Below are 57,671 nucleotides of genomic sequence, written 5' to 3' on the forward strand. Positions count from 1 at the left end.
GGGCACCCATGGATGCTGAGCGGCTCGCTGGGGTCCCGGTGCGGAGATCGGCGCGCACGCTGACAACGGAGATGAAAGCCGTCTTGGAGGGACCCTCGGGTGGACGCACCTTGCAGGGACCGCTGATGCTGGAGGCTCCAAGCGGTCTGCTCTGGCAGGGAGGCGTTCTGCGTGGCCCATTTCGTCTTCAGCCGGATGCCTACGGCAGCTGGACGTTGCTGGAACAGGTTCCGCTTGAGCGTTATTTAGAGGGGGTGGTTCCCCACGAAATCGGCGCTGGATCCCCTAGGGCAGCACTTGAGGCTCAGGCGGTGTTGGCGAGAACCTGGGCCCTGGCGAATAGTCATCGGTATGCAATCGATGGCTATCACCTCTGCAGTGATACGCAGTGCCAGGTGTACAGCGATCCCCGTCAAGCCAGTGCTGCGGTGCGTCAGGCGATTCGTGCGACGGCTGGACAGGTTTTGGCTTGGAATGGTGAGCCGATTCAAGCTTGGTATCACGCCAGTAACGGTGGGGTGATGGCTGGAGCAGAAGAGGCCTGGGCGATGGACTCCCTTCCTTACGTTCAGGCCCGTGCCGATGGATCAGCGGCATGGATCAAGGGCCTGGCCTTGCCGCTCAAGGACCCCACCTCTGTGAGTGGCTTGCTCTCTCGCGGCGATGGTGCCTATGGCACGAATCACCCTCGTTTTCGTTGGTCGCGTACCTACAGCGCTGTCCAGGTTGCTCAGGCTCTACGGGCGGCTGGTCTGCCTGCTGGTGTCCCCATTGCTCTCAACGTGCAGACGAGAGGAGCGAGTGGACGGGTGCTGGCTCTCGGCATCGAGATGACGGGGAACGGGGAGCCGGTCATGTTGCGACTGGATGGCATCCGTCGCACCTTGCGCCGCCTTCCCAGCACCTTGTTTGTGATTGAGACCCTTGGGCCCGATCGATGGCGTTTTAAGGGTGGAGGATTTGGCCATGGAGTGGGCCTCTCGCAAGCCGGTGCCATTGATCTGGCGGCTCGAGGTTGGAGCTTTGAGCGGATTCTCAGCCACTATTACCCAGGAACAACATTGACCACGGTCCAACCGTCTTCCAGTTCCATACCCGGTCAGGCCCCTTAAAGTCCCATGACTTCGAACGGTGACAGGGTGTTGGCCGCAGGGACAGGCGATCGCCGACGCGGCAAGACAGCCTTGTTTGTGGTGGCTTGTGGTTGTGCGGGAGCAGTGCCCCATTGGCTCGACCCCTCCAGGAGTCTCATCCCTTCGCTCACGCTGGCGCTCGTGCTCGGTGGGTATTCCCTCAGCACGACGCTAAGAGGCTCTGATGAGAGCGCGAGTCCCGCGAACAGCGGGCCTGCTCCCGATGCAACCGATGGGGATGGGACATCTCTCACGGGAACATCCATCACGGAGGCATCCACTCCTGGGACAGCCCTGGCTGCGGAGCCCGCTGTCGTCGAGAGCTTGGCCTCTTGGCCCAACGTGGACGTAGTGGTGGCGGCCAGGGATGAGGAAGCTGTGGTGGCTCGTCTCATGGAGCGCCTGGGAGCACTTCGCTATCCAGCTGACCAACTCACGACCTGGATCGTTGATGACGGCAGCGAAGACAAAACGCCAGATCTTCTGGATGAACTGAAGCCTCAATATCCCAACCTGAATGTGATTCGCAGGCAGCGGAACGCAGGCGGAGGCAAGTCAGGTGCGTTGAATGCGGCGTTGGCTCAAAGCAGTGGGGAGTGGATTCTCGTTCTCGATGCCGATGGCCAAATCAGTGACGACCAGCTCGAACGGTTGATTCCGATCGCCGTGATGGGTGATTGGTCTGGCGTGCAGATGCGCAAAGCGGTGACGAACGCCGATACCAACCTGCTAACGCGGGTCCAGGCCATGGAGATGGCCTTTGATGCGCTGATTCAGCAGGGACGCTTGTTAGGGGGAGGGGTGTCTGAACTGCGCGGGAACGGGCAGTTGCTGCGGCGTGATGTGTTGGAAGCCTGCGGCGGATTCAATGAGGACACGGTCACGGACGACCTGGACCTGAGTTTTCGTTTTTTGCTCCAAGGTGCTCGCACAACCTTGCTTTGGAATCCATCGGTGCGAGAAGAGGCGGTGGAGACGATTTCGGCGCTTTGGAAGCAACGACAACGATGGGCAGAAGGAGGGTTGCAGCGCTTCTTTGATTACTGGCCGGGGCTGCTTTCCAATCGCTTAACGGTCGGCCAGAGACGTGACCTGGCTTGTTTTTTCTTGCTGCAGTACGCCCTGCCTGTGCTCTCCTTTGCCGATCTGGTGACCAGTGTGTTCACGCGAACCTCGCCGGTGTACTGGCCCTTATCGATTGTGGCGTTTGGCGTGTCAGGCGTGGCCTACTGGAGGGGGTGCCGCCGCTTCAGTGAAGGCCCTGCCTTGCCTCAACCCGATCCGTTTTCGTTGCTTTTGGCGATTGCCTATCTAAGCCACTGGTTCTTTGTCATTCCCTGGGTCACGCTGCGGATGGCGGTGCTTCCCAAGCGCTTGGTCTGGGCAAAAACCACCCACCGTGGCCATGAGGAGACGGTCAAAGCCTGAGCGCTGATCCCTCAACTGTTTTCGTCATGGTCCAGTTCCACATCCAGGACTTGACCGTTAAAAAAGTCGGCAAAGCGCTTCAACTTTTCATCCATGATTGAAGGGGGATTCACGTCCGCAGGTGAAGGCGGAGTGGGCGAGCCCATGGATTGGGCCCCCGGCCTAGGGACCTCTGCTGAAAGGACGCTGGGAGCTGCTGAGCTTGCCGCTGTGGTTGCCGCTGACGATTGTGCTGGTGTTGTGCTGGTTGTGGGCTCTGCGACCGGAGTGATGGGCGGTGCTTGCACAGCTGGCATCGCGACGGGCGATGGAGCTGCTGGTGTTGGTTGAGACGGCTTTGGTTGAGACGGTGTTGCTGGTGCGGCGGAGGGCGTTGAGGCCATCGGGGCTGCACCGCCATGGTTTTCCAAGACCAGTTGCCGATTCCCGCCAATCGAACGTTTGATCGCTTGCTCCAGCAAACTGGCCCGGCTTTGCACCATGCCCATCCAATTTCCAGCCACCTGCACCACAGCGCGATGGGGATCGAGTCGGACCAGTTGGGCCTGCTGTGACAGCAGCATCCGGGTGGAGGGGAGCTCGAGACTGGCGAGAATCTGTTGCCACAGTTCAGGCAGATTGTGACTGTCAGGGGCTGGCTGTTGCTCTGCTGGGGGCGCTGAGGCTGGCGTAGGAGTAGGAGTAGGAGTAGGAGTAGGAGTAGGAGTAGGAGTAGGAGTAGGAGTAGGAGTAGGAGCAGGAGCAGGAGCAGGAGCAGGAGCAGGAGCAGGAGCAGGAGCAGGAGCAGGCTCTGAGCTGACGACCGGTTGGGGGCTTGTATTTGGAAGACTGATGGGTGGTGCTGATGCTTCAGCGGCTGGAGCTGTGCTGGCCACCGGGGGAGTGCTGACGACGGCAACGCTGCTTGTTGGCCTGCTCACCGCCGCCGCAGTCGGGGTTTTGGCAATGGGGAGCTCGGCGTCAGCCAGGAGGCCTAGGAGCAACACTTCCAGCCACAACCTTGGTTGCACGCTTTGACGCAGTTGCTGTTCGCTGCCCTTGAGTTGGGCTTGCCAGTGCAGGAGTCGCTGCCGGCCTAGGCGTTGTGCGAGGGCAGGCAACTGCTCTCGAAATTGTGGGGAGACTCCGGTGAGCTCTGGACGGTCCGGTGCAACAGCCATCAACACCAGGTCGCGCAAAATCCCCGCTAACCCCTGCAGTACAGCGCCGGGATCCCGGCCACGATCCAGTAGGCGTCTGCTCGCCTCGAGCAGCGTGAGCGGTTCTCCCTCTGCAAGCGCTTCAGCCAGGTTGAGAAGTTCTTGCTCTGGAACCGCTCCCAACAGGTCCCAGACCGCATCCGCTTTGATCGGACCCGGCAGGAGGCTGAGCTGATCGAGAAGGCTTTCCGCATCGCGCAACCCTCCTTGGGCGCGCTGGGCCACCACATGCAGCGCCTCTGATTGGATTGGAATCGACTCCTGCTCGGCAATCCAGGCCAAGTGCGCGTTCAAAGCCCCGAGTGGAATGCGCCTGAAGTCAAAGCGCTGGCAGCGGCTCAGGATCGTGGGCAGCACCCGTTGGGGATCGGTCGTGGCTAACACGAACACCACCTGAGGCGGTGGCTCTTCCAGGGTTTTGAGCAGCGCGTTAAACGCGGCTGTGGAGAGCATGTGGCACTCATCCACCACGTACACCTTCCAGCGCGCCTGCACAGGGGCAAACCGGGAACGTTCGATCAGATCGCGAATGTTGTCGACACCGGTGTTGGAGGCGGCATCGATCTCGATGACATCGAGTGCGGTGCCTCGCGCAATCGTGGTGCAGAGCTCACAAGTCCCGCAGGGCTGGGGCGTTGGGCCGTCGTGGCTGAGGCAATTGAGTGAGCGCGCCAGGATCCTGGCGCTGGAGGTTTTGCCGGTTCCTCGCGGGCCGCTGAACAGATAGGCCGGGGCAATGCGTCCGGAGGTGAGGGCATGGCCGAGTGTGGCGGCAATCGCCTCCTGACCCACCAGCTGATCAAACCGTTGAGGACGGTATTTGTGATGCAGCGGCTGATAGGCCTGACTCATGCACTACCCGCAATATCTTGAGGCTACTCAGCTTGATCGCTGATGGAACGCCCTTGCTGCTCGTTGAGCAAATCGCTGATCCGTTGCTCGAGTTCTTCCACGGCTGCGAGTTCATCGGCGAGGCTTTGGCCAGCTTTGAGGAGCCTTTGGCCCTGTCCTCCAGAGCGATCGCTGGCGCCATTGTTAGGGCCGCCGCGGATCCATCCCTCGGCTTGCTCAAGAGTGCCTTCCAGTTGGTTGAGCAAGCGTTCACGCAGCTTTTTCAACTGCACCAGGCCGCGGCGAGCACGATCTCGGGATTGTTCATTCACCAACCCCCGCTTCAGGAGCAAGCGGAGTCCGGTGAGCAGGGCTGCGGGCATGAGCTGGCCTATGGCCAAAGCCCCGAGGCTGGTGGTGTGCAGGAAGCTTTCCACTTGCCCGCTTTGATGCCGGCCTGTTTTGCACCAGCTAGCGAAATGCTCGCAGTTGTTGAACAGCAGGTTGTAGCGCTGTTCGCCGATGCGGCTCATCGCTCGCCGCAGCGTGACGCCTGCCGGAGATGGATGCTCATGCTCGACAACGCTGGCCTCTAAACCGCGTTTGAACTCCTCCAACGGACTGCGCAGAATTTCTCGCCCTTCGAGGTAATGGGCGATGGTGCCATCGCCGAGATCGATGCCGTGATGCAGAAACAGACCATGCTGGCGCGGGACTGAGAGATGGTCAGCGGCAGCCATTCAGGGTGACGTTCAAGCCGATTCTTTGTGTTGCTTGGTGCCGGGGAGGGGAAGAACTTTGCCACCGGTGTGTTCTTCGACCATGGCTTTGGTGATCGTGAAGGCAGTCACGGTCTGATCGGAGGGCAGCTCGTACATCAGGTCCAGCATCAACTCCTCCACGATGCCGCGCAGGGCACGGGCGCCGGTTTTGCGCCGGTGGGCTTCTTTGGCGATTGCCTCAACGGCCTGGGATTCGAAGTCCAGTTGCACGTTGTCCATGCTCAAGAGCGTGCTGAATTGCTTCACCAGGGCATCGCGTGGCTCGGTGAGGATCGATTCGAGTGCGTGCTCGTCTAGGGGTTCGAGCACAGCGCTCACCGGCATGCGCCCAATGAACTCGGGGATGAGGCCGTACTTCACCAGGTCATCGGGTTCGAGATGACGCAGCACCTGGGCCGCTTGGATATCGCGGGTGGCGCGGTTGCGACCCAGCCCATCATTCGGCACAAAGCCGATGGCGTTGCGGCCCATGCGCTTCTGCACCACGTCATCCAGGCCGACGAAGGCTCCACCACAAATGAACAGGATTTGGCTCGTATCGATTTGGATGCAGTCCTGGTAGGGATGCTTGCGTCCGCCTTGAGGGGGCACGTTGGCCACGGTGCCTTCCAGCATTTTCAGAAGGGCCTGTTGAACGCCTTCCCCAGACACATCGCGGGTGATCGAGGGGTTTTCGCTTTTGCGAGCGATTTTGTCGATTTCATCGATGTAGATGATCCCTCGCTGGGCCTGTTCCACATCCATATCGGCTTTCTGCAGCAGCCTCAGCAGGATGTTTTCAACGTCTTCTCCGACGTAACCAGCCTCTGTGAGAGTGGTGGCATCGGCAACGGCGAAGGGCACATCAAGCATTTCCGCCAGGGTCTGGGCCAGCAGGGTTTTGCCGCAGCCGGTGGGACCGATGAGCAGGATGTTGCTCTTGTGCAGACGGGTTGCGGTTTGGGCGGCTTCGCCTTGACCATCGCCCTGCCAGGCCAGGCGTTTGTAGTGGTTGTAGACGGCGACAGACATCACCTTCTTGGCCGCCTCCTGACCGACGACTTGTTCGTCGAGGAAGCCTTTGATCTCCTGGGGTTTGGGGATCGTGGCCAGGGTTGGAGCCGGTTTGCTGGTTTTGCGCGTTCCGCCAGCAGCCGTTTTCTTAGAGGGCTCGGCACCGTGGCGGGGATTGCCCTGCGCGTCGATCAGCTCTTCATCAAGAATCTCGTTGCAGAGATCGATGCATTCATCACAGATATAAACGCCAGGACCAGCTATTAGTTTGCGCACCTGCTCCTGGGACTTTCCGCAGAAAGAGCACTTCAGATGGGCGTCAAATTTGGCCATCGGGCTCTGGACACATCAAACGAAAAGACAGAACCGGTCGGTGTGGGATCGGACTGGATACGTAGGATCGTGGGGAAAGTGGGCTGTGTCAGCCCCCCGTAATAATTCCTTCGCCTCCGAGGTTGTCCACAACGCGATCGATCAAACCGTATTCAACCGCTTCTGCTGGAGAAAGGAAGTAGTCCCGTTCTGTGTCTTCGCTGATTTTCGCGAGCGGCTGGCCGGTATGGTCCGCCATTAGGCCGTTCAGGGTTTCCTTAAGAAATAAAATTTCTTGCGCCATGATCTCGATGTCCACGGCCTGACCTTGGGCACCACCCAAGGGTTGGTGAATCATGATCCTGGCGTTGGGAAGGGCGAGGCGCTTGCCTTTGCAGCCTCCGCTCAGCAGAAACGCTCCCATGGAGGCGGCGAGTCCGTAGCAAATGGTGACCACGTCTGGCCCGACTTGCTGCATGGTGTCGTAGATCGCCAACCCTGCAGTGATCGAGCCACCAGGTGAATTGATGTACACCTGAATATCTTTTTCAGGATCTTCCGCTTCTAGAAAAAGAAGTTGAGCAACCAGAGCATCCGCGACCTGGTCGTTCACGTCGGTTCCGAGAAAGATGATTCTCTCCCTGAGTAGACGGGAATAAATATCAAAGGAGCGTTCACCCCGCCCGGACTGCTCCACCACCGTGGGAACCCCAGGAGAGGCCAATGGGGTGTGAGCTGAAACGGGAAGGGTTCCTCGCCAGCGGTTTTCGATCGGGTGGTGGCTGCGGGCGTTAATCACGCGGCGGCGGGCAGGAGGACAGATGAGTGCAATCTATGGGCGCCGATCAGGCATCGGTGGCGCTTGGCTTGTCCTTTTCAGGTGCCTTTTCGCTCACGGTGCTGTTTTCTTCCAGCCAGCCGAGCAGTTTTTCTTGAAGAAGATCCTCGATCACGGCTTGACGAAGACGGTTGGGGTCGATGTCGCGCTCACCGGACAGTTGGGCGCTGACCTCCTTCACTTTGGCGTCAATCTCTGGATCCTCGAGCTTGAGGCTTTCCGCTTCTGCCAGGGCCGAGAGGGCAAGACTGCGGCGCAAGCGCTCCTCCGCTTCTGGGCGTGAGGTTTCCATCAAGTTGCGGACGAGGTCAGGAGTGAACAGGGATTTCACATCCATGCCCTGTTGGGAGAACTGCGCTGCGGTTTGTTCCACCAGGTTGCGCACCTCCTGTTGCACCAGGGTTTCGGGGAGCTCCACTTCGAGTTGCTCGACGAGAGCAGCGAGTAGGGCGTCGCGTCGATTGCTGGTCGTACGCCGCTCAGCGTCGTCCTTTAAACGCTTTTCGAGGTCAGAGCGGAGCTCGGCCAAGGTTTCCTGTTCGCTGGCTTGTTTCGCGAAGTCGTCATCCAGGTCGGGCAATTCTCTGGTCTTGAGATCCCTCAGTTCGATTTCGAAGCTGGCCTTGCGTCCGCGCGCATCCTCCTTGGGGTAGTCATCAGGAAAATTGCAGGCCACGGTTTTGTTGTCACCCACCTTCATGCCCACAACGCCTTCGATGAAGCCGGGGATCATGCGGCCGGGCTCGAGATCTACATCCATCGACTCGGAGCTGCCACCTTCAATCTCGCTGCCGTCGTCGCTGTAGGTGCCTTTAAAACCCACCACAGCGATGTCGCCTTCTGCAGCCTTGCGGCCCTCCACTGGCACCACGGTGGCGAGCTGTCGACGGGACTGCTCGAGCATTTCATCCACTTTTGACGCATCGAAGCTGACGCTTTCCGCTTCCGCTTTCAACCCCTTGGTGGTTTTCAGGGTTGGAGTGGGAGCGACATCGGCTTCAAAGGTGACGGAAAGGGGCTTTCCAGGCTCAAAGGACTCCAGCAAGGCTTCGTAGCCGCCATCAACTTCCGGTTGGCCAAGGGCTTCAATCGTTTCCTGCTTGATGGTGTCCCGCCAGATGCCGTCCACGAGGTTCTCGAGCGCTGTGGCGCGAATGCGCAGTCCGCCCAGTTGTTGCACAAGAACGGAGCGAGGCACCTTGCCTTTCCGGAATCCAGGCAGATTCACGCTGCGGCTCAGCTGTGAGATCGCCGCTTCGTAACTGGCCTTACAGCGTTCGGCAGGAATCGCTACCTCAACGGCCAGACGGCTGCCTGGGCGGGCTGTGGAGGTGACCTTCAGGCTGGCGGCACTCATCGGCGAGGTTTAAGAGCAGACCCATCACCTTAATTAAGTGCGAGACCTTTGCCATCCGCGTAAGGTGGTTTGATCGCTTAGCAATTCCCTGAGACGTCACGACGTCATTACAAGGTCGGGGATCGATGCATTGAGTGGCAAGTAGCCACGGCTAACACCAGATTTCGTTCCAGTTTTCATTCGTTTGATTTCCGTCGCGCCATTTCCCAACCGACCACTCACCGTTGCGGTGCTGGGTGCCAGTGGTGCCGTGGGTCAAGAGCTTCTTCTGCTTCTTGAGGAACGGAATTTTCCGGTCTCTGAACTGCGTCTTTTAGCGTCCGCCCGCTCTGCTGGCAGTCGCTGCTCTTGGAAGGGGCAGGAGCTCATCGTTCAAGAGACCACAGCCCAAGCCTTCGAGGGCGTTGATTTGGTGCTTGCCTCGGCAGGCGGCTCGGTCTCTAAGGCTTGGCGCGACGCCATCGTGGCGTCGGGAGCCGTGATGGTGGACAACTCGAGCGCGTTTCGGATGGAAGACGGCGTGCCGCTTGTGGTTCCCGAGGTGAATCCCAGTGCAGCGCATCAGCATCAAGGCGTGATCGCGAATCCCAACTGCACCACCATTTTGTTGAGCTTGGCGTTGGCGCCGCTGGCGTCGCGCCGCCCCCTGCGTCGCGTGGTGGTGAGCACCTATCAATCGGCGAGTGGTGCCGGTGCCCGGGCCATGGATGAGCTTCGCGATCTCTCCCGGGTGGTGCTCGATGGAGGCACCCCTACCAGTGAGGTGTTGCCCCATTCGCTTGCGTTCAATCTTTTTCTGCACAACTCCCCTCTGCAGCCCAATAGCTACTGCGAAGAGGAGCTGAAGATGGTGAATGAAACCCGCAAGATCATGGGGATCCCTGATTTGCGCTTTACAGCGACGTGCGTGCGGGTCCCTGTGTTGCGCGCTCACTCAGAAGCGGTCAATGTGGAATTCCTTGAGCCGTTCTCTGTGGAGGAGGCCCGTTCACTGCTGGCTTCTGCTCCTGGTCTTGAGTTACTCGACGATTCCGCCCACAACCGCTTCCCCATGCCCACCGATGTAACCGGTCGAGACCCGGTGATGGTGGGGCGGATTCGTCAGGACATCAGTGAGCCGAACGCGCTCGAGTTTTGGCTATGTGGTGATCAGATTCGTAAAGGTGCCGCTCTGAACGCCATTCAAATCGCCGAATTGCTTCTTCCTTCTGTTTGACCTGTATGAGCACTGCTGCTGAACTTTCTCCCACTCCATTTGGCCGACTGTTGACGGCCATGGTGACCCCTTTCGATGCTGAGGGACGCGTGGATTTGGCCTTGGCAGGTCGTTTGGCTCGTCACCTTGTTGCGGAAGGTTCAGAGGGACTTGTGGTTTGTGGCACCACGGGTGAATCGCCAACCCTGAGCTGGCAGGAGCAAGTGAAGATGCTGGAGGCGGTTCGTCAAGCCGTTGGACCTGGCGTGAAGGTGCTTGCAGGCACGGGCAGTAACAGCACCAGTGAAGCGGTGAAGGCCACGCGAGAAGCGGCCGAGGCTGGCGCTGACGGTGCTCTCGTGGTTGTGCCCTATTACAACAAGCCTCCCCAAGATGGCTTGGAAGCGCATTTTCGAGCGATTGCGACGGCGGCTCCCGAGCTACCGCTGATGCTTTACAACGTGCCTGGACGGACTGGAACGAGCCTGGCTCCAGCGACGGCCGCTCAATTGATGGACTGCGCCAATGTGGTGAGCTTCAAGGCAGCCAGCGGTTCGATTGAAGAAATCACCGAGCTGCGCTTGGCCTGTGGACCTCGCCTCGCAGTTTATAGCGGTGATGACGGCTTGCTCTTGCCGATGTTGTCCGCTGGTGCTGTCGGCGTGGTGAGTGTGGCCAGCCATGTTGTTGGCAGGCGTTTACGCCACATGATTGATGCCTTTCTCAGCGGTCAGAACGCTGTTGCCCTTGGTCAACACGAGCAGTTAACGCCGCTCTTCCAGGCCCTCTTTGCCACCTCCAACCCCATCCCTGTGAAAGCTGCACTCGAGCTGAGTGGATGGCCTGTCGGTGCTCCTCGTCTTCCCTTACTCCCCCTTAATTCAGCCATGCGCGATTCCTTAGCCGACCTTCTCTCTGCCCTGCGTCAGACCTGACGCTCCGGCTGCCAATTGAGATTTTTTCCCTTTTTTAAATTCCTTCGCGAGATCTATCGATGACATCCACTCTCTCTAAAACCAAGCAGGCCTGTCTCCGTGTGATTCCACTCGGTGGCTTGCATGAAATCGGCAAGAACACCTGTGTGTTCGAGTACGGCGATGACCTGATGTTGGTGGATGCCGGCTTGGCATTCCCCAGTGATGGCATGCATGGGGTGAATGTGGTGATGCCTGACACCAGCTTCCTGCGTGAAAACCAGAGCCGGATTCGGGGCATGATCGTGACCCACGGCCACGAAGATCACATCGGTGGCATCGCGCACCATCTCAAGAATTTTGATATTCCGGTGATTTATGGGCCGCGTCTGGCTTTATCCATGCTCACCGGAAAAATGGATGAGGCCGGTGTGACCGATCGCACCACCCTTCAAACGGTGGGTCCCAGAGACGTCGTGAAGGTGGGTCAGCACTTTTCGGTGGAGTTCATTCGCAACACCCACTCGATGGCCGACAGCTTTTCGCTGGCGATCACGACTCCGGTGGGCACTGTGATTTTCACCGGTGATTTCAAGTTTGATCACACCCCTGTGGATGGCGAGCACTTCGACTTGGCCCGGCTAGCCCATTACGGCGATCAGGGTGTGCTGTGCCTGTTTAGTGACTCCACCAATGCGGAGGTTCCTGGCTACTGCCCTCCTGAACGATCGGTGTTCCCCAACCTGGATCGCCACATCGCGGAAGCGGAAGGACGGGTGATCATCACCACGTTCGCCAGCTCGATTCATCGGGTGTCGATGATTCTTGAGCTGGCGCTCAAAAATGGCCGCAAGGTGGGTCTGCTTGGGCGTTCCATGCTCAACGTGATCGCTAAAGCCCGTGAACTCGGCTATATGCGTGCCCCGGACGAGCTGTTTGTGCCGATCAAACAGATCAATGATGTGCCCGATCGCGAGACGCTGTTGCTGATGACCGGAAGCCAGGGTGAGCCCCTTGCTGCTTTGAGCCGGATTTCACGGGGTGATCACCCTCAGGTGAAGGTGAAGACCTCAGACACGATCATCTTTTCGGCGAGCCCGATCCCTGGCAACACCATCTCCGTGGTGAACACGATCGATAAGTTGATGATCTTGGGCGCCAAGGTGGTCTACGGCAAAGGCGAAGGCATTCATGTGTCAGGCCATGGCTTCCAGGAAGATCAGAAGCTGATGTTGGCGCTCACCCGCCCGAAATATTTCGTGCCTGTGCATGGTGAGCACCGGATGTTGGTGAAGCATGCCCGCACTGGCCATTCCATGGGTGTGCCAGAAGACAACACCCTGATCATCAACAACGGAGACGTCGTTGAGCTCACTCCGGACTCCATGCGCAAAGGCGACCCTGTGAAAGCAGGCATCGAGCTGCTCGATCAGTCCCGCAATGGCATCGTTGATGCGCGCGTGCTGAAGGAACGTCAACAGCTTGCCGTGGATGGCATCGTGACGATCCTCGCGGCGATCAGTACCGATGGGGCGATGGTGGCTCCGCCGCGCGTCAACTTGCGTGGTGTCGTGACCACCGCGGATGCCCGCAAGATGTCGCTGTGGACGGAACGCGAAATCAAGTGGGTGCTTGAAAATCGCTGGAAGCAGCTCTGCCGCAATGTGGACGGCTCTTCTCCTGAAGTGGATTGGATGGGCGTTCAGCGCGAAGTGGAGGTGGGCCTCGGTCGGCGCATGCGCCGTGAGATGCAAGTGGAGCCCTTGATTCTTTGTCTGGTTCAGCCCGCACCTGGTGGTACACCGGTGTATAAGGGCCGCGCTGATGCAGAGCCTGACACCCGTCCGTCATCCCGCGGACGCGGAGGTCGTCATGGCGGTCCCGGCCGCGACAGTGGCAATGGCCATGTTCGGCGTGATCGCAATGCGGCACCGGCTCGGGTGGTGCCCTCCCGTGTGATTGGAACACCAGCCCCTGCAGCGGCAGGGTCAGCTCCAGCAGCAGCGACGCCAGCACCGGCTCCAGCTCCCGCGAAAGAGCCTGTTGCGGCGGCCGTGGTTGTGACCAGTGCTCCAGAGCCGGAGATGCCAGCTGGACGCACCCGTCGTCGTCGTTCAGCGGCGGCTTAGGGAACGCCAGGCCATCGCCAATCGCTTCTGCAAGGGGAGCGATGTTGGCTGGTCGTCATCAGCGGTTTGTGCTGATGACGATCCAAGTTGGCGACTGTGCTTTAGGTGCACGCGCAGCAGTCCGGCCTCCAAGCGCTTGGGATCGGAATCAAAAGCTCCTGCAAGCGATGGCGTTAAAGCCTGCGCTGGAGCTTCTTCCAAGCTCACTGGCTGTTCAGATCGCTCTTGAGCGCTGTCCAGCTCCCTTGGCTGCGGCGCGTTTGTTGTCGTAGCCGTCTTCGTATTGGTCTTCAGCCAGGGCATGGCCGTTTCGACTGGTTGAGCTGCTGGCTTTTCAGCTGCTGGTTTTTCTGCTGCTGCGCGTTGATCTACAGCCGCGGGCGTTGAGCTGGCATTTAAAAAGGGATCACGGATGAGAGCGTCGCTGGCTGTCTGGCTCGATTGGCTTTGAAAGGGCACGGATGCCGGTTCTTCTTCTGCAGCAGCAGGCGCCGACACCGCAACATCAATGACAGGTGAGCGCTCCAGGGATTCGTTGAGGCCTTGTTGAGCAAGTTCGCGCAGTGTGTCTGGCGGTTCGCTGGCGAGCACAAGCCGGTAAAACTCTGCGCTCTGGCCCACATCATCCTTTCCATAAAGGTGGATGTGGCCGAGCAACAGGGCCACAAAGGCTCTCCAGGCCAGGGTTGCGTCCCGTTCCGCTCCAGAGGCGGGAAGCGGCTCCAGTTTCCCCAGCAAGGGACGCGCCAAGTCGTCGGCTTTGTCGAACTCACTGGCGCTGTAGGCCTGCTCAGCGGCGACGTATTGCTCCTGAAAATCAGCGTCCAAACGAGGTTGTTATGGCTTGTTCACCAGTTGTACCGAGTCGCGGGTCCATTGCAGAGTCTTGTGCCCTGGCAAAGAGCGGCTCCCGGGGGGGCGGCCAGGGCCAATGGCCCAACTCAGGGTGTCGAGTTGGCTGGCGGAGAGGCTCCCAACGCCTTGTTCTTGCAACCAGTGATGGAGCAAGAGCCGACGGCTGGCTTCTGGCAACACCTTGAGGGCGTTGCGTTTCAGGCCGCATTCACAACGCAGCTGTTCAAGGGCCAATGTGGCGAGGGTGCGTTGGCTCTCCTCCACTTGAGAGACCCGCTCGCTGAGCTCGGCAATCCGTTGACTGCAGCCGGGATGCAATTCTTCCAAGACAGGTAGTACTTCGTTGCGAACGCGGTTACGGCTGAAGGCCGGATTGACATTTGACGGATCCAACCAGATGGGCAATTGCAAGTCCTCGCAGATTTGGGCGGTGTCGTCTCGGCTGAAGCTCAGCAGGGGACGCACCAGCCGAGGGCCGCTGGGGTCGTTGCTCTGAAGGGGTCTGATGGGCCGCAAGCTGCCAAGACCGGCTAGATCTGTGCCTCGTGCCAACTGCAGCAGCAAGGTTTCAGCCCGGTCGCTCGCCGTGTGAGCGGTCAGAACCGTGAGGCAGCACAGCTGTTGGCTCAGGGCGGCAAGCTCTCGATAACGCCAAGAGCGGGCGCTGGCCTCTGTTTGCGTGTTGTTCTTTGTGTTGCGGCTGATCTGAAGATCCAGCTCCTGGCCTTGGCACCATGCCTTGAGTTCGGAGGTCATGGTTGCTGATTGATCGTGCCAACCATGGTCACCGTGCCAGAGCTGCAAGTGCCAATGGTGCAGATGCCGAAGCCCCAGGAGCAGGCCGAGTAAGGCCATCGAGTCCTGACCGCCGGAGAGGGCAATCAGCAAGGTTGTCCCATCTGGCAGCAGGTTTGGCTGCCTCAGCAGTTGGCGGTGCAGCGTGTCGTGCCAAGCCAACCAGGATGAGCAGGCAGCCATGGTGTGGCCAGCGCGTGAAACAACTGAGAATTGATCTTGCCCGTTCTCAGGCGGGATCACACGCGCGGTGTGAGAATGAAGCAACCTGATTTCGCTGGGATGTCCCGCCTTTCTCTGCTGCCCGCTGAGCTCCGCCGCAGCCTGGAGCAGCGTTGCGCACTCAAGGTGATTGCCGGTTTGATGAACTTCGATCCAGCCAAGGTGGCGATGGTGGCGGCTGCCGCTGGTCGCGGTGGTGCCGATTTGATTGATGTGGCCTGTGATGCGGAGCTGGTCAAGTTGGCGATCGAGGCCTCCGCTGGCGTGCCTGTGTGTGTGTCTGCGGTGGATCCCGAGCTGTTTCCTGCCGCTGTGGCTGCTGGTGCGGCCATGGTGGAGATTGGCAATTACGACGCCTTCTATCCCCAAGGCCGCATCTTTGATGCCGCTGAAGTGTTGGCGATCACCCGCCGAACTCGCGAGCTCCTTCCCGACGTGGTGATGAGCGTGACCGTGCCCCATGTTCTGCCGCTGGATCAGCAAGAGCAGTTGGCTGTGGATTTGGTGGCAGCTGGTGCTGATCTGATCCAAACCGAGGGCGGCACCAGCGCCAAGCCGTTCAGCGCTGGCAGCCTTGGTTTAATTGAGAAAGCAGCTCCCAGCTTGGCCGCCTCCCACAGCATTAGTGCCGCGTTGCATCAATCCGAGTGCGCTGTGCCCGTGCTCTGCGCCTCTGGATTGTCTGCAGTTACAGCGCCGATGGCCATTGCTTCCGGTGCTGCTGGTGTGGGAGTGGGCTCGGCGGTGAATCGCCTCAACGATGAGCTGGCGATGACTGCGGTGGTGCGTGGGCTCCGCGAGGCCTTGGCTCGTCCAGTGATCAGCCGCGTCTGATTGCGGTTGCATCCGTTCCATCCATCCAGCGATCTCGTTCTTGGCAGCGATGTTTGGGCAGTGGTGCCCCTGCTGCCTGGACCAGATCCTTTTTTGGGCAGGTTCTCCAAAGATTCCTAGCTTGCGATCAGAGCTGCTTGGACTGTGATGGGAACGCTTGGCTGGTTGCTGCAATGGCCGATTCGGGCCCTTGTATTGCTTGTCGTGGCAGCTCTTCCGCTCGGAGTGGAACTGGCCAGCTTCGGGACAGCCCTATGGGCAGCAGTGTTGATTGGCTTGTTGGGCACGCTGCTGATCCTGCCGCTCAAAGTGGTGATGGGCCCGGTTTGGGCCATTACCTCGCTCGGTGGGTTGATTTCGCCGGTGTCGTTCCTGTTCAACTGGATGATCACGGTCATCCTGTTTGGTTTGGCCGCTTGGCTGATACAGGGCTTTCGCCTTAAAAACGGCCTGATCAGTGCGATCCTTGGCGCGGTTGTCTACAGCGTGATCAGTGCTGTGGTGTTGCGTGCCCTTGGCATCGCTGATGTGGACTTCACCAGGGCCGCCTTGATCGGATCGTTGGCCTGATCCATCGGTTGGTTTGAGGTCCTTGGGTTGGTTTCAGCTGCGGCGGATACTCCGTTCTCTGATCAATCGCCGTAGCCTAATCAGCCTTCCTTCAGGCTTCTCGCCACCGGACCATGCCCGCCTACGAGCTATCGGCGCCCTACACCCCCAAGGGAGATCAACCCACGGCGATCGCCAAATTGGTGGAGGGTGTCAATGGTGGAGAGCGTTATCAAACGCTTTTGGGTGCGACGGGTACGGGCAAGACGTTCACGATGGCCAACGTGATCGCCCAAACCGGACGTCCGGCCTTGGTGTTGGCCCACAACAAAACGTTGGCGGCCCAGCTTTGCAATGAGCTCCGGGAGTTCTTTCCGCATAATGCTGTGGAATATTTTATCTCCTATTACGACTACTACCAACCGGAAGCTTATGTTCCGGTGAGTGATACTTATATTGCTAAAACAGCATCGATTAACGAAGAAATCGACATGCTGCGTCACTCTGCGACGCGGTCTCTGTTTGAACGTCGCGACGTGATTGTGGTGGCTTCGATTAGTTGTATTTATGGGCTAGGAATTCCAAGCGAATATCTCAAGGCGGCGGTGCCGTTCAAGGTGGGAGAAAACCTAGATCTGAGGGGATCGTTGCGCGATTTGGTGAACAACCAGTACAGCCGCAACGATACGGAAGCTGGCCGTGGGCGTTTTCGCGTGAAAGGAGATGTGCTTGAAATCGGTCCGGCCTATGACGACCGCTTGGTGCGGATTGAATTGTTCGGTGATGAGGTGGAGGCGATTCGCTATGTGGACCCAACCACCGGTGAAATTCTTCAAAGCTTGGAAGCCATTAGCATTTATCCGGCTAAACACTTTGTGACACCAAAAGAGCGTCTGAATGATGCTGTGAAGGCGATTCGTAGTGAGCTCAAAGACCGATTGGAGTTTTTAAATGGAGAAGGAAAGTTGCTCGAGGCTCAACGCTTAGAACAACGCGCCACCTATGACCTGGAGATGTTGCAACAAATCGGGTATTGCAATGGAGTGGAGAACTACGCCCGTCATTTGGCTGGTCGTGAGCCTGGATCCGCTCCCGAATGTCTGATTGATTACTTTCCAGACGATTGGTTGTTGATCGTGGATGAAAGCCACGTGACCTGCTCCCAACTTCTTGCCATGTACAACGGCGACCAGGCCCGCAAAAAGGTGCTGATCGACCATGGCTTCCGTTTGCCGAGTGCGGCGGACAATCGGCCCCTGAAATCGGAGGAGTTTTGGGGCAAGGCCAAGCAGACCGTGTTCGTGAGTGCCACCCCGGGAAACTGGGAGATGGAGGTCAGTGAGGGCCAAGTCGCCGAACAGGTGATCCGTCCCACGGGTGTGCTGGACCCGCTTGTGGAGGTGCGGCCTACCACCGGACAAGTGGATGACTTGCTCGGTGAGATTCGTGAGCGTGCGTCCAAGAAGCAGCGGGTGCTGGTGACCACGCTCACCAAGCGGATGGCGGAAGACCTGACGGATTACTTGGCTGAAAATAAAGTTCGCGTGCGCTATTTGCACTCCGAAATTCACTCGATTGAACGGATCGAGATCATTCAGGATCTACGCCTCGGTGAATACGACGTGCTCGTTGGCGTGAACTTGCTCCGGGAAGGATTGGATCTCCCCGAAGTGTCGCTGGTGGCGATCCTTGATGCGGATAAGGAAGGTTTCCTGCGAGCTCAGCGCTCCTTGATTCAGACGATCGGCCGTGCAGCCCGGCATGTGGAAGGCAAAGCCTTGCTTTACGCCGAGACCATGACCGACTCCATGGCCAAGGCGATTGAAGAAACCGAGCGTCGCCGCAGCATTCAGCACACCTACAACGAAAAGCACGGGATTACCCCCACCGCTGCAGGCAAGAAAGCCAGCAATTCCATTCTCAGTTTTCTTGAGTTGTCACGGAAGCTCAAAGCTGATGGCCCGGATGCGGACTTGGTCAAGGTGGCTGGAAAGGCGGTTCAAGCCTTAGAGGAAGACAGCGATGGCTTGGCTCTCGATGCCCTGCCTGAGCTGATTGATCAACTCGAGCTGAAGATGAAGGAGTCAGCCAAGAAGCTCGACTTCGAGGAAGCGGCCAACCTGAGGGATCGGATCAAGAAGCTGCGCCAGAAGTTGGTGGGGAGCGGCAGATGATCAGGCTTCAAGCGGAGACTCTGTGCCCTGCGCTTGATGGCATTCAGATCCGCCCAGTTGGAATCCGGCATGCACGGCTTCGAGGGCTTTGATGCCATCGGCTTCGGCCACCACGCAACTGGTACGGATTTCGCTGGTGGCGATCAATTCAATGTTCACGCCTGCTTCGGCAAGGAAGCGGAACATGCGTCCTGCCGTTCCTGCGGTGGCAGGCATCCCAGCACCAATCGCGCTGACGCGGGCAATCGCAGGACCATCTTCGAGAACGGCACCGGGCCATTGGGCCAGGAGCGGTGCGAGCGCTTGATCAGAGGCTGCCCGGTCTTCCCGTTTCACAATGAAGCTGATGTCACGGCTGCCATCGCTGTGCTGCCGTTCGGATTGGACGATCGCATCAAGGCTGATGCCGGCATCCGCGAGCGCTGAACAGAGGGACCCTGCCATTCCTGGTCGGTCCGGCACGTGGCGCACGCTCAGTTGCGCCTGATCGCGATCCAGGGCGACGCCCCTAACCTCGGGTTCTCCTTCCCCGCTGACAGGAGGGTTGATGTGTTGCTGTTCTGGGCTGAGCTCAAAGGTCTGTTGCGCAGCTTGCAAGGCTTTGCTTCCCATTGAGGCATCCACCACGCAGCTCACCTTCACCTCGCTGGTGGCGATTAGACGCAGGTTGATGCCCTCCCTCGAGAGCGTGTCAAATAAGCCAGCGGCAATGCCAGGGCGGCCCATGATCCCCGCGCCCCTGATGCTCAGCTTGCTCATGCCTCCGTTAGAGCTGAGGTTGCCGCCGAGGCTGTCCACCAGCGTGGTGCAGATGCTGCGGGCCTGGTCGAGATCGGCATCCGCCACGGTGAAGGTGATGTCGTTGCTGCTGCCCTCATGGGTGGCCTGAATGATCAGATCCACGTTCACTCCGCCTGCAGACAGGCTTTCGAACAGGCGGGCAGCCACTCCTGGCTGATCAGGGACGTGGGAAAGGGCCAGCACGGCTTGATTTTCGAGGAGCTCGACGCCGTCCACAGGACGACCGAGTTCCAACCCTTCGCGGCCGATCGGTCTGGCATTGCGACTGGTGAGCGTGGTGCCTGGTGCATCACTCCAGCTGGAGCGCACCACCATCTTCACGCCGTAGTTGCGGGCGATTTCCACGGCACGGGGGTGGAGCACCGCTGCCCCCAAACTGGCGAGTTCGAGCATTTCATCGCAGCTCACTTGCGGCATCAGTTGGGCATTGGCCACCTTGCGTGGATCGGTGGTGAGCACCCCTGGTACATCGGTGAAGATCTCGCAGGCATCGGCACCCAGGGCTGCCGCTAAGGCAACAGCTGAGGTGTCGGATCCTCCTCTCCCGAGGGTGGTGATTTCGGCTGTTCCGCCACGGCTGAGGCTGGTGCCTTGGAAGCCAGCCACCACCACCACTTGCCCTTCTGCCAGCCGGGCGCGCAGCCGGTCGGTGCGCACATCGAGGATGCGGGCCCGGCCATGGGCGGATTCGGTCACGATCCCCACTTGGGCGCCGGTCATCGAAACCGCTGGCACGCCCAGTTCATGCAGGGCCATGGAGAGCAGGGCGATCGAGACCTGTTCGCCTGTAGAGAGCAACATGTCCATCTCCCGCTGCGGCGGAGTGGCGCTGATCGCTTTGGCCTTGGCGGTGAGCTCGTCGGTGGTGTGGCCCATGGCCGAGACCACAATCACCAGATCATTGCCGTCTTTTTTGCAGTCGGCGATGCGCCGGGCGACGGCCTGCAGGCGTTCCACGCTGCCGACGGACGTGCCGCCGAACTTCTGCACCAGCAGGGCCATCAACGCCGTCCAATCAACATTTGATTATTTCAGCTCATCTGAGTTGGGCTCAGCCAAGGAGTCCATCGCGAAAAGCATCACCAGGTTGTGCGCCGCGTTTGAGGGCTGCTTCCACGTTCAGTAACCGGCCTAGCAAGCTCAGGCAGCGCTGCGAGCTGCGGCCTTGCAATTGCTTGCGCATCACGTAGATCCGCTTTGGATTGCCGATGCCGGCGGCTTTGGCAATCACGGCCACATCACGCTCTCCCTGTTGTTCCAGCAGCAACACCCAAAGCCAGCCACGGATTTGTCCGGTGAGGGTGGCAACGATGCGTAGGGCGGGTTCCCCTGCATCGATCAAGGCATCCAGTAGTCCGATGGCACCGCCCGCATCGCCTTCCAGCAAGGCATCCCCCACCGCTAGGGCGTTCGTAGCTTGGCCTTCAATCAAGGTCTGCACGGCTTCGGTGCTGATGCGCTCGTGTCCGTTGCTTTCGGCGTGAAGCGCCAGTTTTTGCAACTCCATGGTGAGGCGTGCGCTGTCATTGCCGATGGCATCAACAAGGGCGGACACGGCATCCGCTTCCATGCTCAAGTTGAGTTCTGCCGCTGTGCGTTCCACCAACTGGCACTGGCCGGCTCCGTCCCAGATCGCCGGAAGCTGGAACTTTTGTTCGCTGGCGAGCCCCTGCTTCACCCGTTTCTGAAGCGCTTTCGTGGTGCGTAACCGTCCGTCGGGTTTGGCTGGGTTGGTGAGCACCAGCTGGGTGCTATCTGGGATGAGTTCGAGGGCCGCTTCAAAGCGATCGGCCAATTCGCTTGGGCAGGCATTGCAAAAGGGTGAGCGTTGCAGCAACACCACTCGCATGCCCGCTCCAAAAGGAGGTGTGCGTGCTTCCTCTAGGGCCTGTTGGGCTTGGCCGGCTTCGCTGCCATCGAGGCGGCTGAGATTGATGCTGCTCCAGCTGGGATCAATGGCCTCCTCGATCAGGGTTGCGACGGCACGGTCGCGGGCAGCACTGTCGTCACCCCAGAGCAGATGGATTGGCATGGAGAAGCTTGAAGTTCAGGGGGCGGCGTTGCGTCGATGATGCCGGAGTTGCGTCTGGATTCCTCTGAACCGCGATCATCCGATCTTTACCGAAAGCATTCGCCGCATTCGGGGCCTGCTGGGAGAGACCGGTCTGGACCCCCTGTCGCAAGACGTGCTGGAGAGGCTCGTGCACAGCAGCGGGGATCCCTCCTTGGCTGCCCTGCTGCAGTTCAGCCCGGGTGCTTGTGATGCCGGACTTCAGGCCCTTAAGGCGGGAGCTTTGATCCTCACGGACACGGCGATGGCGGCAGCGGCGGTGCGGCCGATGGCAGCGCGGACCGCTGGCAATGAGGTGCGCTGCCTGCTCGATTGGGCCCCGGCTCAGTCGCCGCAAGGATCCACCCGGTCGGCAGCAGCGATGGTGCGCGCCTGGCCAGAGCTGATCCAGGCCGCTGAGGTTGCGAGTCAGCCGTTGCCGCTAGTGCTGATTGGCAGTGCTCCAACGGCCTTGGAGCAACTCCTGGATCAATTGGATGCGGGGGCAGCGGCTCCAAGCCTGGTGATTGGCATGCCGGTGGGGTTTGTGGGCGTTCCGGAAAGCAAGCGTCGCTTGGCGCAAACCCCCCTGGATCAGATTCGCTTGGACGGCACCCGTGGCGGCGCCGGTCTGGTGGCCGCCGCCGTGAATGCTTTGCTGCGTCAGGTGGCCAGTTGATCCAATACCTGGCGTGCTCGCTGGACTACAGAGGCTGGTACTCCGGCTAAGCGGGCGGCTTCGATTCCGTAGCTGCGGCTGGCGCCACCAGCCGCGACGCGATGGAGGAACACCAGATCGCTGCCGGTTTCTTCCACCAGCACCTGGCAGTTGGCCACGTTGGTGCGCTCGTCTGCTAGTGCATTCAGCTCGTGATAATGAGTGGCAAACACAGTGCGGGCCTGGAGATCACCGGCCAAATGCTCGCTCACGGCCCAAGCGATCGAGAGTCCATCAAAGGTGGCGGTACCCCGTCCGATTTCGTCGAGCAACACCAGCGAATGTTCGCTGGCGTGATGCAGGATATTGGCGGTTTCTGCCATCTCCACCATGAAGGTGGACTGTCCGGCAGCGAGGTCATCGACAGCGCCGACACGCGTGAAGATGCGATCGGCGATGCCGATCCGTGCCGCCTGCGCCGGGACCCAACTGCCGATCTGGGCCAGCAGCTGGATCAGCCCGATCTGGCGTAGGTAGCAGCTTTTGCCGCTGGCATTGGGCCCGGTGAGCACCACTAAATCAATGCCTGTCCCCAAGTCGCTGTCATTAGGGGTGAAGGTGTCCTCCACCAGCAGTTGCTCGACCACCGGATGACGGCCCTGTTCGATCACCAGGCTGCGATCCGCTGTGATCTCAGGAGCGCACCAACCTCCTGTGGCAGCGGCCTCCGCCAGGCTGGTGAGCGCGTCAAGGCCCGCGATCGCCCGCGCGGACCGGCGGATCGCTTCTGCGTGTTCGCCGATTTGCCCTCGCAAGTCGCAGAACAATTCGTACTCGCGTTGGGCGGCGCGGGCACGCATCTGAAAAATCTGTCCCTCCCTTGCCTTGAGGTCGGGGGTGATGAAGCGTTCCTCATTCGCCAGGGTTTGGCGGCGAATCCAGTGGTCTGGAACGGCGCCTGAGCGGGCCCGGCTCACCGAAAGGAAATAGCCAAAGGTGCGGTGATATTGAAGTTTGAGGTTGCTGTTGTTGCTGTGCTGACGTTCGAGTTGCTCCTGCTCTGCCAGCCAGCTCTCTTGGTCATCGAGCTGATTGCGCAAGCCGTCCAATAAGGGGTCAACCCCGTCGTGGATCAGTCCTCCCTCGCTGAGGCTTAACGGTGGGATGTCCACCAATTGATGGCGGATGCTCGTCCCGAGCGCCGCCAGGGCGGGATCCGGTTCCAGCACGTCTGAAAGCCAAGCGGGGCCGCCGTCGAGCTGACTGGCGATCAGGTTCGCGAGTTGGGGGAGGCGCTCTAAGCCGTCGGCGATTGCCACGAGATCGCGGGCTCCGGCATGGCCTGCACCGGCCCGACCGGCCAGCCGTTCCAGGTCACCCATGGGACGCAGCAAGCGCCGCAAAGCTTGCCGCAATGGTCGCCTGCTCACCATTTGGCTCACGCTTGCTTGGCGGGTGCGAATGATCGAAGGGTCCATCAGCGGGGCCTCAATCCAGCGGCGCAGACAACGCGCACCCATGGCGGTGAGGGTGCGATCAATCGCCCAGAGCAGTGAGCCCTGGAATTGGTTGTCCCGCTGGGTGGTGGTGAGTTCAAGATTGCGGCGGGTTTGGGCATCCAGCACCAGCGCGTCCCCTGGAAAGCAGGTGATCGGTCGCTCGAGGGGCGGTGGTGTGATGCCGTCTTCGTCTAGGGGACAGGTTTCCCCCAGATAGGCGAGAAGTCCGCCGGCGGCGCGCATGGCCAGGGGAACGTTTTGCAGCCCTAGGCCGTCGAGGGTTTGCAATCGAAACCGTTCCAAGAGCAGCGCTTCTGCTTCTGGTTGGCTGAAGGGTGTATTGCCGATGTCGCAGCGTTGAAGGCGCTCCGGACACCAGCTGGGTGCAACGCCGTCTTCGCTGTGGTGGATCAGTTCCGCTGGATCGAGCCGCGCAAGTTCTTGATGCAGCGCAGCGCTGTTGTCTCGTTCGCGGACTAAGAATTCGCCCGTGCTCACATCGGCGCAGGCCAGCCCCCAGCGGAAGGGCTGCCGGCCTTGAGCGGGTTCAACAACGACTGCTGCAAGCCAGTTGTTGCGGCGCGCGCTGAGCAGGCCTTCTTCCAGAACAGTGCCTGGTGTCAGCACCCTGGTGATGTCACGGCGTAGCAGGGTTCCTTTGGCAGAGCCACTGGCAGGGGCCGCCTCGAGTTGGTCGCAGAGCGCCACGCTGAGGCCGCGGCGAATCAGCTCTGAGCAGTAGCGCTCAGCGGCGTGATGGGGAATGCCAGCCATTGGCACCCTTCCAATTTGTTTGCCGGCCTCTTTACCCGTGAGGGTGAGCTCGAGCAGGCGCGATAAACGAATGGCGTCTTCGAAAAAACATTCAAAGAAATCACCGAGCCGATACAACAACACCCGCTCGGGATGGGCGGCTTTGAGTTCCACGTAGTGGCGGAGCATCGGAGTGAGTTGCTCCGCGGCGACCTGGCTGTGGTGCGACCACGGCGGCAGATCGTCGTCGCTGTTGTCTTGTTCGTTGTGGCTGCTTGCGGAGGGGGCGGAATCTTGTGGTTGCCCTCTGGCTGTGGTGCGACCACGGCGGCAGATCGTCGTCGCTGTTGTCTTGTTCGTTGTGGCTGCTTGCGGAGGGGGCGGAATCTTGTGGTTGCCCTTGGCGCTGAAGTTGACGTTGGCGGGGGCGCTGCTTGGCGTCTTGCGTTAGCTCGTGATCATCGAGCTGATCGAGCTCCCCTTCTCTTGTCTGGCCCTTGCTTGGTGCCGAACGGGTTGGTTCCGCATCCCCAAAAAGGTTGCCCTGCAGGGCCAAGTCCGGTTGGGGCACGGGTGGCGTAGCGATCAGTGGATCGTAAGACTCACAGCAGCGGAAGACGTTGCGGGATCACCACAAGCTGTGAAGGTTGATTCCAAGGTGGGCCAGGGTTCCTAGTGCATGTGAGAATCTTTCGCACCGCCCTGGCGTCGACCTCTCTCCATGCAGATCCTCAACACCCTCACCGTGCTGGCCCTGGTGGTGATGTCGTTTGCCCTCATCGTGGCGGTTCCAGTGCTGTATGCCTCCAATGAGGACAGCGGACGATCCAATCGCTTGATCCTGCTGGGCGGGATCGCCTGGGTGGCCCTGGTGTTGCTCAACTGGGGCGTGAGCTACTTCGTGGTCTGAAGACCACGTCTCACTGGGTTACGTCTTGATGGGAGCATGGTCACACTTGCTCCAGGCTTTTTATGGCCACGTTTGAAGGACGCTTCACTGATTTAGGCCAGGTTCGTATCGCCGTTGTGGTGGCGCGTTTCAACGATCTGGTGACGGCCAAGCTGCTCAGCGGGTGTTTGGATTGCCTCTCCCGTCACGGCGTTGATACCACTGCTGAAAGCAGTCAGCTGGATGTGGCCTGGGTGCCGGGGTCGTTTGAGCTGCCTCTGGTGTCCCAAAATTTGGCTCGTAGTGGGCGCTACCAGGTGGTGATCACTCTCGGTGCCGTGATTCGCGGTGATACCCCCCATTTTGATGTGGTTGTCGCGGAAGCCAGTAAGGGGATTGCCGCTGTTGCGCGTGACACTGGCGTTCCTGTGATCTTTGGGGTGCTGACCACCGACACAATGCAGCAAGCCCTTGAGCGGGCGGGGATCAAGAGCAATCTCGGCTGGAGCTATGGATTGGAGGCTTTGGAGATGGCTTCCTTGATGAAGGCATTGCCGGGGCATTGACCAACGGCCCCTTTGTGTTGCATGCTGCCCAGGTCGTAGTGAACACAGCGTTCAACACGGCTTTGCGGATGTAGCTCAGTGGTAGAGCATCTCCTTGCCAAGGAGAGGGTCGAGAGTTCGAATCTCTTCATCCGCTTTTCGTTTTAGGTGGACTTTCGTTGGTTCACTACCGAGCTCGTCCAAGTGGTGGGTGAGCCTTCGATGGAGGCCAACCAATCCTTTTAAAAGCGTGTCCCAGCATGTCTGGGGCTAGAGGGCTCTGGCTACGTTGATCGCAACGATGTTGCTTCATTCGTGAATTCAGCTTTGCCATTGCAGCCCTCCTTTTCTCATCTTGGGCTGTACGTGAAAAGCCTGCCCGTCATGGAGCGCTTTTATTGCGATGTTCTCGGGTTTTACGTCACGGATCGCCTTGGGAATGGTGATCAGGAAATGCTGTTTCTCTCCCGCTCTTTGTTGGAGCATCACCAAATTGTGCTGGCTCCAGGTCGTTCTGAAACCAGTGTGTCGACGATCAACCAGGTCTCATTTGAAATTGAGACCTTGCGCAAGCTCATCGAGGCCTTTCAGGCGCTCACTGAACTTGGCATAACAGGAATGGAGGCCATGAACCATGGCGGAAGTTGGTCGCTGTATGTCCCAGACCCTGAAGGCAACACGATTGAGTTGTTCGTGCGTACGGATTGGTACGTCCCTCCCCATGCCACAACAGGCCTTGATCTGAGCCAGTCGGAAGAGCTGATCTTTCAACAAACAGAGATGATGGCCAAAGACACATCAGGTTCAAAGACCTGGGATGTGTGGCGTCAAGACTTTCAAAAACAGATGGATCGCCGCGGCTGAGTCGATCTCCATTTTGACTCGACATGCATTTGGTTTGATCGTTAAGGAAAAGTTGCTGTTAAAGAGTGTTTCTCTAGAGGCAGTTTTCTGTCCTCGAAGAGGATTTCGTTCTGGTTCTCTTGGCTGATTGTTTGGTTTATTGCTTGCGGATCAGCAATTGCTGAGGGCTGGCGGGTTCAAACCCCAACTGTTGGTAAAACCCTGAACTGTTGGTGGTCATGAGATAAACGCGCTCGGCGTTGCGAATCGCTTTGGCGCTCAGTAGGGCCTCCACCACGCGTCGCCCGAGTCCACGGCCTTGAAGGTCTCCAGCAACGACGACATCCCAAAGCACGGCGCGATGGATTCCATCGCTGGTGGCGCGACCGAACCCCACCATCCGCTTGCCCCGCCAAAGGCTGACGACAACGGTGCTGCCTGCCAGCATCCGTTTGAGATCTGCTGTGTTGCGCTGTTGTGCCCAAAACGCATGTTTGTGCAGCAAGCGACGCAGCTTGAGCAGGCCGCGGCTTGGCTTGAGATCAGGGCCCAGTCCAAACCAGCGCAGGCCTGGGGCGCCGGGAGCATGTTCCACCAACTGGATCCGGGCCATAGCAGTGCAGATTGCTCTTCATCATCAGCCTTTGGGTTCGCTGAAGGGCCGTGTTGAAATAACGCCAGTGGTAGAGGCCTGACTCATGCCGCGCAAGGGAATCATTCTTGCGGGGGGCAGTGGCACAAGACTGGCCCCTCTGACGTCGGCGGTGAGCAAACAGTTGCTTCCCGTTTATGACAAACCGATGATTCATTACCCGCTGAGCACCCTGATGCTGAGCGGAATCCGTGAGGTGCTGATCATCACCACACCCCATGATCAAGCTGCGTTTGAACGGCTGTTGGGGGATGGTTCCGCCTGGGGGATGACCATTCGCTACGCCATTCAGGCCACTCCGGATGGCCTGGCTCAGGCCTTTTTGATCGGTGCTGAGTTTTTAGCTGGAGCCCCTGCTGCCCTTGTGCTGGGCGACAACCTCTTCCATGGCCATGAATTGATTCCCCAGCTGCGGTCTGCAGCAGCCCAGGACAGTGGCGGCACCGTGTTTGCCTACCCCGTCCGTGATCCTGAGCGCTATGGCGTGGTGGAGTTTGATGCCAACGGTTGTGCCTTGAGGATTGAAGAAAAGCCGAAACGACCGCGGAGTCGCTATGCCGTCACCGGGCTTTATTTCTATGACGCTTCCGTGGTGGATCGGGCCCGTTTGGTCCAGCCTTCAGCGCGCGGGGAGCTAGAGATCACCAGCCTGAATCAGATGTACCTGGAGGATGGAGCTCTCAATGTGGAGTTGATGGGTCGCGGGATGGCGTGGCTGGACACGGGAACGTTTGACTCCTTGCAGGAAGCAGGCGCCTACATCCGCACCTTGGAGCAGCGTCAGGGCTTGAAAGTGGGATGCCCGGAGGAGGTGGCCTGGCGGCAGGGCTGGATTGATGCGGTCCAGCTCGAGCGCCTAGCTCAGCCCCTGATGAAAAGTGGCTACGGCTCCTACTTGCTGCAGATGCTTGATGAGGGCACGGGCGACCACGTCTTATTGCAGCGCAATTTGGACCAAAGGGTTGGCCAGGAGACTCATGCGGGTTGATCGCCTCAAGGGCCTTCATGGCAAGGATCTGGAGGGGCCGTTGCTGCTCACGCCTCAAGTGTTTGGTGATGAGAGGGGCTTCTTTTTTGAGAGCTGGAACGAGCGGCGGTTTCGCGATGCGCTGATTGAGGGAGGCACTCCTGTTGAAGAAGCGGCTGCCATCCGTTTCCGTCAGGACAATCACTCCAGTTCGTGCAAAGGGGTCTTGCGCGGTTTGCATTACCAGCTGCCGCCCGAGCCCCAGGGCAAGCTCGTGCGTTGCAGCCTTGGGGCCATTTTCGATGTGGCGGTTGATCTGCGCCTCCACTCTCCGACCTATGGCCAGTGGGTTGCTGCAGAGCTGAGCGCTGCGAATCAACAGCAACTCTGGGTGCCGGTGGGGTTTGCCCATGGGTTTCTCACCCTGAGCGACAGGGCTGAGGTGCAATACAAGGCCAGTGGGTTTTGGAACCGGCAGTGCGAACGCAGCTTGTGTTGGGCGGATCCCAGCCTCAATGTGGCCTGGCCGCTGGACCGAATTGGTGTGAGCAAGCCCTTACTGGCCGATAAGGATGCGGCAGCGCCTGGTTTGGCAGAGCTGGCAGCCGCGGGCGAGGTGTTTGCGTGAGCTTGCGATGAGGAGGTCTGAATGAAAGTGTTGTTGACGGGCTCCAACGGCCAGCTGGGTCAGGCGCTGCGGCTGTCGCTGCCGAAGGCGATCAAGGGCGAGCCATTGGAGCTGATCGCCACCAGTCGCCAGGGGGGAAACGGGATGATCGCCCTCGATCTTGCCGATAGAGACGCCTGTCGGGCGGCCGTGGTTGAGCACAGACCCGACTGGGTGCTGAATGCCGGGGCCTACACGGCTGTCGATCGCGCTGAAACCGACTCTCAGCTGGCGCATCGCGTGAATGGGGAGGCCCCGCGCGCCTTCGCTGAGGCGCTGTTATCAACAGGTGGTCGACTGTTGCAGGTGAGCACTGATTTTGTGTTCAGCGGCGATCAGGGCCATCCCTATCAACCTGAGCAGGCCCTGGCGCCACTGGGGGTGTACGGAGCATCCAAGGCCGCGGGTGAGCAGGCCGTTGGAGAGCTGCTTGGTTTTGGCTCTGATGGACATGGCGCGATCCTGCGCACCAGCTGGGTGTACGGCGCTGTTGGCAAAAATTTCCTGCTCACGATGCTGCGCTTACATCGCGAGAAGGCGAGTCAGGGGGAGTCGTTGGCGGTGGTGGCGGATCAGGTGGGATGCCCCACCTCCACCTTGGGTTTGGCAGGTGCCTGTGGTGCTTTGATTGTGCGTCGTTTAAGTGGTGTGCTGCATTGGAGCGATGCGGGTGCCGCAAGCTGGTACGACTTCGCGGTGGCGATTGGTGAGCTGGCCCAGGCCCAGGGATTGCTGGACCAGCCCGCCCCGGTCCGTCCCCTCAGCAGCAAGGACTACCCCACGCCTGCCCGTCGACCGGCCTATTCCCTGTTGGACTGCAGCAGCAGCAGGGAGCAACTCGGCTTACCCGCGCAACATTGGCGTGCTGCATTGCAAGAGGTGATCGCTGATGTTGGGGCCTGATCCGCGCGCCACGTTGCTGTGGGCCTTGCTGCTCGATTGGCTTGGCCAGCTGCTGATCCTCGCCTTGATTGTCTGGATTCCGCAGGCCTTGGATTGGTCGATTGGCGGCACACAGCTGGCGGGTCAGTACCCCTGGATCCTGTTTTGCGTCCTGGTGTATCCGCTGTTGGGTTGGTTGTTTGGCAGTTACACCGTTCTGCGTTGGCGTCGCTTGCCGATGCTTGTGTTGATCCAGCGCCTGCTCATAACCGCTGGAGCCACGTTGGCGGCTGTGGCGATCGCGCGCTGGTTGATCAATCCCGGCGAAGAGGTGTGGTTGGTGTACCGCCGGGTGCAGCTGGTTTGGCTCGTCTCGCTCAGTGGCTGGTCGCTGCTGGTGCGCCTCGGTTTGCGTCGCGGGATGCTCTTGCCCGAACAGCCGCGGCTGCTGTTGTTGGCGGCAGACGCGGAGCGGGATCGGGTGCTGCAGGCCTGGCGGCGGGTGCCGCAGAGAGAACGGTTGCGTCCGATCCAGCCCGAACAATTGGAGGCTGAACTAAGCCGTGTGGACGAGGCCATGGTGTTAACCCTCTCGCCCGAGATTCACCGTGATCCGGCTTTGCGCTCCGTGTTTCAACGGCTGGAGACGGCTGATCCGCGCTGGATCCGGGTGGTCTCACCGGAGCGTTTGTTTGAAGCCATGCAGGAACGCCTACCGCCTGCGCTGCTTTCGGATCAGGGCTTGAGCTACGACGATCTTCCTTGGGCTGTCACCTTCAGCATTCAGGCCCAGCTCAAACGCGCGGCCGATTTTTTGGTGGCGGCTGTGTTGCTGCTGCTCACCTCTCCCCTGATGCTGGTGGCGGCGTTGCTGATCTTGTGGGACGACCGCGGGCCGATTTTTTATGTGCAGAAGCGCAGCGGTTGGTTGGGCCGCCCCTTCACGGTGCTGAAGCTGCGCACGATGTCGGTGCAGTCGCCTGGCTCCCCTGCCACTTGGACCCAGCTTGGTGATCAGCGCATCACCCGCGTGGGTGGGTGGTTGCGCCGGGTGCGCTTGGATGAACTGCCTCAGCTGCTCAATGTGCTCAACGGTGAAATGAGCTTGATCGGCCCCAGGCCCGAGCGCCCAGAGCTGGAGCAGGAGCTGGAACAACACATTCCCCACTACCGCAAAAGGCATTGGATGCGGCCAGGGTTAAGCGGCTGGGCCCAGGTGTGCGCTCCCTATGCCAGCAGCATCGAAGACTCCGATCTCAAGCTTTCTTATGACCTTTACTACCTGCGCCACTTCAGCACTTGGCTGGATTTGATGATTCTGTTCCGAACGATCAAAACAGTTTTGAAGGCGGGAGGACGTTGAGGATGCAACGGGTTTTGGTCACCGGTGGTGCTGGTTTTATTGGCGGGGCGGTGGTGCGCCGGTTGCTGTCCCAGAGCCAGGCCCTGGTGTTCAACCTCGACAAAGTCGGGTACGCCAGCGATTGCAGTGGGATCGAGGCCACCCTTCAGGGCTTGGGTTCGGAGGCCAGCGATCGCTATCGCTTCATGCGTGTGGATCTGGCCGATGGTGAGGCGACAGCTGCTGCGCTGCGGGAGGCCGATCCAGATCTGGTGATGCATCTGGCGGCCGAGAGCCATGTCGATCGATCGATTGACGGCCCGGATGCGTTCCTGTCTAGTAACGTAACCGGCACGTTCTCGTTGCTAGAGGCGGCGCGGGCCCATTGGAGCGCTCTCCCTCAGGAGCGGCAACAGGGCTTCCGGTTTCATCACATCAGCACCGATGAGGTGTTTGGCTCTCTTGGAGCCACCGGTCGGTTTTCAGAAACCACCCCCTACGACCCGCGCAGTCCTTATTCGGCGACCAAGGCTGCTAGCGACCATCTTGTGATGGCCTGGCATCACACCTATGGCTTGCCGGTGGTGCTGACCAACTGCAGCAACAACTTTGGCCCTTGGCAATTTCCTGAAAAGCTGATTCCTGTTGTGATCCTCAAGGCGCTTGCGGGAGAGTCAATTCCTCTTTATGGGGATGGCGCCAACGTGCGCGATTGGTTGTTTGTGGAGGACCACGTTGATGCCCTGTTGCTGGCGGCGACTAAGGGCGTGCCTGGTGAGAGCTATTGCGTTGGCGGCCATGGCGAGCGCACGAATAAGCAAGTGGTGGAGGCCATTTGCGCGCTTCTCGATCAGTTGCGCCCCGCAGGGGCACCCCATGCCCGCCTGATCACCCCGGTGGCGGATCGCCCGGGCCATGATCGCCGCTATGCGATCGATCCCACCCGTATCAGCCGTGAGCTGGGCTGGCAGCCGCGCCATGGGTTTGCTGAGGGTTTAGAGGCAACGGTGCGTTGGTATATCGACCATCTGACCTGGTGCCACGAGGTTCGCGAGCGGGGCGGCTACGGGGGAGAGAGGATGGGCATCCGTTAAAGAGTGCTCATTAAGGGGCTATGACTAATGAATAGGGCTGTTGGTTTTTCCAGAGGGGGATGAGGCTTTGGGCAAGAATTCTGGTTCTTGATAAAATTTGAATAACTAGTGGATGTTTTTAGTTTGAGTGGTGAGCTTTTGCAGTCTGAGGTGCTGATTGACCCTGTTAACTCCCAGTTTTCAAGGCAGTTGTGGGCGAATGATGGTGTTGTTGCCATCTATCTCCACGCTTTGTCTGGAGTTGTGGATGTGAATGGCGGGAAATATGGAGAGAAATCCCTGAATACGATTGCGATTCCTGAGCAGGACCAGAATTACATTCGTTCCGTTGTCAGCCAACTCGACTCAATGATCGGTATCGACTTTGTGTTTGTTGACGACCCTTCTGAGGCTGATATCTCCTACTATTATGATCAAGAGTTTAAGTTTCCCGGTAATTCTCAAAATGTAGCGCTGTCTGCAAAAGGGGATTTTGGCTGGGAAGTTTTTGTTAATTACCAAAGGTTGGTTGATGATCAGGATTTGCGCTCCTACGTCAACTTGCATGAGCTTGGACATCCTTTAGGTCTTGAGCATCCCTTTGATGATCGAGATGGAGATCTTTTTAAGGGTGATTCAAGCGCTTGGACCAGTGCCTATCCAGAACAGACGGTGATGGCTTATCGAGAGCCGATCGGTGACTCATGGCCTGACTTTTTCAGTTTGTCTGATCGCAGTGGTTTGATTGAGCTTTGGGGTAAGGAAGATCAATTTGTGAATCAGTTTGTTCAACTTACCGACTCTGACGAGTCATTGATGGGTCAATTCGATATTAATCTTTTGATGATGGGAGGTGATGACACTCTGGAGGTGATAGGTGGAGCTGGTAATTACGCTAACGCAAATGTTGGAGAGGACGCGATCGTTTTGCGTGGTGGACAAGGCCAATATCTTGGTGGTAAAAATGACGACTTGATTGAAGTTTTTGCTGCTGATGCTGGTACGTCGGTTAATGGAAATTCAGGCGCTGATTACGTTACAGGCTCAGTCGCTGGCGTGATTTACAGGGGCGGCAAGGATGACGATGTGTTAGCTGTCAGCCAAGGAGATGTCTGGGGCGACAGGGGAAGAGATGTTTTCAGAACAACGAAAGGTGAGGGCTTCGCTGTCGTTCAAGACTATGTTTCTGGTGAGGATTTGGTTCAAGTTACAGCGGATGGAAGCTGGAGCAACGTTGGTAATAGCTTGTTGTTTACGGACGTTTCAGGAGATCAGCTCATGCTTCTGGTGGGAGTTGAGAGTGTTGAGCAAATAGCTTTCCTCTAAAAAATCGACGATGAACACTGCTCGATCTTTGTAGCAGTCGGGGCTGAATGTTTGGTCAGTGAAGTTTCGATATGGGGCGATTGATTTTGATTTGAATTGGGCAAGATTGATGTTGCTTGGCTCTAGTCTAGTGGAAAAATTTTATGTGCAACTTGTGCTGAATCAATGCATTGAGCTTCGCTAATTCACGCGTAGCTTTCAGGACGTTTGAGTTTAAGATTTCAATCACGTGGGCTTTCTGAGGGATATGGCGACTTCCCCTTTGGTGCTTGTCATGGGGATGCACCGCAGCGGAACGTCCTTGCTGGGTGGTGTGCTGCAGCACTTGGGTTTGGCTCTTCCTGGTGAGGTGATTGCTGCTGATCAGCACAATCCAGCCGGCTATTTCGAGTGGGATCAGATCGTTGCGATTCAGGAGCGCCTATTGATCGATCTTGAACGATGGTGGCCCTCCGCTCAAGGTTGCTTACCGCTCCCTGCCGATTGGTTGGTGCATCCGGCGACTAAGGCAGCGCGTGCGCAGATTCGAGGCTTACTCGTAGCCGAGCAAGCGGTACGTAGGGGACCATGGGGCCTTAAGGATCCCCGCTGCAGCCGGCTGTTGCCACTTTGGTTTGATCTGGCAAAAGACTTGGGCCTACCGATGCGCTTGATCTTGGCTTGCCGCGATCCAGCCGAGGTGGTGACGTCATTAGTCCATCGTGATGGTCCGATTACCGGGATGGATCACAACCGGGCCCAGCAGCTCTGGTGGCTTCACAACACGGAAGTTTTGCAAGCTGCTTCTCGGGAGCATTTGCAGGTCACAGTGGTCGACTACGGCCGCTGGTTTTCTGCCCCTGATCAGCAGCTTTCATTCCTGCTTGAGGCCTTGCCTGAGTTGAAGCCATCGTTGGATCAGCAACAACAGGCGTTGGCTTCGATTCGCTCCGACTTGCGTCGAAGTGGATCGCCTTCGCATGCTTGGCTCAACCCTGCAATGCTCAGGTTGCATCGTGATTTGCTTGCGCTTCAAAAGAAGGATGGTTTGTCAACCCCTAGGCGTGCGTTTGCTCGTCAGAGGCTTCCGCGGCGGCTGAGTGGAATGCATTCTGGTCTACCAGCTGCTGATCTGCTAAGGGAGCAGCCTGAGAGTTGGCAGCAGTGGCTTCAGACTTGGCGTCATCATCCCGCCCCTAAATTCTGCGATGAGGTCCTGCTTGGGGTGGAGCCAAGGATTAGTTGTTGCGGGATGTCTTGGCTTGAACTCAAGCCTCATCTGCTATTGCAGCACCTGCCGATCCCCGAGCTCGCTCAGCGTGGATTAGCAGCTGAGGCGTCGAGTGATCACCAGCTCCATTTGTCCGCTGCAGTTGAGACCAGCCCCGGTGGCCTTGAGCACTTGGCGATCAATCTGGAATTACCTGAGCCTGACCGGGTTTGGCATTGGCTCAATCTTCTGAGTGCTCAGGAGGCCATTTGGGATCCAGATCCCAGCAGGGTGTTGCTGATGCGGGCCTTAGGCCTGAAGGCCTGGTGGTTGGATCCGCAAACTGCGCTGAATGGCTGGTTGTCGCAACCCAATGCGGCGAGTTCAGCCCAGTGGGCCGCTTGTTTCGGCCTCGCGCCTGTTGCCACCAATAGCCTGTTGGTTTTGGGGCCAGCGGGTCCCGTGTTTGATCAAGCCCTCGCTATGGAGGCCAGCAAGCCTTCAGCGTCTGCTCCGTTGGACAACACGTCAGCGCAGCAGCCCATTCAGTACCAGCCCGGTTTACCGGAGCTAGTGGTGAGCACAGTTGGTCAGGGCTTGGCTCGGGCCGGTTGGTTGCAGGCAGCGGCGCAGTCCGCAGCCCGGTTGATTTGGTCCTCTGATGCCCTGTCGGAGGAGTGTTCCCTGCTCCATGGGGCCCTATACGCCCCGATGGTCTTGCAGCCACCCTTCACTCCTGCTGATCTGCGCATGGTGCATCAGGGGGAGAGGGCGTTGGTGGTGGTGGATGAGCGATCCGCTCAAGACTCCAGCGTTTTGTTTGAAAGCAACATTTCACCTTCGGAGAGCGATCCCCCAGTACGGGCCGCCGTTGTGGTGAGTTTGTACAACTACGCAGGCCGGATTGAGGAGGCACTCAACAGCGTTGCTGCTCAGACGGAAGCAGAATTGGAATTAGTTGTTGTGGATGACGCTTCCAGTGATGGGGGGGCGGAGTTGGTGCGAGCTTGGATGCAGAACCATCAGGAGCGTTTTCGCCGCTGTCTGTTGCTGCGGCATCGATGCAATAGCGGTCTGGCGGCGGCCCGTAATACGGCTTTCAATGCCGCCCATTCGGCTTGGTGCTTTGTGCTTGATGCCGATAATTTGCTGTTCCCCGCTGCTGTCTCCACTTGTATGGATCTGGCGGAGCAGGTCGATGCCGACGTCGCGGTGGTGCACCCGCTCTTAGCGGTGGAGGTGGAGGCTGGCAGACCAGATGAGGAGCGCAGTTTGGTGGGATTCGGCTCTTGGCAGGAGGCGAAGTTGCGCAACGGCAATTACATCGATGCGATGGCCTTGATCCGGCATGCGGCCTGGCAACGGGTGGGGGGATACACCCATATCGAGGGTGGTTGGGAAGATTTCGATTTCTGGTGCAAGCTTGTGGAGGCTCGTTTCCATGGGGTGCAATGTCCGCACATCCTCGCGGCGTATCGCAGTCATGCCAGTTCGATGACAGCGCACTCCACAAGACGGCTGCAGCGGCCTCTGTCCTGCACCCTTCAGGGTCGTCATCCCTGGCTTGCGTTGCCGTTGGCCAGTGATTGATACCGCAGATCAGCTGTTGCGCGAATGGCCGCCTGGCTACGGCGGTGTAGAGCGTGTTGCCCATGAATTGGCTTCCGTTTGGGCTGGAACGGTGTACAGCTTTGACGTACAAGGTCGCTCCAAGGATGAGCGGGATGCCCTTCCTGTGAGATATCGGCGCAGGGTGTTGCCTTGCAGTCTTGCCATGGGACGCATGGTGATTCCTTTGCCCTCTCGAGGGCTTTGGTCCATGCTCTGGTCTAGGCGTCCCTTGCATGGCCACCTGCCGTCTCCAGGCGTTTTGCTGGTTTTATTGCTGGCGCGATTGCTGCATCCCTGCCGTTGGGTGAGTGTGCATTGGCATTGCTTTCTTGAGCCTGCGCCAGGGCTGCAGGGCCGCTTGTTTGTGCTGTATCAGTGGTTGGTACTCAGGCTGTTGCCGCGCTTTTCTGCAGTGGTTACCACCTCTCCATCGCTGGCTCAGGAGTTGGTGCGTTGCGGCTGCCCGCCGACTCAGGTAAAGGTGTTGCCCTGCTGCCTGAGCGAGGAGCAGGAGAGTAAGGCCTTGGCAATTCCTCGCCGACGAAGTCAAGATCTTGAGTCTTTGAAACTCATTTTTATAGGCCGTTTGGACAGCTACAAGCGTCTGGATTGGTTGTTGCAGTCCCTCTGCAGCTTGCAGGTTCCTTGGCAGTTGGCCGTGTTGGGTGATGGTCCAAGGCGGCAGGTCTTTGAGGACTTGAGCTTGAGATTGTTTGGTGATCAGGCGCCTGTGCACTTTTATGGCCGTGTGGATGAAGTTTGCAAAGTGGAGCAACTCGCTGGCGCGGATCTGTTGGTGCTGCCATCAGATCGCTGCAACGAGGCGTTCGGAATTGTGCAGCTTGAAGCGATGGCGGCCGGAATTCCAGCGCTGGCTTTTCAGCGCTATCGCTCAGGGATGGGCTGGGTTGCTCAATTGCCGGCCCTGGTGTGGGACCAAACCCCGGAGGCACTACCAGCTGTGCTGAACCGTCTGGGTGAAGACCGGCTGCTCCTCACCCAGCTCGGTGATCAATCCCGGCAGCGATACCAGCAAATGTTTGCGCGTCGGATTTGGATGCAACGGTTGAGCGAGCTCTTGCCCCGAGGTGCTGAGAGCAAGGGTTCTGGACGGTAATCTGCTGCCGATGTCCCAGTCTGCTTCTCCACCCCCGTCATCCATGGCGCCAGAACAGAGGCCCGTGGTGTTGCACATGGAAAATGTGCGCTTGGAGATTCCTGTGTTCACCAATGAAACCAGAAGTCTGAAGTCGGCCTTAATCCGCTCGGTAACGGGCGGAAAGTTGAGTCGCCGTCGTGGTGGAGCTGTGGTGACAGCGCTACAGGATGTCTCCTGCTCGATTCGAGAAGGAGAGCGTATTGCTCTGATCGGTCATAACGGGGCCGGTAAGTCAACATTTTTGCGGATGATTTCCGGGATCTATCAGCACAGCTCCGGCCTGTTTGAGTCGAAGGTTCGTGTGTTCCCCATGATTCATAAAAGCTTTATCACCAGTCCTGAGCTCAGTGGTTTGCAGGCTGTGAAAGCTCACTACCTTATGGTGAATGGCAATCTGCGGGGGTTTCCTGCTTTTTGTGATGACGTGGTGGAATTTTCCGGTTTGGGAGATTTTGTGCGCTTGCCGGTGAAGACCTATAGCCAAGGCATGGCGGCCCGCTTGTTGTTTGCCTTATTAACAGCCTGCAGTCACGATTGTTTGGCAATGGATGAGGGTTTTGGCGCTGGAGATAGCAGCTTTTATGAGCGCGCACAGCAGCGACTGCATGAGTTTCTGGCGACGACCGGAACCTTGCTGCTGGCCTCCCATTCTGATGAATTGCTAAAGCGCTTTTGCTCACGAGGTTTGGTGTTCCAGGAAGGTTCGATTGCTTTCGATGGCCCCCTTGATCAGGCGCTCAAGTTTTATCACCGCCCATGATGTCGTCCTCTTCACCGCCATTCTCGTCTGGGGCTAGACCAGCCAGTGTGAAACGCACCCTGCGTGAGGCTTGGAGTCTGCGGCGCGTTTGGTGGTTTACCGCGACGGCTCGGACCCAAGCCCGATTCGTGCGTACCTTGCTCGGTAGCTTTTGGTTAGGGCTTTCAAATTTGTTTTCGATTGCCGTGTTGGCATCGGTCTATCGATATGTTTTTAAGGTGGAAGATTTCAGTCAGTATGTGGTGCTTTTGGGGCTAGGACTTGTGATCTGGAACAGCATCAGTGCGGCTGTGATTGATGCTCCTAATTTGTTTGAACATAATCAGTCTCATGTGCATAACACCAATATGAACCCCATTTTCTATCCGTTAGAGGAATGGGCTTTTCAGATGCAAACCTTCGTGCAGTCATTTCTGATGGTAGTGATTGCCTTGAGTTATTTCCAGCACACTCTTTTTCTGCATTTGATCTTGAGTGGCTGGCTGCCAATTTGTAACTTGTTTTTGTTTTTGTTTTGGTTTCCGCTGCTGACTTGCTTGGTGGGTGCTCGTTTTCGTGATCTCTATCAATTGGTGCCAATCGCTATGCAGTTGGTGTTTTTGCTGTCTCCGATTCTCTATCGCAAAGAAAATCTTGGTCCTAGTGTTTGGATTGCTAATTTCAACCCGTTTTATCGGGTCTTGAGTCCAATCCGTCATACATTGATGACGGGTGAATTGCAGTGGGGAGTCGGACTTGCCTTGCTCTTCATTAATACGATCGGTGTTTGGTATGCCGTACGGCGCTTAAATCATGAGCGTCCCAATCTTCCCTTCTTGATCTAGTGAGGTGGTTCGAGTGACCACGCTGATCAACCTGCTCCCTTGGCAGCCAGGCCACTCAGGTTTTGGCAGTTATGTGAAACGTGTTGTGCCAGGCCTGCCAGGCTTGTGTTTGCAACTGGATGTTGAGGGCAGAGGAGCCTTAGTGCCGCCAGAGCTCTGGAGCCCTGACATGGTTGCGTGGGCACCATCGAGGCGCATGCGTGTGTTGCAGCGTTACAGCCTGGGTCAGCATGGTGTGGACCTTTCCGGACTGCTACGGCGTCATCAGCTGACGCCTGAGGATTTGTCAGGCGTGTATTCCCCCTTCTTTGATGCATTGCTGTGTTGGCCGAAGGTGCCGCAATTAATTACCTGCCATGATCTCACTCCTTTAAGGCAATCCAATAGCCGCAAAGCTTGGCTGCGCTATCGCTATTGGATGCCTCATCATGTGCGTTGTGCGTCGCGATTGATTGCGATTAGCGGCACTGTTGCTGATCAATTGGTGGAGTTCGGTGCGCCTGCCAGTGATGTGGTGGTGGTGCCTAATGGGATTGAAGTGATTCGGCAGCCGGTTGCAGCGCCAATGAGTGAGGATCTTTTGGTGCTGGCCCGACATGATGCCAACAAAAATCTTCCGGCTTTGTTGAGGGCAATCAAGGGAGTTCAAAAGCACTTGCCGGAGTGGAAAGGAATCTTGAGGATTGTGGGGCGTTTTAGTCGCCAGACGCATCAACTTGAACAGCTTGTGCGTCAACTTGCAAGACCCCATCAAGTGCAGTTCATTCCGTCATTAACGAATACTGAGTTGGTGGGGCAGCTTCGTAGGAGTTTGGCTTTGGTGTCAGCTAGTACAGAAGAAGGATTTGATTACCCAGTTTTAGAAGCTAAGGCAGAGGGAATCCCAACGTTGTTAAGTGACATCCCTGTTCATGATGAATTTCATCGCGAGAGTTCGCTCTTTTTCCCTATTAATGATGACGGGAGAGTGTTGTCCGCGCATCTGAGGAACTTGTGCAGTGGTGATGAAACATGGAGGCAACTATCAGCCCTTGGTTTTGAACTTGCCCAGTCGATGAATCTCAAAAAGCAGCAAGAAGCTATTCAGTTTGAACTGAGTGTAATTTCAGGATCGTGAAGGTGAGTGGTTTAGTGTGCTGACGACAATGTCTGATACACGTCATGGCTGAGAGCATTATCGATCTGATTTTGAAAATGACGGTAGCGAGAGATGCGTGTATGCCTTAATTCGTTTAGTTTAAACGGAAGAGACTGCTCCGTCTCTTTCGATATGTTTTGCTGATGCTTGTCAGTACATAGACGCATTGCACTGGCCCAATCACTGGTATGGATTGTGGAACAGAGCAGTACATAATTCTCGAAATCATGCATGCCGTGGATTTCTTGGTGTGATCCCAAAGGACTAGCAATAGTATTCATTCCAAGACAAGCGGCATCTAACACTGGAATGCCAAAGCCTTCAATTAAGGAGGGGCTGATCAATGCAAGTGCATTGAGATAAAGCTGACGTTTCATGGCCTCACTGACATAGCCAGTGAAAACAATAGACTTATTGCTCATTGAGAGGGCCTTAACTTCAGAGCTATAAGCATCATTCTTTGGTTTCCCTGTAATGCAGAAGTGATATCCCAATTGGTCCAAGCCTGATTCGGAAAAGGCTTTTATTGCAAATAATAAATTCTTATGCGGGACAACCGCAGAATTAAAAAGGAGGTAGGAAAAGGGTTGAAGTGTTTGACTGCTTTTGTTGTTGAGCGAGGGAACGTTTAACGTTCTTATGCGTCCTTCCCAATCTAGAGCGTCACCTGGAAAGTGAAGAGATGGAGACTGAGTGATAACTTTGGAGTTTCTATTTGATTCACGTTTTTGAGGATTGAGCAGGATTTTATCGAAACTGTCTTTTGCATCTTGAGAAACAAACCACCGCTTTGCTTCGCTTGTGGCGAGAAGTCGTCGGGTGAAACAAGGGAGATGATCAAGTGTGCGTTCGTATTGCAGTGGTATCAGATCATGAATTGTTTGTATGAAGACATCACAATGGCGGGGTCTGATATTCAAAGGACTTGTATTGATCAATCCATGAAAACCGTTTAGATCAATAGACACAATTCTTGCTGAATTGCGTTTAGCTAAAGCCATGCTTGCAACGAAGCAGCCACCCGCGCAAATCACTCCGTCAACATCCTCTAAGTAAGCAAGACGTTCGCTTCGTTTGTATGGGCTATTGTTCAACTGTGCCTTGGTGATGAAACGCAAATCTTGCGTCTTATATGATTGTTTGGGGAAGACTCGGCTTTTGATATTTCTGATATTGATGACTGCTTTAAATGGCTTTAATAGTGGACTCTTTGCAAAAAATCTTTTCAACCCACTGGATCTCACTTTGACTTCTCCGTCATTTAATAGTTCCATCACTCTTGAACAGAAGATGATTTCGCTGACTGCTGCGGGCAGATTCTCTTTCTTGATCTCTTCGACGGATGGTGAATGCTCTGTGAGCAGCCACACTTCAGTACCTAATTTCTTGAGAGTGCGTAATAGTCCTTTGCTGAAGACAGCAATACCGCGATGTTCAGCCTGCTCTAGTTCAAACCCTGACACGACGATGCGCATCCCTTTAAGTGGAATGGTTTTCATGAGTTGCGGCTCCTGGAAATTTCAAGATTTTGCTTAAGCTTTAAACGTTCTTCTCGGAGATCTAGCAAAATCGTTTTCTGCTCCACAAAAAGTGAGATTATCGCAGAGCCTAAAAGCTCGGGCGTATGAGCATTCTCTTCATCATTCTTGAAATAGGATTTGAGTTGATCGTAAAGGTGTTGCAGTTGAGATAGTTGATCGTTGCCTCTAAGGATGTGACGTAGTAGCCTGGATTCAAGCTCTTGCTGACTGATTATGGTTTTAAGTTGTTTCTTATTGGCTTGAGCGACAAATTCTTTGATCCGAAGACGAAGGCGAAGTTGATCTTCACTGTTGCTGGCCTGTTTTGGATCCAGACTGCGCGTTGACTCTGATTCATGAACTGCTGTGGCTTCAGTACATAGCCACACTTCCTTCTTTTGATGTTGCTGAAGATCAAAGCAGAGCTCGATATCTTCACCACATACTTTGTAGTTAATATTGAAAGTTTTGTATTGAAAATCTTGTTTGCTGATCCAATGCAAGGCTCCAGTGACAGCGGGTACAGCTCTTGAAGTTAAGCATTCGCTTTGTTCGGTGCCGATCAGTTGATCGAGCAAATGATAGGCATTGTAACGGGAGTCAAAATTGAGACCGCAATGTGTAATTAAACCGTGCTGGTCGCGAAGGACTGCTCCAACGAGTCCGATGTCCGGTTTGCTTTCTAGGAGATTCATGCCCGCGTCCAGACAACCTGGATCAAGAATTAGATCATCATTCGCTAAAATGAGGATATCTCCTGCTGCCTTTGCTGCTAGCTCATTCATGTTTCCAGCAAAGTGGTAAGGAACCCGTTGCGCAATGTGCAAGTCGTAGCGACTGTTATTTTGAATTAAGGCTTCGTCTGTTGTTGATCCGTTCCAAGAGCAAAGAATTTCAAGCTCCATTGCAGGCAGTGAACTCGCTTGATTAAGGCCGTCACAGAAACGCGTGAGAAGCTTCGGTGTCCGCGATATCACCAGGATTGAGGCCTTCATATGTGCTTCATTTCGGCCTACAGCATAGGATAGGTTTCAGTCACTGGTCAAAGGAACCCTTCGCTACCTGATGAATGAGGCGGATGTGATCACGTACACAACTTTTTCGCTCAAATCGGTTCATGATTGTTTCTCGTGCTTTTGAACCAAGATCCATGGCTTGATCACGATCTTGCAGCATCGAGGCAACCGATCGTGCTAAGGCTAGAGGGTCAAAGAAATCAACTAACAAACCATTCTTGCGATGCTCAATCACCTCTTGAACGGGAGCAGTGTTTGAACCGATTAGCGTACATCCACAACTCATCGCTTCTAACATACTCCAACCCAGAACGAAAGGGTATGTTAAATAAACATGAGCCCACGATCGTTGAAGTAGATCAAGATAGCGATGGAAGGGGAGAGCGCCAGTAAAATGGACTTTGGATGGATCGTAATTCCCCTCTATTTCTTTAAGGAAGTAATCTTTCCATTCTCCCTCAGGACACTTCTTTCCATAACTTGTGCCTTCTGTATGCCCTATCAATACTATATGGGCAGTGGGAGCCTTTGACTGAATTTCTGGAATAGCTCGAATCATAGTATGACATCCTCTGTAGGGTTCTAATCTGCGATTAACAAAGGTCACTAGTGGAGTCTTGCCTGTTATTAATGCATCGCTGAGTTGTAGGGGCTCGTGATGTTCTTTTGGTTTGATGATCTCCGTATCGATTCCTTCGTGAATGACGCTCATTCGTTGTTGCCAATGGATTGGAAAACTGCTCCGCTGAAATTTGGTAGGGGTTAGATTCCATTCACTTCTTTCTAGGCTAAGAAAACTATTTGCTGATTTAAAATGAAGACGGGCGCTGCTTAGCCAGCTGGCCTTTGGTTGCAATTCCAGATCAAAATGTGAATCGAATCCTTGCGGTTGATAAAAGAATTCTTGATAGGTGAGCTGTGGCGTCTGTGGCCAGATATCTTTGAGAAATAAAGTTTCACCCCATCCAGCATGTCCACAGATAAGATCAGGATAAAATCCTTGTTTTTTGAGCTGATATGCAGTGATGGCGCAAGCTTCGGCTTTGATGGCTTTAGTTTCTAGATCAATCACTAAGGGGTGAATTCCTCTTGTGCTTTCTTGTTTGATTGGGTATCGTATGTAGTGTAAGTTAGGTGGTACATCTTCAGATAGTGGAAAATATCCAAGAGCCACTAATTCGTGGCCTTCTTGGCTCAATTCCTGAAGAATGTGTTTGTATTGAGAGGGAAAGTTTTGATGGACGAAAAGGATCTTCATGATCTGATTATGATTTTATCTCAATGAATTTGCGCCAATTGACGTGCAACAGTCAACTAGTATAAGCTTTCCTCCCAACTGCTCCAGAGAGGATTCACCTTTTTAATTCGAATCTTTTCTTCTGTTGTAAGAGTAGGCTCTTCTTTGTTCAATTCGATTGGTTTAGCGTTTTCTCTTGGTGGTACTGAAAAGGGTTGAGTCCCTGATGGAAGTATCGGTATGAGGTACTTATTGAGATCTTCTTGCAAAAATTCTAGGCGAATTGCTTGCATTGTTGGATTGAGTTCAAAATATTGAAGCCACCAATCAGCGGCTACCCAGGTTCCACCTAGACGGAACGAATAAAATAATCCGCAACGCACGGGTTCGAAGTCCAGATTCGGAACTCCCATGTGACGACGCTTATGTTGCCAGTCACTGATCAGCCATGCTTCAAGCCGACGAGCCGTAATGAATCGTTGTCTTTGGCCTGCACGCCATTCTGAGCGTGTTTCACGAACAGGAATGGAATCATGCTTGCTGTCGAGATGATCTGGATCGACCACTACCTCAGGAATATGATGTTCACGAATCAATCGATTCATGCTCGTACCTCCTGTTTTGGGGAGATGTAGCCAAATAAAGTTAGGACCTTCAATCATCTTTGGCTTCAGGAGAAGTGATATGGAATAGTAAAATCAATCTTACACCGACCATCCACAAGCATTTTTCTTGGAGTGATCTCGCATTGAATCATTTATTGCGTCAATCGCCAAATGTCTATCGTCCGTCTGTGGATGGACTCAGGGCTGTTGCTGTGATTGCGGTGATCATTAATCATCTTAATCCTGATTGGATTCCATATGGTTACCTTGGTGTTGATGTCTTTTTTGTAATCTCTGGCTTTGTTGTAACCCTCTCCTTGCTTCATAAGCCTCAAACAAATTTCAAGGAATTTATTCTTGGCTTCTATAGTCGGCGAGTGCGTCGATTGTATCCTGCCCTCATTGTTGTTGTTTTCATCAGTAGTCTGCTCGCTTTATTTGTGATGCATCCTGGCTCACAGGAGCGCCTTACTTCAATGAAGACTGGAATGTTTTCATTGGCTGGCTTGTCTAACCTTTTTCTCTTGACACAGCGTACTGATTACTTCGGAATTAGTGCGCAAATGAATTTATTCCTGCACACTTGGTCGCTAGGTGTTGAAGAACAATTTTATATTATTTTTCCTCTCCTATGGTTTTTGCTTAGGCGTTCACGGATTGCCCTTATCTTAATTGTTTCACTGCTTGGTGTGGCAAGTTGCTGGTTTCAACATGCACTTCTTGAGCAACATTGGGGTTTTGGTTTTGCCTTCTATTTGATGCCGACTCGCTTTTGGGAACTAGCAGCTGGAGTGATTCTGGCTTGCCTGGCGCCACAGGTGTGGGCCTTGATGCATTCAGGCCTGAAAAATGTGATGGCAAATTATATTTCCGTTTTGAGTCTTCTCTATCTTTTTTATATTTTCAACAATGGGAGTGGCGTCGGAAAGCTTGGCGGTGTTCCCTTGGCCGTAGTGATGACGGTGTTGTTACTGTTCACGCTTGAAGGCGCTGGATGGTTGTGCCGAATGTTGTCGTTGGCCCCTTTAGTTGCTGTTGGTGTTCGATCTTATGGGTTGTATTTGTGGCACTGGCCACTAATTGTTTTAATGCGCTGGATCTTCGATATTAATATTTATACAAGCCTTGTTCTTGTAGGACTCACAATATCTCTTTCCTGGCTGATGTATGCCATGATCGAGAATCCCTTGCGTCGTCATCGATGGCGTCCGCATCCTGCTGGCGAGCTTGCATTGGGTAGTTTATGTATGGGTATGACCACCTTATTTTTAGGAACGTTTGCGTTGACTGGTCGTAAAGCCATCAGTAGTTATTCACCCCCTGCTGCATTCCCTCATTTGGCTTATGCACCTGAAATTGCGGGAACTTTGATTAATCGTAAGCGATGCTTTAAACGATTTAGTTTTACCTCTAATGTTGACTTGTCTGTTGATGATTTAAGAAATTGCAGTATCACTCCAAAAAAATCTGAGGCTCCTACCCTATTTCTTGTTGGAGATAGTTTTGCGGCGCATTTATCTCCAATTGTGAGTCGTTTACGGGAGGAGCAAGGAATTGGTGTTGAGGTACTGTTACGCGCCCAATGTCCCTTCCCTTCGAGGAGAAGTGACCCTGATGATGATTGCACCCGATTTGAAAATGTTCGTTTTAAGCGATTGGTCTCAGCGTCTCAACCGGGTGATGTTGTGCTCTTGGCGTCTTCATCACGGGAGCTGGGTGGTGAATACTCGGATCATTTCCTCCATCGTCTTACGCAAATCACAGATGAACTTATGTCTAAGGGCGTAAGGGTCATTTTCCAGAGTCCAATTCCGCTGTTTACGCGTCGTTTTAATCCGGTTTGTCGCTACCCACTACGCTGGTTTCAGTGGGATGCTGAGAAGCGTTGCTCCTTGCCGAATCGTCAAATGCGTCAGGTTGCAGAGAATCGAATTAATCCGCTTTTAGTTCAGCTCGCGCCTTTGCAAGACCGAGGCTTGGAACTTTGGGATGTCTTTTCTCTTCTCTGTACTCCCACTGTGGATGAGTGCCAAACCCATCGCAATGGCATTCGTTTGTACCGAGACCATGCACATTTATCGGCGAAGGGGGCCGAATTTCTTTATCCCAGCTTTTTACGTTTATGGACTGATGATGCAAAACGGAGATAACCATGGCCACCGCTCGTGAACGCACAGTTTTTTTGCATATCGGTTTGGGTAAAACAGGGACGAGTTATCTGCAACGCTATTTTCAGTTCAATCGTCTGATGCTCAGGCAATGTGGTCTTGTGTATCCGGATGCTCAAGATAGTATTTCGGGTAATGGCCATCTCTTAACTCAATTTTTTTTGCAATCCAAGACGAACCCTGAAGTGATTACAAATCTAGACTTGTCTTCTGATTGTTATTTTTTTAGTAAGGAGCATTTTGCTCGTGAGTTGTCGGAACCAGTGCACTGTGGGCAATTTATTGATTTCCTGCATTGTCTTGGGTTTTCTCGTATTCATGTGATGCTCTTTGTTCGTAATCCTACAGACCATTGTTATTCTCTTTGGGCTCAAAAAGTAAAAGCAACTGACGAAGCAAGAAGTCTTCGCTGTTTTTCGTCTGGCTACGACTCACTGAGAATTGCTACCAAGTGTTTGCAAAACTTGGTATCTCTACGATGTGACGTTAAAGTTTTGAACTATAGCCTAGTTTCTAGTAATATATTGGCTCATATGCATGAGTGGCTTGTTTTAGGTTGTCCTAATGATACCTCTAAGAATTTATCTCTGTTTTTCCGTTCAGTTGGGTCTAGAAATGTTGCTCATGAATCTACTAATGTGACTCCCAACGCTGCTTTGTTAGCAATAAAAAGACTTCTTAATAGGTATGGCCTCGCTAGGCAAGGCAAGTCTCTGCTGAAGACCATGTCTTGGTGCAAGGGCGGGAAGCTTAACGAGCCTCATAAGCAGCTTTACTCGTCTAATGCTTTGAGTGCATTTCAAGAGGATATCTATTCATTCTCTCGATCGATTCGCCAATGCGATTTGGATCATGAGCATATACGAGTAGAGCTTTAATCCACTCTTCTGATGTTGCCCAGTTGTCACCCTTCGTTGAATGTGAATATCTGGTATCGATTCTCATCTGTTGGCTAACTGAGTTCGACTTATTGTTGGCAATGAATTAATTGATTCATTGCGTAAGCATCATTCATTCATGCGACACATAACACTTTTGCCTTGGCTGTGGTTCAGTAAGCATAAAAAAGCCCTGCATTTGCAGGGCTTAGTTGTGTCAAGCTATACTTAATCAGATGAACTGATCGACATTCAAGTCTCGGTCAGAGATGAAGATATTCTCTGATGTGTTAAGAGCGTCCTCAAGGGTTTTGCCTTCGCCGCCTACAATATAGAGTGACGAATTGCCAAAATCCTCGACAGTGACTTCAAACAGTCCAGTGTTGGGATTTGCATTTCCGTAAATTTCGTAGATGGTATTAGCATTTAGAACATCTGTATATTTTGCTCCACTGTTCGGCTGCAAGAATGCTGGAGACAGGACTTCGCGACCAGTAGGAGTAAAATCAATATCGATCTTATCTGTTGCATCTAATCCCTGGATTACATCAACTCCGTTTCCGAACGTGATTGTTGTAGAAGTCCGGAGTTTATTAAAGCCATCCTTGTCTAGTTTGGTAGCAGCAACACTGTCACCGGAATTGAAGACATAGGTGTCTTTAGCAGCAAGCCCACCGGCGTTCTCCAAGATCAAGGTGTCAGCACCAACTCCCATGTCGAAGGTGTTGGTTCCACCAAGCTTATCGGTTTGGAAGGTGCCCCGAGCGGTATCGTTGCCTTCACCACCGTTGAAGGTACCAGTTACACCACCCGCAAAAGCGCCACCTTGAGTACTGGTGAAGATTTGGTCGTTACCCTTGTCACCGCTGACAAGAAGGTCATCGGACTCGATAAAATCACCGAGCAAATAGAAGGTGTCATCCTCAGAGCCGCCCCAGATGCTGGAGTTGTTGATGGAAACTGCTCCGACATTTTCAGGTGAATCTACACCAACTCCTTTCCAACCACCAACCCAGATCGTGTCAGCGCCAGCGGAACCATTGACTGATGAATTGTTGAATGTGCCATCGGAGATGTAAATCTCGTCGTTCTCAGAACCGCCGTAAGCGCGGATTCCATTTGTGTTGCCCCAGATGTCAACCTGGTCGTTAGCTTTGTTGCCATTGACAACAGTACCGGATTGAGCGCTTTCAACGCTTACGTAATCGGAATCGGCTCCACCACGGATGATGGAGTTGGTTACGGCTCCGCCGAAAGCGATTGGTGAAGTGCGATCACCAACCTGGATTACGTCCTTGCCGCCACCACCTTGAACAAGGCTATCTACAACATTTGCAGCGGAAATTTCAATAATGTCATCATCGCCATTGCCATATACGGCGTATTCGCTGATGATACCATTGTTAAGAAATGGACCAACGATGTCGATAACGTCGTTACCGTCAAGGCCCTCGATGAGAACGGTTGAAGGCTGATCTACAAGGAATAGTGAATCATTCGCCTCTGTTCCTGTGTATTTAGCAGGAAACTCATTTGGATTTGAGGGGGTGCGCGTAAAAGCCAAGGCCCTTAAAGTTTGGATTACCTGGCTATTTTATTGCGTGAATCGATCATGTCAACTCGACAGTGCGAATATCCTGACAGTTTGAGTGGTGTCACTAACTCATGTCAATGTATACGGTCATTGGAGTACCTGTGTATTGATTGATAGAAAATTTATATTTCTCGCAAGGAGTCTGCCTTGTCTTGAAAGTTCCCAAGCAGTAGCTGCAGATAGGTGACCTTGCGCAATTTGATGTTAGCGGTGAGGCTCATGCCTACTTGAAGCGGAAGGTTTTTTCCGCTTTTGAGTTTGAGTTGCTGGCTGGACAGCGTGATTGTGGTGGGATATCGATATTCGTCACGTTGTTTCTACTGGTCTGGTGGCAGGGCATCGGATCCCACTGATTTCACCGTTCCCTCCAAAACGCCAAAATCAGTGGCGGGGAAAGAATCAATGCTGATGTCAGCTGGCATGCCCACGCGCACAAAGCCAATATCACGGCTGGGCACTTCCACATTGGCCTGTAACTTGTCGAAAGGAACGATTTTCATCACCGTTTCGGTGCCTTGCGCCGCATATCCGGTAGAGCGAGGCTTCAAATCAAATACGACCCCATTCACGGGAGAGCGCAGCGCTTGATATTTGAGGGTGACTTCGGCTTCTGTGCGTTTGGCTTGGAGATCTGAGAGCTCTGATTTCATTCGCTGAATGGCCTGCTGCAGAATCGCAGTCTGTCGTAATCGGTCCACCTTTGTTTGGGATAATTTACCCTGAACCTCTTGTACCTTGTTGCGCTGCTGCAGGAATTGCAGCTCTGATGAAGCACCTTGTTCTGCAAGATCTTGATAACGACTCAAGATTTTATTTTCAAGTTTTAATTTTCCACTCAACATGGTTACTTCTTCGTCATTGAGTTGCTGATAACGTTTGAGTTCATAAGTTTTGAGTTTGAGTTGCTCTTCTTTTGAAATAATACTTTGTAAATTAGATTTTAACTGCTGGCTGCTTGATTCCGTGTCGAGGCGCATTACGACCTGCCCAGCTGTAACACGGTCACCATCTTCCACGAGAATTTCGTCAGCAATGCCTCCGACGGGCATTTGAATTTCTTTGACAGCACCAAGGGGGTCAAGTTTTCCGGTTGCTACTACAATTTCCTCTGTTTTTGCCAAACACAACCAGCCCACTCCGAATGCAGTGGTTCCAATCAGCCCCCAGGTGATCGCCCGCATCCAGTACCGAGGTTGCTGCAGCACGGATTCATCATGGTCTGAGCTTTTAACGGCTTTGTCTAGCGCATTTTGTCCTTGTTTAAGACCAAGCATTAGCTTGCCTCCTGTTGGCGATAAAGGGCGAAGTAGCGTCCTTTAAGGTCGATCAATTCTTGGTGGGTACCACTTTCTACCAAGGCTCCGTCGTGCATCATCAAGATGCGGTCAGCACGGCGAATCGATGACAGCCGATGGGTGATGAATAGCACTGTGCTGTTATCCATCGATTCGAGTAGGTTGTTGCATACCCTGCGCTCAGTGTCGTAATCGAGTGCACTTGTGGCTTCGTCCATCACCAATAATTTGGGTTTGCCAAGCAGGGTGCGGGCGATTGCAATGCGTTGACGCTGGCCGCCACTGAGATTGCTGCCGCGCTCCCCCACATTGGTGCTGTAGCCACTGGACAGTTGCATGATGAAATCATGGGCATGAGCCATGCGTGCTGCATGCACGATGTCATCGCTGTTCGCATCGGGTTGGGTAAGAGCAATGTTTTCTGAAATCGTGCCTGAAAACAACAGAGGATCTTGAGGTACGATTCCAATTTGCCGTCTTAGTGAATAGAGCTCAACTTTGTCGATGTCATATTCATCGATCATTAATCGCCCGCTGTCTGGTGTGTAAAGCCTTGGCAATAACTTCACTAATGTGCTTTTTCCGCTGCCACTTTGGCCGACAATCCCAACAAAGCTGTTGGCTTCGATGCTGAGGTTGATGTTCTTTAAGACCGGCGGAGACGAGGGCTTAAAGCGAAAGCTCACATCATCAAATTTCACCTGGCCGTCAATGGGTGGCAAAGGGATTTTGGCTTGATCGGATTCATTCGATTCCAAGGGGGTGTTGATGATGTCGGCCAAGCGTTCAAAGCTCACCTTCAGTTCTTGAATGTTCTGCCAGATTGTGGAGAGTCGCAGCAGTGGCTGCGTCACATAGCCACTGATGATCCTGAACGCAATCAGTTGGCCGAGAGTGAGTTCGCCTTGTAGCACCATCGCGGCACCCACCCAAAGCACGAGCAGCTGAGACAGTTTCTGCAACACCTGGCTGGCTTGGGTGACCGCTGTTCCCGTGATTGTTTTTTCGTAGGTGCGGGCGATGTAACGGCTGTAGAGCTCCTGCCATTTCCAGCGGCTCACCATCTCCACGTTTTGAGCTTTCACAGTCTGAATGCCGGTGAGCACCTCCACCAGATGGCTCTGGGTTTTGGCATTTTCTTCAGCGGACTGGCGGAACTGACGACGGAACAACGGCGCTCCCAGCAGGGTGAGGCCCACTTGGATGGGGAGCACCGCTAGGGCTACCAGGGTGAGCACCCAGCTGTAGAGAGCCATTACGGCGATATAGATCACTGAAAACAGCGCGTCGAGAATGGTGGTTAAGGCTTGGCCGGTGAGGAAATTACGGATTTTCTCGAGCTCGGCAATCCGTGTTCCCAGTTCACCCACAGGCCTTCGATCGAAGTAACCCAACGGGAGCCGAAGCAGATGGTCAATGACTTCAGCGCCAAGACGTTGGTCAATGCGGTTCGTAGTCTCGGCAAATAAGAACGTTTTTAAACTGCCCAAGATCCCTTCCAGCAGAGTCACCACCACCAGGGCCACACCCAGCACTTGCAGCGTGTCGAGGCTGCGTTGACTGATCACCTTGTCGATAATCACCTGAATCAACAGCGGGTTGGCTAGGCCAAACAGCTGCACGACAAAGCTGGCTACAAATACCTGAACCAAAACGCCGCGGTATCGACTCAGTGCAGGAAGGAACCAACTGAACCCAAAGGTTTGATCGGGGGTGTTATGGGAGCGATCCACTAACAAAATTTCAACACCCTCTGGGCAGCGTTCTGAAATTTGTTCGGGGGAGACCGTGATTTCCCCTTCGCGAGGTGAGGCCAAGAGCAAGCCGTTGCTACTGCTGCCGATCACGAGCACAAACCCTTCGCCCCATTGCAGTAATGCGGGTGTTTTGAGGCGCGTGCATTCGCTTATGGGCACCTTGGCCGCCACCACGTGTAAGCCGAGTCCTGCGGCGAGTTGGCCGCAGGTTTGCATGTTGGGGGTTTGATTGCGGCGCGCCACGTCGCGCAACACCTTCTCAATCGCGTCACGGCGGAAGGGCAAGTCCATCACCGCTGCCATCATCTGGAAGCAAGCGAGAGTTTCTTGTAAGGGCCCTTCGCCTCGCACCAGCCGGAAACGGCCAGAACCAGGTCTGCCGGTTTGATGCAAACCACTGGCGGCGGGGCGGTCGGGAGCATCCTCCAAAGAGAGAAATTCCTCCTGGGTGTGTTCCACAATCTCGGGAGTGAGCGCTGAGGTTGTGCCTTCTCCAGCGATGGCTTCCGTCAAAGCCTCTGGGATTGCGATCACGCGTAGCACAAAGGGTGATGCCCCTGGAGGTAAGGGATCATTGGCGCTCTTGGCAATCCCCAGCTCCGTTGGTTTGGCGGCATCGAGGGCAAACACTTTGAAGCCTTTCTCTGCCGCTCCTTGGCGCGCCTCATCCGTTCTTTTGAGGAGTTTGGCTTGCTCAGCAAGCGGTCTCAGCCAGCGCAATAAGGAACCGTCGCTTTTGGCCGAGCGCTGTTGAATCGCTTCAATCTGTGCTGAAAGTTCCGCGGGCCACAGGGTTTGGTCGCACCACGTGCGAAAGCTTTCTTCGTCGCGATACAGATCGGCGATGCATTGGTCGGGGATGGCAAGTCCGGTGGCTTCGGTGGAGGTGCTCACGTCTTCGCAGGCCACGCCACGCAGCAACGACACCAAGCCCACCAAAGAACCAGGCCCCATTTTGGCGAGGGTCACCAGCTGACCTTTTTCGCGGCCCAGCAGACGTGCCTGTCCGTTCAGGAGCAACACCACGTTGGCGGGCATGGTGGCGCCATCAGCAATGGTCTGGCCGATGCGAAAGCGCAGCAACTTGGCGGCTTGATTGACTTTTGCCAGGCCCTCTTGGCTAAGGCTGCGAAAAGCTGGATGCTCTTGGAGTGCGGCGATGGGAGTCGTGGTCATAGGTGTTTGCAGCGGCTGTGACGCGCAGACTCCACATCAAATGAAGCATGCATTATTGATTGGTTTTGGTCTCAAAGCTCAAGCCTGGGGAAGCTTGTTCATCCGGCTATCGGTTTCTTCCCGAACCCAAACGTCAAACAGCTCTTTTGACATTTGCTTAGCCATGTCAGGGCTAAAGGTGGCTGGGGTGTAGCTCTCCAGCCGGGTCACCAACCACCATTCGCCGATTCGAAAGGGCTCCATTAATAGGCCTGGTGAGCTGGTACGCAGGCGCTCGGCCAAGTGGGGATGGGCTTGTGTTAAGGGCAACGGACCCACAATTCCCTTGGTGGAGCGCTCATAGCCTTGGGCATGGGCCGCTGCTAGATCAGCGAAATTGGCTTCGCGATTGGCGATCCGTAAGTACAACTCTCTCGCCAAAGCCCCATCTTTCACCCTGAGCAAGCTGTACACCACCTGGTCCAGCTGGGTTTTGCGGGTGAGGAAATGGGCTTCGGCTTTGGCATGAAAGTTGGATTCGCAATGTTTTTGAATCCGGTAAGGCCTGAGGATTTGTTGGTCGAAATCCTCCTGGCCGAGGCCGAGCCTGCCCCGATAGGCATCGATGTCCTCAGGACTTTGCAGGCGATTGCGTTGGGCAAAGTTATCCCGCGCTTCCTTTTGTTCCTCTTCGCTCAGGCTGGCCTGTTCCACGGCTTCATCCACCACCTGCCGTTCCACCAGGGTGCGCAGCAGGTTGTGGCGCCTCAGCAAGGCGAGGGCGTCGGCGTTGAGAGCTTCGATGGAGACGGTCATCGGGGCACTGTATCGATTGGCTTCTGGCTTTTTCACGAGCACACCCCTCGCTCTCAGTAATCTGGGCTGCAGACGATTTGGCGATTTCCATGCTCAAGCTCCTGCTGGGTGACCCCAACGCCCGCAAGCTGAAGCGTTATCAGCCGATCGTGTCTGACATCAATCTGCTTGAGGAGGAGATTGCGCCGCTGAGCGACGGTGATCTACGCCGCCGCACGGCTGAGTTTCGCCAGCGCTTGGAAGCTGCCGGGTCTCTCGATAAACAAAGACCCCTATTAGACGAGTTGCTGCCCGAGGCCTTCGCTGTGGTGCGGGAAGCCGGCAAGCGGGTGCTGGGCATGCGCCATTTCGATGTGCAGATGATCGGAGGCATGGTGCTGCATGAGGGGCAGATCGCCGAGATGAAAACCGGTGAGGGCAAAACGCTCGTTGCCACCCTCCCCAGCTATCTCAATGCGCTCACCGGCCGCGGTGTGCATGTGGTCACGGTGAATGACTACTTGGCCCGCCGCGATGCGGAATGGATGGGGCAAGTGCATCGATTCCTGGGGCTTTCGGTGGGCTTGATCCAGCAAGACATGACGCCCGCTGAGCGCCGGATTAATTACGGCTGTGACATCACCTATGCCACCAATTCAGAGCTTGGCTTTGACTATCTGCGCGACAACATGGCCGCAGACATCAATGAGGTGGTGCAGCGCGAATTTCAGTATTGCGTGATCGACGAAGTCGACTCCATCCTGATTGATGAAGCCCGTACGCCTTTGATTATTTCGGGCCAAGTGGAACGGCCTCAAGAGAAATACCAGAAGGCTGCAGAGGTGGCGAACGCCCTGGAAAGGGCCGCCGAAATGGGAAAAGACGGTATCGACCCCGAAGGTGATTACGAGGTGGATGAAAAGCAGCGCAGTTCCACACTCACCGATGAGGGATTTGCCAAAGCTGAGGCCCTCATTGGCGTGGCTGATCTCTACAACCCTCAGGATCCATGGGCTCACTACATCACCAATGCCCTGAAGGCCAAGGAGCTGTTTGTTCGTGATGTGAATTACATCGTCCGCGATGGTGAGGCGGTGATCGTGGATGAGTTCACGGGCCGGGTGATGCCGGGCCGGCGTTGGAGTGATGGACAGCACCAGGCGATTGAGGCCAAGGAAGGCCTAGAGATTCAGCCAGAAACGCAAACGTTGGCGTCGATCACTTACCAGAATTTCTTTCTGCTCTATCCCCGTTTGGCCGGGATGACCGGTACGGCCAAAACAGAGGAAACGGAATTTGAAAAAACCTATTCCTTGCAGACCGCCATCGTGCCGACGAATCGGGTGCGTGCCCGTCAGGATTGGGTGGATCAGGTCTACAAAACCGAAACGGCGAAATGGCGTGCCGTCGCTAAAGAAACCGCTGAGGTGCATAAGCAAGGACGCCCCGTGTTGGTGGGCACCACCAGTGTTGAGAAAAGTGAGTTGCTGAGTGCCTTGCTTGCGGAGGAAAACATCCCCCACAACCTGCTGAATGCCAAGCCGGAAAATGTGGAGCGGGAGGCGGAAATCGTGGCCCAGGCTGGTAGGGCTGGCTCAGTGACCATTGCCACGAACATGGCGGGCCGCGGCACCGACATCATTCTTGGCGGTAACAGCGATTACATGGCGCGTCTCAAGCTGCGTGAAGTGCTGCTTCCCCGGCTGGTACGGCCGGAAGATGGCCACCGGCCTCCGGTGCCGCTGCAGCGCAGTGCTGATGGCGGTGGTGGTTTCTCCGAATCGGCTCCAGCGAGTGGTCCCCACGGCAATGCCCCGAGTGAAGCCAAGGCGATTGGCAACCTCTATCCCTGCCAGCTCACGGAGGAGACGGATCAGGCGCTGGTGGAGCTGGCTAAGCAGTTGGTGAAGGCATGGGGTGATCGCGCGCTGAGTGTGATCGAACTGGAAGATCGCATTGCCACGGCAGCGGAGAAAGCCCCCACGGAGGATCCCGAGATTGCTCAGTTGCGTGCCGCCATCGCCCAGGTGAAAGGCGAATACGACGCCGTGGTGAAACAGGAGGAGATGGGCGTGCGTGAGGCTGGAGGCCTGCACGTGATCGGCACGGAGCGTCACGAATCACGCCGGGTTGATAACCAGCTTCGCGGCCGTGCGGGCCGCCAGGGTGACCCTGGAAGCACCAGGTTCTTCCTTTCGTTGGGTGACAACCTCCTGCGCATCTTTGGAGGTGAGCGTGTAGCTGGCTTGATGAATGCCTTCCGGGTGGAAGAAGACATGCCGATTGAATCGGGCATGCTTACGCGCTCACTTGAGGGGGCGCAAAAGAAGGTTGAGACGTACTACTACGACATCCGTAAGCAGGTGTTTGAGTATGACGAGGTGATGAACAATCAACGCAAAGCGGTGTACACCGAACGGCGTCGCGTGCTTGATGGCCGTGAACTGAAAAAGCAGGTGATTGGTTACGGAGAGCGCACCATGAATGAGATCGTTGAGGCCTATGTGAATCCAGACCTCCCGCCCGAGGAATGGGATGTCTCCCAGCTTGTGAGCAAGGTGAAGGAGTTTGTTTATTTGCTCGAAGATCTGCAGCCCGATCAACTCCAGGGCCTCTCAATGGAGGATCTCAAGGCCTTCCTTCAGGAGCAATTACGCAACGCCTACGATCTCAAAGAAGGGCAAATCGAGGAGTTGCGCCCAGGGCTGATGAGAGAGGCGGAGCGTTTCTTTATCTTGCAGCAGATTGATACGCTCTGGCGTGAACATCTGCAAGCTATGGATGCCTTGCGTGAATCGGTTGGATTGCGGGGTTATGGCCAGAAAGATCCGTTGATTGAATATAAAAATGAGGGCTACGACATGTTCCTGGAAATGATGACAAATATGCGCCGTAACGTGATCTATTCGATGTTTATGTTCCAGCCGGCACCTCCGGCAACGGCTCAGTCAACATCTGCTTGAGGGTTAAAGCCCGGTCTCGTCGACAATCAATATGTTTTTGACAATGCCCTGGTCTGCGCCAGATGCGTAAAGTAAAATTTCTAAGTTGTTCGTGTAGTGATCTAATTCGAAGCTCCAGCTACCATCTTTATTTGATTTGGTTTGAATGTTGTGAGAGATGTCGTGTTTGAGCTGAATTGTGATGCCTTTTGCTTCCAGTAGCTCTAATCGAATGCGGTAGTTCCCTTGGTGAAGGCTGCAATAAGGGCCATGGGCAATAAGATGAATTTTGGAATCTTCCGGAGCCGTGTAGCGAATTTCAGATGGTCCCGCTGGAATTGATTGGTGGTGGATGGAAGAGATGGATGTCGTTATCATCGCTGCGATCGGGATCTCGAGTTGGTTGGCTGCGAACTCAGGAAAAGCATTGGTGGTAGATAGTGGTTGAAGTTTCTTTGCTATCAGTGCTTTGTTGAGAAGTAGCAGATAGCCAGGGAAATTGATAATGTTTTCTGTGGAGATTCTTGTGAGGCGTCCTCTC

Annotated in this window: 46 protein-coding genes, 1 tRNA gene and 1 pseudogene (2 of these 48 only partly in view); 27 read left to right on the forward strand and 21 right to left on the reverse strand. The window is 55.5% G+C overall.

Annotated features, from left to right (window positions below; translation table 11 throughout):
• Both SynROS8604_RS00300 and SynROS8604_RS00305 read left to right on the forward strand, forming a co-directional pair.
• Positions 1-1,112 carry the 3' portion of a SpoIID/LytB domain-containing protein gene (locus SynROS8604_RS00300; protein WP_255445109.1) on the forward strand. Its footprint begins 478 nt before the window's first position, so only the last 1,112 of its 1,590 coding nucleotides appear in the window; the start codon falls outside the window, past its left edge; its stop codon occupies positions 1,110-1,112.
• Between the two features lie 6 nt (positions 1,113-1,118).
• Positions 1,119-2,561 (forward strand): glycosyltransferase family 2 protein, encoded by a 1,443-nt coding sequence (locus SynROS8604_RS00305; RefSeq protein WP_186544694.1) that lies wholly within the window; start codon positions 1,119-1,121, stop codon positions 2,559-2,561.
• Between the two features lie 11 nt (positions 2,562-2,572).
• Here the strand turns inward: SynROS8604_RS00305 and SynROS8604_RS00310 are convergent, their stop codons facing one another.
• The 5 genes from SynROS8604_RS00310 to tig form a co-directional block, all read right to left on the reverse strand.
• Positions 2,573-4,612, reverse strand: a complete 2,040-nt coding sequence (locus SynROS8604_RS00310; RefSeq protein ID WP_186544695.1) for a DNA polymerase III subunit gamma/tau — start codon at positions 4,610-4,612, stop codon at positions 2,573-2,575.
• A gap of 23 nt (positions 4,613-4,635) precedes the next feature.
• Positions 4,636-5,331 (reverse strand): lecithin retinol acyltransferase family protein, encoded by a 696-nt coding sequence (locus SynROS8604_RS00315; RefSeq protein WP_186544696.1) that lies wholly within the window; start codon positions 5,329-5,331, stop codon positions 4,636-4,638.
• Between the two features lie 12 nt (positions 5,332-5,343).
• A complete protein-coding gene (gene clpX, locus SynROS8604_RS00320) occupies positions 5,344-6,699 on the reverse strand; it encodes an ATP-dependent protease ATP-binding subunit ClpX (protein ID WP_186544697.1) in 1,356 nt (451 codons plus the stop codon).
• 88 nt (positions 6,700-6,787) lie between these two features.
• On the reverse strand, positions 6,788-7,477 hold the full coding sequence (gene clpP, locus SynROS8604_RS00325; RefSeq protein ID WP_186544698.1) for an ATP-dependent Clp endopeptidase proteolytic subunit ClpP: 690 nt from the start codon (positions 7,475-7,477) through the stop codon (positions 6,788-6,790).
• A gap of 46 nt (positions 7,478-7,523) precedes the next feature.
• On the reverse strand, positions 7,524-8,873 hold the full coding sequence (tig, locus tag SynROS8604_RS00330) for a trigger factor (protein ID WP_186544699.1): 1,350 nt from the start codon (positions 8,871-8,873) through the stop codon (positions 7,524-7,526).
• A gap of 184 nt (positions 8,874-9,057) precedes the next feature.
• On the opposite strand from tig, the gene SynROS8604_RS00335 reads away from it, so the two are divergent.
• The 3 genes from SynROS8604_RS00335 to SynROS8604_RS00345 are packed head-to-tail and all read left to right on the forward strand — an operon-like array spanning position 9,058 to position 13,111.
• On the forward strand, positions 9,058-10,089 hold the full coding sequence (locus SynROS8604_RS00335; protein ID WP_186544700.1) for an aspartate-semialdehyde dehydrogenase: 1,032 nt from the start codon (positions 9,058-9,060) through the stop codon (positions 10,087-10,089).
• A gap of 5 nt (positions 10,090-10,094) precedes the next feature.
• Positions 10,095-11,003 carry a 4-hydroxy-tetrahydrodipicolinate synthase gene (dapA, locus tag SynROS8604_RS00340; RefSeq protein ID WP_186544701.1) on the forward strand — a complete coding sequence of 303 codons (909 nt, stop codon included), beginning with the start codon at positions 10,095-10,097 and terminating at the stop codon, positions 11,001-11,003.
• 59 nt (positions 11,004-11,062) lie between these two features.
• Positions 11,063-13,111 carry a ribonuclease J gene (locus tag SynROS8604_RS00345; RefSeq protein WP_186544702.1) on the forward strand — a complete coding sequence of 683 codons (2,049 nt, stop codon included), beginning with the start codon at positions 11,063-11,065 and terminating at the stop codon, positions 13,109-13,111.
• Here SynROS8604_RS00345 and SynROS8604_RS00350 read toward each other — a convergent pair.
• On the reverse strand, positions 13,097-13,939 hold the full coding sequence (locus tag SynROS8604_RS00350) for a hypothetical protein (protein ID WP_186544703.1): 843 nt from the start codon (positions 13,937-13,939) through the stop codon (positions 13,097-13,099). The genes SynROS8604_RS00345 and SynROS8604_RS00350 overlap by 15 nt on opposite strands.
• A 9-nt stretch (positions 13,940-13,948) precedes the next feature.
• Positions 13,949-14,944 (reverse strand): tRNA lysidine(34) synthetase TilS, encoded by a 996-nt coding sequence (gene tilS / locus SynROS8604_RS00355; RefSeq protein WP_186544704.1) that lies wholly within the window; start codon positions 14,942-14,944, stop codon positions 13,949-13,951.
• Positions 14,945-15,043: 99 nt separating this feature from the next.
• Between tilS and SynROS8604_RS00360 the strand changes: the two genes are divergently transcribed.
• From SynROS8604_RS00360 to uvrB, 3 genes are all read left to right on the forward strand, one after another.
• Positions 15,044-15,817: a DUF561 domain-containing protein gene (locus SynROS8604_RS00360; protein ID WP_186544705.1), complete on the forward strand. Its 774-nt coding sequence runs from the start codon at positions 15,044-15,046 to the stop codon at positions 15,815-15,817.
• 147 nt (positions 15,818-15,964) lie between these two features.
• Positions 15,965-16,387 (forward strand): phage holin family protein, encoded by a 423-nt coding sequence (locus SynROS8604_RS00365; RefSeq protein WP_186544706.1) that lies wholly within the window; start codon positions 15,965-15,967, stop codon positions 16,385-16,387.
• Between the two features lie 113 nt (positions 16,388-16,500).
• Positions 16,501-18,540, forward strand: a complete 2,040-nt coding sequence (uvrB, locus tag SynROS8604_RS00370; RefSeq protein WP_186544707.1) for an excinuclease ABC subunit UvrB — start codon at positions 16,501-16,503, stop codon at positions 18,538-18,540.
• Here the strand turns inward: uvrB and SynROS8604_RS00375 are convergent, their stop codons facing one another.
• The 3 genes from SynROS8604_RS00375 to SynROS8604_RS15550 are packed head-to-tail and all read right to left on the reverse strand — an operon-like array spanning position 18,541 to position 21,548.
• Complete coding sequence (locus SynROS8604_RS00375; protein ID WP_186544708.1) at positions 18,541-20,343, reverse strand: aspartate kinase; 1,803 nt, start codon at positions 20,341-20,343, stop codon at positions 18,541-18,543. It abuts the gene before it with no gap.
• Between the two features lie 49 nt (positions 20,344-20,392).
• Positions 20,393-21,373 (reverse strand): DNA polymerase III subunit delta, encoded by a 981-nt coding sequence (holA, locus tag SynROS8604_RS00380; protein ID WP_186544709.1) that lies wholly within the window; start codon positions 21,371-21,373, stop codon positions 20,393-20,395.
• Positions 21,348-21,548, reverse strand: coding sequence for a hypothetical protein (locus SynROS8604_RS15550; protein ID WP_255445110.1), 201 nt, complete (start codon positions 21,546-21,548; stop codon positions 21,348-21,350). The genes holA and SynROS8604_RS15550 overlap by 26 nt, the downstream gene beginning before the upstream one ends.
• Between SynROS8604_RS15550 and SynROS8604_RS00385 the strand changes: the two genes are divergently transcribed.
• Positions 21,471-22,070 (forward strand): precorrin-8X methylmutase, encoded by a 600-nt coding sequence (locus tag SynROS8604_RS00385; protein ID WP_255445314.1) that lies wholly within the window; start codon positions 21,471-21,473, stop codon positions 22,068-22,070. The genes SynROS8604_RS15550 and SynROS8604_RS00385 overlap by 78 nt on opposite strands.
• On the opposite strand, the pseudogene mutS reads toward SynROS8604_RS00385, so the two are convergent.
• Positions 22,055-24,857 (reverse strand): annotated as a pseudogene (gene mutS / locus SynROS8604_RS00390) (DNA mismatch repair protein MutS). The gene SynROS8604_RS00385 and the pseudogene mutS sit on opposite strands and share 16 nt — an antisense overlap.
• Before the next feature lie 165 nt (positions 24,858-25,022).
• Between mutS and psbZ the strand changes: the two are divergent.
• From psbZ to SynROS8604_RS00410, 4 genes are all read left to right on the forward strand, one after another.
• The gene (gene psbZ / locus SynROS8604_RS00395) at positions 25,023-25,211 is read left to right on the forward strand and encodes a photosystem II reaction center protein PsbZ (protein WP_006855033.1); all 189 of its coding nucleotides are present in this window, start codon (positions 25,023-25,025) and stop codon (positions 25,209-25,211) included.
• Between the two features lie 62 nt (positions 25,212-25,273).
• A complete protein-coding gene (ribH, locus tag SynROS8604_RS00400; protein ID WP_186544710.1) occupies positions 25,274-25,756 on the forward strand; it encodes a 6,7-dimethyl-8-ribityllumazine synthase in 483 nt (160 codons plus the stop codon).
• Between the two features lie 64 nt (positions 25,757-25,820).
• A tRNA-Gly gene (locus SynROS8604_RS00405) sits at positions 25,821-25,892 on the forward strand.
• Between the two features lie 158 nt (positions 25,893-26,050).
• Entirely contained in the window at positions 26,051-26,599 is a 549-nt protein-coding gene (locus tag SynROS8604_RS00410; RefSeq protein ID WP_186544711.1) for a VOC family protein, read from the forward strand.
• Positions 26,600-26,735: 136 nt separating this feature from the next.
• Here the strand turns inward: SynROS8604_RS00410 and SynROS8604_RS00415 are convergent, their stop codons facing one another.
• Positions 26,736-27,191 carry a GNAT family N-acetyltransferase gene (locus SynROS8604_RS00415; RefSeq protein WP_186544712.1) on the reverse strand — a complete coding sequence of 152 codons (456 nt, stop codon included), beginning with the start codon at positions 27,189-27,191 and terminating at the stop codon, positions 26,736-26,738.
• Positions 27,192-27,276: 85 nt separating this feature from the next.
• On the opposite strand from SynROS8604_RS00415, the gene rfbA reads away from it, so the two are divergent.
• The 11 genes from rfbA to SynROS8604_RS00470 all read left to right on the forward strand — a co-directional run bounded on the left by rfbA (position 27,277) and on the right by SynROS8604_RS00470 (position 40,147).
• Entirely contained in the window at positions 27,277-28,218 is a 942-nt protein-coding gene (gene rfbA, locus SynROS8604_RS00420; RefSeq protein ID WP_186544713.1) for a glucose-1-phosphate thymidylyltransferase RfbA, read from the forward strand.
• Positions 28,208-28,825, forward strand: coding sequence for a dTDP-4-dehydrorhamnose 3,5-epimerase (rfbC, locus tag SynROS8604_RS00425; protein WP_186544714.1), 618 nt, complete (start codon positions 28,208-28,210; stop codon positions 28,823-28,825). The genes rfbA and rfbC overlap by 11 nt, the downstream gene beginning before the upstream one ends.
• Before the next feature lie 21 nt (positions 28,826-28,846).
• Positions 28,847-29,767, forward strand: a complete 921-nt coding sequence (rfbD, locus tag SynROS8604_RS00430) for a dTDP-4-dehydrorhamnose reductase (RefSeq protein ID WP_186544715.1) — start codon at positions 28,847-28,849, stop codon at positions 29,765-29,767.
• Positions 29,754-31,109, forward strand: coding sequence for a sugar transferase (locus tag SynROS8604_RS00435; protein ID WP_186544716.1), 1,356 nt, complete (start codon positions 29,754-29,756; stop codon positions 31,107-31,109). Before rfbD ends, SynROS8604_RS00435 begins: the two co-directional genes overlap by 14 nt.
• Before the next feature lie 2 nt (positions 31,110-31,111).
• A complete protein-coding gene (gene rfbB, locus SynROS8604_RS00440) occupies positions 31,112-32,182 on the forward strand; it encodes a dTDP-glucose 4,6-dehydratase (RefSeq protein ID WP_186544717.1) in 1,071 nt (356 codons plus the stop codon).
• A 108-nt stretch (positions 32,183-32,290) separates the two neighbouring features.
• Positions 32,291-33,487, forward strand: a complete 1,197-nt coding sequence (locus SynROS8604_RS00445; RefSeq protein WP_186544718.1) for a hypothetical protein — start codon at positions 32,291-32,293, stop codon at positions 33,485-33,487.
• Between the two features lie 247 nt (positions 33,488-33,734).
• Positions 33,735-36,266 carry a glycosyltransferase gene (locus SynROS8604_RS00450; RefSeq protein ID WP_186544719.1) on the forward strand — a complete coding sequence of 844 codons (2,532 nt, stop codon included), beginning with the start codon at positions 33,735-33,737 and terminating at the stop codon, positions 36,264-36,266.
• Complete coding sequence (locus SynROS8604_RS00455; RefSeq protein ID WP_255445111.1) at positions 36,241-37,404, forward strand: glycosyltransferase family 4 protein; 1,164 nt, start codon at positions 36,241-36,243, stop codon at positions 37,402-37,404. Before SynROS8604_RS00450 ends, SynROS8604_RS00455 begins: the two co-directional genes overlap by 26 nt.
• A gap of 10 nt (positions 37,405-37,414) precedes the next feature.
• On the forward strand, positions 37,415-38,206 hold the full coding sequence (locus SynROS8604_RS00460; protein ID WP_186544720.1) for an ABC transporter ATP-binding protein: 792 nt from the start codon (positions 37,415-37,417) through the stop codon (positions 38,204-38,206).
• Complete coding sequence (locus tag SynROS8604_RS00465; RefSeq protein ID WP_186544721.1) at positions 38,203-39,030, forward strand: ABC transporter permease; 828 nt, start codon at positions 38,203-38,205, stop codon at positions 39,028-39,030. The genes SynROS8604_RS00460 and SynROS8604_RS00465 overlap by 4 nt, the downstream gene beginning before the upstream one ends.
• Positions 39,031-39,043: 13 nt before the next feature.
• A complete protein-coding gene (locus SynROS8604_RS00470; protein WP_255445112.1) occupies positions 39,044-40,147 on the forward strand; it encodes a glycosyltransferase in 1,104 nt (367 codons plus the stop codon).
• Positions 40,148-40,158: 11 nt separating this feature from the next.
• Here SynROS8604_RS00470 and SynROS8604_RS00475 read toward each other — a convergent pair whose 3' ends face one another.
• The 4 genes from SynROS8604_RS00475 to SynROS8604_RS00490 are packed head-to-tail and all read right to left on the reverse strand — an operon-like array spanning position 40,159 to position 44,603.
• Entirely contained in the window at positions 40,159-41,667 is a 1,509-nt protein-coding gene (locus SynROS8604_RS00475) for a glycosyltransferase (RefSeq protein WP_186544722.1), read from the reverse strand.
• On the reverse strand, positions 41,664-42,683 hold the full coding sequence (locus tag SynROS8604_RS00480) for a glycosyltransferase family 2 protein (protein ID WP_186544723.1): 1,020 nt from the start codon (positions 42,681-42,683) through the stop codon (positions 41,664-41,666). The genes SynROS8604_RS00475 and SynROS8604_RS00480 overlap by 4 nt, the downstream gene beginning before the upstream one ends.
• A gap of 40 nt (positions 42,684-42,723) precedes the next feature.
• On the reverse strand, positions 42,724-43,962 hold the full coding sequence (locus tag SynROS8604_RS00485; protein ID WP_186544724.1) for a glycosyltransferase: 1,239 nt from the start codon (positions 43,960-43,962) through the stop codon (positions 42,724-42,726).
• Positions 43,963-44,018: 56 nt separating this feature from the next.
• Positions 44,019-44,603, reverse strand: a complete 585-nt coding sequence (locus tag SynROS8604_RS00490) for a hypothetical protein (RefSeq protein ID WP_186544725.1) — start codon at positions 44,601-44,603, stop codon at positions 44,019-44,021.
• A 2-nt stretch (positions 44,604-44,605) separates the two neighbouring features.
• On the opposite strand from SynROS8604_RS00490, the gene SynROS8604_RS00495 reads away from it, so the two are divergent.
• Positions 44,606-46,696: an acyltransferase family protein gene (locus SynROS8604_RS00495; protein WP_186544726.1), complete on the forward strand. Its 2,091-nt coding sequence runs from the start codon at positions 44,606-44,608 to the stop codon at positions 46,694-46,696.
• 2 nt (positions 46,697-46,698) lie between these two features.
• Complete coding sequence (locus SynROS8604_RS00500; RefSeq protein ID WP_186544727.1) at positions 46,699-47,592, forward strand: hypothetical protein; 894 nt, start codon at positions 46,699-46,701, stop codon at positions 47,590-47,592.
• A 232-nt stretch (positions 47,593-47,824) separates the two neighbouring features.
• On the opposite strand, the gene SynROS8604_RS00505 is transcribed toward SynROS8604_RS00500, so the two are convergent.
• The 4 genes from SynROS8604_RS00505 to SynROS8604_RS00520 all read right to left on the reverse strand — a co-directional run bounded on the left by SynROS8604_RS00505 (position 47,825) and on the right by SynROS8604_RS00520 (position 54,209).
• A complete protein-coding gene (locus SynROS8604_RS00505) occupies positions 47,825-49,156 on the reverse strand; it encodes a hypothetical protein (RefSeq protein WP_186544728.1) in 1,332 nt (443 codons plus the stop codon).
• Positions 49,157-49,503: 347 nt separating this feature from the next.
• Positions 49,504-50,460, reverse strand: a complete 957-nt coding sequence (locus tag SynROS8604_RS00510) for an HlyD family secretion protein (RefSeq protein WP_370586534.1) — start codon at positions 50,458-50,460, stop codon at positions 49,504-49,506.
• On the reverse strand, positions 50,460-53,414 hold the full coding sequence (locus tag SynROS8604_RS00515; RefSeq protein WP_186544729.1) for a peptidase domain-containing ABC transporter: 2,955 nt from the start codon (positions 53,412-53,414) through the stop codon (positions 50,460-50,462). Before SynROS8604_RS00515 ends, SynROS8604_RS00510 begins: the two co-directional genes overlap by 1 nt.
• 78 nt (positions 53,415-53,492) lie before the next feature.
• Complete coding sequence (locus tag SynROS8604_RS00520; RefSeq protein ID WP_186544730.1) at positions 53,493-54,209, reverse strand: peptidylprolyl isomerase; 717 nt, start codon at positions 54,207-54,209, stop codon at positions 53,493-53,495.
• An 89-nt stretch (positions 54,210-54,298) separates the two neighbouring features.
• On the opposite strand from SynROS8604_RS00520, the gene secA reads away from it, so the two are divergent.
• Positions 54,299-57,151, forward strand: a complete 2,853-nt coding sequence (secA, locus tag SynROS8604_RS00525) for a preprotein translocase subunit SecA (protein ID WP_186545731.1) — start codon at positions 54,299-54,301, stop codon at positions 57,149-57,151.
• 3 nt (positions 57,152-57,154) lie between these two features.
• On the opposite strand, the gene SynROS8604_RS00530 is transcribed toward secA, so the two are convergent.
• On the reverse strand, positions 57,155-57,671 hold the final stretch of the coding sequence (locus SynROS8604_RS00530; protein ID WP_186544731.1) for an FkbM family methyltransferase. The gene runs 977 nt beyond the window's last position; 517 of the gene's 1,494 nt are visible here — the last part of the coding sequence; its start codon lies off the right edge, out of view; its stop codon occupies positions 57,155-57,157.

This window comes from Synechococcus sp. ROS8604 (assembly GCF_014279655.1).
GTDB lineage: Bacteria > Cyanobacteriota > Cyanobacteriia > PCC-6307 > Cyanobiaceae > Synechococcus_C.

Bases quoted from the DNA above. Each gene is read 5' to 3' on its own strand.
- SynROS8604_RS00305 (WP_186544694.1), top strand. From the start codon at position 1,119: ATGACTTCGAACGGTGACAGGGTGTTGGCCGCAGGGACAGGCGATCGC.
- SynROS8604_RS00310 (WP_186544695.1), bottom strand. From the start codon at position 4,612: ATGAGTCAGGCCTATCAGCCGCTGCATCACAAATACCGTCCTCAACGG.
- SynROS8604_RS00315 (WP_186544696.1), bottom strand. From the start codon at position 5,331: ATGGCTGCCGCTGACCATCTCTCAGTCCCGCGCCAGCATGGTCTGTTT.
- clpX (WP_186544697.1), bottom strand. From the start codon at position 6,699: ATGGCCAAATTTGACGCCCATCTGAAGTGCTCTTTCTGCGGAAAGTCC.
- tig (WP_186544699.1), bottom strand. From the start codon at position 8,873: ATGAGTGCCGCCAGCCTGAAGGTCACCTCCACAGCCCGCCCAGGCAGC.
- dapA (WP_186544701.1), top strand. From the start codon at position 10,095: ATGAGCACTGCTGCTGAACTTTCTCCCACTCCATTTGGCCGACTGTTG.
- SynROS8604_RS00345 (WP_186544702.1), top strand. From the start codon at position 11,063: ATGACATCCACTCTCTCTAAAACCAAGCAGGCCTGTCTCCGTGTGATT.
- tilS (WP_186544704.1), bottom strand. From the start codon at position 14,944: ATGGCTGCCTGCTCATCCTGGTTGGCTTGGCACGACACGCTGCACCGC.
- SynROS8604_RS00360 (WP_186544705.1), top strand. From the start codon at position 15,044: ATGTCCCGCCTTTCTCTGCTGCCCGCTGAGCTCCGCCGCAGCCTGGAG.
- SynROS8604_RS00365 (WP_186544706.1), top strand. From the start codon at position 15,965: ATGGGAACGCTTGGCTGGTTGCTGCAATGGCCGATTCGGGCCCTTGTA.
- uvrB (WP_186544707.1), top strand. From the start codon at position 16,501: ATGCCCGCCTACGAGCTATCGGCGCCCTACACCCCCAAGGGAGATCAA.
- SynROS8604_RS00375 (WP_186544708.1), bottom strand. From the start codon at position 20,343: ATGGCCCTGCTGGTGCAGAAGTTCGGCGGCACGTCCGTCGGCAGCGTG.
- holA (WP_186544709.1), bottom strand. From the start codon at position 21,373: ATGCCAATCCATCTGCTCTGGGGTGACGACAGTGCTGCCCGCGACCGT.
- psbZ (WP_006855033.1), top strand. From the start codon at position 25,023: ATGCAGATCCTCAACACCCTCACCGTGCTGGCCCTGGTGGTGATGTCG.
- ribH (WP_186544710.1), top strand. From the start codon at position 25,274: ATGGCCACGTTTGAAGGACGCTTCACTGATTTAGGCCAGGTTCGTATC.
- SynROS8604_RS00415 (WP_186544712.1), bottom strand. From the start codon at position 27,191: ATGGCCCGGATCCAGTTGGTGGAACATGCTCCCGGCGCCCCAGGCCTG.
- rfbA (WP_186544713.1), top strand. From the start codon at position 27,277: ATGCCGCGCAAGGGAATCATTCTTGCGGGGGGCAGTGGCACAAGACTG.
- rfbC (WP_186544714.1), top strand. From the start codon at position 28,208: ATGCGGGTTGATCGCCTCAAGGGCCTTCATGGCAAGGATCTGGAGGGG.
- rfbD (WP_186544715.1), top strand. From the start codon at position 28,847: ATGAAAGTGTTGTTGACGGGCTCCAACGGCCAGCTGGGTCAGGCGCTG.
- SynROS8604_RS00435 (WP_186544716.1), top strand. From the start codon at position 29,754: ATGTTGGGGCCTGATCCGCGCGCCACGTTGCTGTGGGCCTTGCTGCTC.
- rfbB (WP_186544717.1), top strand. From the start codon at position 31,112: ATGCAACGGGTTTTGGTCACCGGTGGTGCTGGTTTTATTGGCGGGGCG.
- SynROS8604_RS00450 (WP_186544719.1), top strand. From the start codon at position 33,735: ATGGCGACTTCCCCTTTGGTGCTTGTCATGGGGATGCACCGCAGCGGA.
- SynROS8604_RS00460 (WP_186544720.1), top strand. From the start codon at position 37,415: ATGTCCCAGTCTGCTTCTCCACCCCCGTCATCCATGGCGCCAGAACAG.
- SynROS8604_RS00465 (WP_186544721.1), top strand. From the start codon at position 38,203: ATGATGTCGTCCTCTTCACCGCCATTCTCGTCTGGGGCTAGACCAGCC.
- SynROS8604_RS00475 (WP_186544722.1), bottom strand. From the start codon at position 41,667: ATGAAAACCATTCCACTTAAAGGGATGCGCATCGTCGTGTCAGGGTTT.
- SynROS8604_RS00480 (WP_186544723.1), bottom strand. From the start codon at position 42,683: ATGAAGGCCTCAATCCTGGTGATATCGCGGACACCGAAGCTTCTCACG.
- SynROS8604_RS00485 (WP_186544724.1), bottom strand. From the start codon at position 43,962: ATGAAGATCCTTTTCGTCCATCAAAACTTTCCCTCTCAATACAAACAC.
- SynROS8604_RS00490 (WP_186544725.1), bottom strand. From the start codon at position 44,603: ATGATTGAAGGTCCTAACTTTATTTGGCTACATCTCCCCAAAACAGGA.
- SynROS8604_RS00500 (WP_186544727.1), top strand. From the start codon at position 46,699: ATGGCCACCGCTCGTGAACGCACAGTTTTTTTGCATATCGGTTTGGGT.
- SynROS8604_RS00510 (WP_370586534.1), bottom strand. From the start codon at position 50,460: ATGCTTGGTCTTAAACAAGGACAAAATGCGCTAGACAAAGCCGTTAAA.
- SynROS8604_RS00515 (WP_186544729.1), bottom strand. From the start codon at position 53,414: ATGACCACGACTCCCATCGCCGCACTCCAAGAGCATCCAGCTTTTCGC.
- SynROS8604_RS00520 (WP_186544730.1), bottom strand. From the start codon at position 54,209: ATGACCGTCTCCATCGAAGCTCTCAACGCCGACGCCCTCGCCTTGCTG.
- secA (WP_186545731.1), top strand. From the start codon at position 54,299: ATGCTCAAGCTCCTGCTGGGTGACCCCAACGCCCGCAAGCTGAAGCGT.